Below are 56,147 nucleotides of genomic sequence, written 5' to 3'. Positions count from 1 at the left end.
GCGAGCGCGTCCAGGGCGGCCGGATCGCGCGGCGCGCGCGGAAGCGCGAGATCCACATCGGGCAGCGGCACGTCGCTCGCGACCCGCACCACCGTCGGCGCGACGGCCACGTACGGACGGGCCTCGTCCAGGCGCTTGCGCTGCGACGGCGTCAGCTTGGACTTCGGGTCGTCCACCGCCGCCATGATCCCGGCCAGGTCGCCGAACGCGTCGAGCAGCTTCGCCGCGGTCTTCTCGCCGATGCCGGGCACGCCGGGCAGGCCGTCGCTGGGGTCCCCGCGCAGCAGGGCCAGGTCCACATAGCCCGGTCCGTCCACGCCGTACTTCTCGCGCAGCAGGGCCTCGTCGGTCATCTGGAGGGTGCCGACGCCCTTGAGCGGGTACAGGACGCGGATGCCGCGCGCGTCGTCCACCAGCTGGTACAGGTCGCGGTCGCCCGTGACGATGTCGACCGGGCCGCGGGCGCGGGCCGTATAGGTGCCGATCACGTCGTCCGCCTCGTACGCCGCCACGCCGACGCGGGCGATGCCGAGGGCGTCCAGGACCTCCTCGATCACCGGCACCTGGGGGGAGAGGGTGTCCGGGGTCTCCTCGACGTCCGGGGCGGTGGAGCTCTCCGGGGACTCCTGCGCCACGCGGTGTGCCTTGTACGAGGGGATCAGCTCCACGCGCCAGTGCGGGCGCCAGTCCGCGTCCATGCAGGCGACCAGGTCGTCCGGGCGGTGGTCCTGGACGAGGCGGGTGATGAATTCGAGCAGGCCGCGGACCGCGTTGACCGGGGTGCCGTCCGGGGCCTTCACGGATTCGGGGACGCCGAAGTAGGCCCGGAAGTACAGGGACGCCGTGTCGAGCAGCATGAGCCGTCGGGTTTGGTGGGTCACGAGTGCATCTTGCCGCACGGGTGTGACAGGGGGTGCCCTCGCGGGGCGCCCCAGACCCACCCCTTCCCGAACAAGGGGGCTCCGCCCCCTTGGACCCCCGCTTTTCGGCGCTCCGCGCCTCGTCCTCAAACGCCGGACGGGCTGAAAGCCTTCGGTACGCGCCGTGGGTATCCAGCCCGTCCGGCGTTTGAGGACGAGCGCGCAGCGCGATGAACGCCCGGCGGCAACAGGGGAGGCCCCTGTGACCTGGGACACGTCTGGTTTGCTCCGCGTCAGCGGGGGCAGGCGCGCACGCGGAGCGGACCCGGTCGCGTTTTCAACTTCTTGATGTCAACCGGCCGGGCAGCGGGCGATCCCGCGTCGCTCCACGGCCCGCCGGCGGGGGAGGCGGGCCGTCTTCGTTCGACCCGAGAGGTGTATGTGTCCAGGCTGCAAGCCGAGCACTTGTACAAAGTGTTCGGCAGACGACCCGACGACGCGGTGACCAGGCTCCGCGCCGGAGCCGACCGTGAGGAACTGCGCGCCGAGGGGACCACCGCCGCGGTGGTCGACGCGTCCTTCACCGTCGAGCCGGGCCAGATCTTCGTCGTCATGGGTCTCTCCGGATCCGGCAAGTCCACGTTGCTGCGCATGCTCAACGGGCTCTCGGAACCGACGGCCGGGCAGGTGCTCTTCGACGGCCAGGACCTGACGAAGCTCAGCCCGCGCGAGCTGCGCGAGGTCAGGTCCCGCAAGATCAGCATGGTGTTCCAGCACTTCGCGCTGTTCCCGCACCGCAGTGTCCTGGAGAACGCCGCGTACGGCCTGGAGGTCCAGGGCCTGCCGCGCGCGGAGCGCGAGCGCCGGGCCACCGAGGCGCTCGAACTCGCCGGGCTCAAGGGCTGGGAGAAGTCCTGGCCCGACGAGCTGTCCGGCGGTATGCAGCAGCGCGTGGGCCTGGCCCGCGCCCTGGCCACGGACGCCGACCTGCTGCTCATGGACGAGTCGTTCAGCGCCCTCGACCCGCTGATCCGGCGCGACATGCAGGACCAGCTCCTGGAACTCCAGAAGACGCTGAAGAAGACCATCGTCTTCATCACCCACGACCTGAACGAGGCCATGCGCCTCGGCGACCAGATAGCCGTCATGCGCGACGGCCGCATCGTCCAGACCGGCAGCGCCGAGGACATCCTGGTCACCCCGGCCAACGACTACGTCGCCGCGTTCACGCAGGACGTCGACCGCGCCCGGGTGCTCACCGCGGGCGCCATCATGGCCGACCCGGACACCGTGTACGGGACCACGACGCCCGAGGGCACCGAGCTGCGCACCGCCGCCGACGTCTTCAAGGCCGCGCCCGCGACGGTGGCCGAGGACACTCCGATCATCGAGCTGTTCACGCCGTGCTCCACCAGCGGCGTCGCCGTCGCCGTGACCGGCGCGGACGGCGCGCTCGTCGGCGTCGTACCGCGGGCGCGGCTGCTCGCCGTGCTCGGGGAGCCCGCCACGCAGCAGGAGCCCGCCGTGAGCGCCGTCATCCCGGCGCAGGTCAAGGACGCGGCCGAGGCCGCGGGCGACGCGGTCGAGGACGAGCGGAACGCCGACGACGACGGCGGCAAGAGCGTGGGCAAGGTGAGCAGCGGTGCCTAGGATTCATCTCGGCGACTGGGTCAACGACGCGGTCGACTGGCTCACGAAACACCTCGACTGGCTGTTCAGCTTCATCGAGTCCGTGCTCAGCGGCATGAACGACACGATCATCGACGTCCTTCAGGCGCCCGAGCCGCTGCTCCTCGCGGGCATCTTCGCCGTCGTCGCGTTCTGGCTGCGCGGGCTGACCGCGGGGGCGCTCACCTTCGTCGGCTTCGCGTTCATCGACTCCCTCGAACTGTGGGACAACGCGATGATCACGTTGTCCCTGGTGCTCGTGGCGACGATCATCGCCCTGGTCATCTCGGTGCCGCTCGGCATCTGGGCGGCCCGCTCGAACCGGGTCAGCGCGCTGCTCCGGCCGGTGCTCGACCTGATGCAGACGCTGCCCGCGATGATCTACCTCATCCCGGCCATCCTGTTCTTCGGCATGGGCGGCCCTGCGGGCATCGTCGCGACCCTGATCTTCGCCCTGGCCCCCGGCGTGCGCATGACCGAGCTGGGCATCCGCCAGGTCGACAAGGAGCTGGTCGAGGCGGCCGAGGCGTTCGGTACGACGCCGCGCAACGTGCTCTTCCGCGTCCAGCTGCCGCTCGCACTCCCGACGATCATGGCCGGTGTCAACCAGGTCATCATGCTGGGTCTGTCCATGGCCGCGATCGCGGGCATGGTCGGCACCGGCGGCCTCGGCGCCGACGTGAACGAGTCCATCGGCCAGCTGGACGTCGGCCTCGGCGCCGAGTCGGGCGTCTCCATCGTGATCCTCGCGATCTACCTGGACCGCATGACCGCGTCCCTGGGCACCCAGGTCTCCCCGCTCGGCCGCCGCGCCGCAGCCAAGGCGCGCGCCGCGCAGGGCCTGCAGCTGTGGAGCTACCGGCCGCGCCCGGCCTTCGCCGTGATCGGCGTCGTCGTCCTCGCGCTCGTCGCGGGCGGCATGGGCGTCTTCGGCGGCTCGGACGACGACGCGACCACCGCCGCTGACGGCAAGAACGTCGGCCACGGCAAGCAGCTGAACGTCGGCTACATCCCCTGGGACGAGGGCGTCGCCTCCACCTTCCTGTGGAAGGAGATCCTGGAGCAGCGCGGCTTCAAGGTGAACGCCAAGCAGCTCGACGCGGGCCCGCTCTACACCTCGCTCGCCCAGGGCAGCATCGACTTCCAGACGGACTCCTGGCTGCCGACCACGCACGCCTCGTACTGGGACAAGTACGGCGACAAGCTGGACGACCTCGGCCGCTGGTACGGGCCGACGTCCCTGGAGCTGACCGTCCCCTCGTACATGAAGGACGTCGACTCCCTGGAGGACCTCAAGAGCAAGAAGGGCACCTTCAAGGGCAAGGTCATCGGCATCGAGTCCAGCGCGGGCATGATGAAGCTGCTCAAGGACAAGGTGCTCAAGGAGTACGGCCTGGAGAAGGACTTCGAGGTCGTCGACGGCTCTACGCCCGCGATGCTCGCCGAGCTCAAGCGCGCGTACGCCAAGAAGCAGCCCATCGTCGTGACGCTGTGGTCGCCGCACTGGGCGTACAGCGAGTTCGACCTGAAGAAGCTCAAGGACCCCAAGGGCGCCTGGGGCAAGGGCGACGGCGTGCACACCCTGTCCCGCAAGGGCTTCGGCGGCGATCACCCCGAGGTCGCCAAGTGGCTCAAGGACTTCAAGATGAGCGAGAAGCAGCTCACGGGTCTTGAGGCGGAGATCAACAAGGCGGGCAAGGGCAACCAGCAGCAGGCCGTGCGCGCCTGGCTGGAGAAGAACCCCGGCCTGGTCGACAAGTGGGCCCCGGTGGCCGCGGGCAAGGGCGCGGCTCCGGCCGAGGCCAAGCGGACCCTGAACGTCGCCTGGTTCCCCTGGGACGAGGACGTGGCCGTCACGTATCTGTGGAAGAACGTCCTGGAGCGGCGCGGCTACAAGATGAAGCTGTCGCAGTCCGACGTGGGCCCGGTCTACACCGGCCTCGCGCAGGGCGACATCGACGTGAACTTCGACGGCTGGCTGCCCAGTACCCAGAAGAACTACTGGGACAAGCACAAGGACAACCTCGTCGACATGGGCACCTGGTACAGCCCCACGTCCCTGGAGGTCGCCGTGCCGTCCTATGTGAAGGGCGTGAAGTCCCTGGAGGACCTCAAGGGCAAGGGCGGCACCTTCAACGGCAAGATCGTCGGCATCGAGCCGGGCACCGGCGTGATGCAGAAGCTCAAGGACGAGGTCCTGCCCGGCTACGGCCTGGGGGACGAGTACAAGATCGCCAGCGGTTCGACGCCCGCGATGCTCGCCGAGCTCAAGCGCGCGTACGCCAAGAAGGAGCCGGTCGCGGTGCTGCTGTGGTCGCCGCACTGGGCGTACAGCGAGTACGGCCTGACCAAGCTGAAGGACCCCAAGGGAGCCTTCGGCAAGGGCGACACGATCCGCACGATCACCAGCAAGAAGTTCCCCGAGCAGTACCCGCAGCTCACGAAGTGGTTCAAGAAGTTCAAGATGAGCGAGTCGGAGCTCGCGGGTCTGGAGAACGAGATCAAGAAGCGCGGCAAGGGCCACGAGGAGCAGGCCGTCGCCGCCTGGCTGAAGGAGCACCCGGAGGTCCCTGACCGGATGACTCCGCAGTAGCCGACGGCTTGAAGCAGTCCGCGCCCTCGTGGTGCCCCGCCGCTTCGCGGCGGATTCCGCCCGCCCACCCGCCCGCTTCGGGACGGGTGGGCGGGCGTACGCGTGCTCGGGCGCGGGCCGAAGAGGGCGGAGAAGGTGCGCCGGGCGGGCCCGGGAGTTGCCGGAGTTGCGGCGCGGCGGGCCCTGCGGCGACGATTTCCGGTCCGGCGGGCGTTGGACGACGAGCGCGCGGTGTGGTGAACCCGCGACGGCGCGCGCCCCAGCGCTCGGCTGGAACCTGCGCACGGACCGCCCAACTGGGTAAAACCGTTTGGCGAACATGCGTAGGGTGCAGAAAACCCATCAGGGTGAAGGCACTGGCTCGCCCGAGTCGGCCCAAGCGCGCAAGAGAAGAAGGGAGCCGAGGCGATGGACGAGCACAAGGAAAACCTCCGGGTGGGCTCGGCCGTACGGCGCCGCCGCCGTCAGCTGGAGCTCACCCTCGCGGTCGTCTCCCGGCGCAGCGGCCTGTCCGTGCCGTTCCTCAGCCAGGTCGAGAACGAGCGCGCCCGCCCCAGCATGCGCTCCCTGGAGCGGGTCGCGGACGCGCTCGGCACCACCGCCGTGGAGCTGCTCGCCGCCGCCGACCCGACCGGCACGGTCGACCTGGTGCGCGCCGACGACGAGGTGAGCCTGGCGGGCGGCACCTGCGAGACGCACGTACGGGACCTGGTGCGCGGCCACCACCAGCTGCACGCCTTCGAGTACGTGGGCGACCACGACGAGGGCCGCGAGTTCCAGCACCGCAACGACGAGCTGATGTACGTCATCGCGGGCGCCGTCGAGGTCGAGGCCGAGGGCCGCGCCTATCGGCTCGGGCGCGGGGACTCCCTGTATCTGACCGGCGGTGTGCGGCACCGCTGGCGGGCCACGGCCGCCGACGCGCGGGTGCTCGTCGTCGCGGTGGGCGACCACATCGAGGCCCTGGACGCGGGGCGGCGCTGAGCGATGCCCTCCGCCCGGGTGGTCTCCCTGGTGCCGTCCCTGACCGAAGCGGTCGCCGTGACGGTGCCGGGCGCCCTGGTCGGCGCCACCGAGTGGTGCAGCCACCCGGCGGACCTCGACGACCTCGGCGTCGCGAGGATCGGCGGGACGAAGAACCCGGACGTCACCGCGGTCGTGGCGCTCGCCCCCGACCTGGTGCTCGCCAACGAGGAGGAGAACCGCCCCGCCGATCTGGCCGCTCTGCGCGCCGCGGGCCTTGACGTCCTGGTCACGGAGGTGCGCGGCCTGGAGCAGGCCTTCCGTGAGCTGTCCCGGGCCCTCGCCGCCTGCGGCGGTCCCGCCCGGCCCCGGTGGCTCGCCGAGGCCGAGGACGCCTGGGACGGCCTGCCGCGCCCGGCCTCCCGGCTGCGGGCGGCCGTGCCGGTCTGGCGGCGGCCCTGGATGGTGCTCGGCCGCGACACGTTCGCGGGGGACCTGCTCGCGCGCCTGGGCGTCGACAACGCCTGGGCGGCGCACGCCGAGCGCTATCCGCGCGTCCCGCTCGACGAGCTGCGCGCCGCGGCCCCCGACCTGGTGGTGCTCCCGGACGAGCCGTACCGCTTCACGCCCGACGACGGCCCCGAGGCCTTCCCGGGGACGCCCGCCGCACTGGTCAGCGGGCGCCACCTCACCTGGTACGGACCGTCGCTGCGCGAGGCGCCGGGGGTGCTCAGCGCGGCGCTGCGAGCAGCCGTCCGCTGAGCAGGCCCCGGGCCGTCTGCGCCAGGGCCACCGACCACGCGGTCACGAGGACGGCGAAGAGGGCCGCGGCCAGCCAGTCGTAGGCGGCGAGGCCGGTGTGCAGGCCGAGGCCCGCGGCGCCGGTGACGCAGGTGCCCACGGGGAAGGTGAAGGCCCACCAGGTCATCGCGAAGCCCATGCCCGCGCGCCGGGCGCGGACCACCATCGCGGTCGCGAGGGTCAGCCACAGCAGGGCGAAGCCGAGCACCGGGACGCCGTACAGCACGGCGAAGACCGCGAAGCCCTGGTCGTAGGGGGCGGGCAGGACGCCCTGGGCCGCGTCGGCGAACTTGTTGGCGGCGGTCGTGGACTGGCCGAGGGGACCGAGGACCAGGAAGACGGTGGGGGTCAGCGCGAGGGGCAGCGGGGGTCCGGTGACCAGACGGGCGAAGATCAGCGGCAGCATCACCAGGGTGGCGAGCAGGCTCATCCCGAACATCGCGAAACAGGCGTAGAGCAGGGCCCGCTGGGCCTGTCCGGGCGGCAGATGGGGCACCAGCAGCGGGCCGAGGGCCGCGGCGACCATGGGGGCCACGACGGGCAGCAGCCACACCGGGGACGCCTGGTCGGCCGCGATCTTGTGCCGGACCACCATCAGGTACGGGATGGCGACCGCGGCCGCGAGGCCGATCGCCGCCCCGGCGGTGAACAGGACCGTGTCGAGGACGACCGCCGCGCCGACGCCTATCCAGTCCCGGCCGACGAGCAGGGTGGCGCCGCCGACCGCGAGCAGGGCCATGGACAGACAGCCGTAGAACGGCGCCACGGCCGGGTCGAGGAGGTGGGCGCGGGCCTGGTCCCTGTGGTGCGCCCAGTGCGCGGCGCGGGCCAGCAGCAGCACGGTCAGCATCAGCAGGGACAGCGCCCACACGGCGGCACAGGCCGTGCGCAGACCCGGTACGTCGTACGGCAGCGCGACGCCCGCGTTGGCGACGATCGCGGTGCCCATGACGGACGCGTACCAGTTGGGGCCGAGGTGCCGGACGGCGGCGAGCGGGGTGCCGGGGCGGACCCGGGGGTGACTGTGTGCTGCGGTGACCATGACTCCACGGTGCGCCCCGGCGGCCCGGCCCACCAGAGATCTTGGAGCTATGAGGACATAACCTGGGGTTATGAGCTCAACGTCGTCGCGTCAGCCGGACCGGCCCGGCCCGTCGGACCCCCTGCCGGGGGTGCCGCTCGCGCACCGGGTGCCCGACCTGGCGGCCCTGGAGCTGCTGCTCGCCGTGGCCCGGCTCGGCAGCCTGGGCCGGGCGGCGCGGGAGCTCGGCATCTCCCAGCCTGCGGCGAGCGGGCGCGTCCGGTCCATGGAGCGGCAGCTCGGCGTGGCCCTGGTGGACCGCTCCCCGCGCGGCTCGCGCCTGACGGAGGCGGGCGCCCTCGTCACCGACTGGGCGCGGCGGATCGTGGAGGCGGCCGAGGCCTTCGACGCGGGCGCGCAGGCGCTGCGGGACCGCAGGGACTCGCGCCTGCGGGTGGCGGCGAGCATGACCATCGCCGAGTACCTGCTGCCCGGCTGGCTGATCGCGCTGCGCGCCCGGCGTCCGGACACGGCCGTCTCCCTGCTCGCGGGCAACTCCGCCGAGGTCGCGGAGCGGCTGCTCGGCGGCGACGCGGACCTCGGGTTCGTGGAGGGCCTGAAGGTGCCGGCCGGCCTGGACGCGGCGGTGATCGGGCACGACCGGCTGATCGTGGTGGTCGCGCCCGGCCACCCCTGGGCGCGGCGGCGCGCGCCGCTGGCCGCCCCGGAGCTCGCCGGGACGCCGCTGATCCTGCGCGAGCGGGGCTCCGGCACCCGGCAGGTCCTGGACACCGCCCTCGGCGGGCTCGCGGCGCCGCTCATGGAGCTGTCCTCCACCACGGCGGTGAAGTCCGCCGCGGTCAGCGGGGCCGGGCCCGCTGTGCTCAGTGAGCTCGCCCTCGGTGACGAGCTCGCCGCCCGTCGCCTGGTGCGGGTGCCGGTGGAGGGGGTGCGGCTGCGCCGCGAGCTTCGGGCCGTGTGGCCGACGGGGCATGTGCCTGCCGGGCCCGCGCGGGAGCTGCTCGGGCTCACGCGGGGGAGTGCCCCGTAGGGGCGCGGGGAACTGCGCGACCAGCCACAACGGGCCCGCGGCCGCCCGGCGCGGTACGGTCGGCCGAGCGCTCAGCCGCGCGCTGCCGCGGCCTGTACCAGCGCCTCCATCACCCGGGTGTCCGTGCCGGCCTCCGGGTGCCACTGCACGCCCAGGACCCAGTCGGGGCCCGGCAGTTCGACGGCCTCGACCGTGCCGTCGTCCGCGTGGGCGCAGGGCAGCAGGCCCCGGCCGAGGCGGTCCACCGCCTGGTGGTGGTACGTGGGCACGTCCGCGGACGCGTCGGGCACGACGGCGGCGTACCGCGTGCCGGGGACCGGCTTGACCGCGTGCGTGCTGAAGACGCCGGGCGCCTTCGCGTGGCCGTCCAGGTGCTGGACCAGGGTGCCGCCCAGGGCGACGTTGAGGAGCTGCATGCCGCGGCAGATGCCGAGCAGGGGCGTGCCCGCGGCCAGGGCGGCCCGGATCAGGGCGAGTTCCCAGGCGTCCCGCTCCTTCGCGGGCGGGCCCGTGCGGTCCTCGCGCTCGGCGCCGTAGTGGGCCGGTTCCACGTCGGGGCCGCCCGCGACGACCAGGCCGTCGAGGCGGGCCACGACGTCGGCCGCGTACGCGGGGTCGTCCGGCGGCAGCATCGACGCGAGGCCGCCCGCCGCCTGCACCAGGCGCGGATACCCGGCGGGCAGCAGCGCGGCGGGCAGCGTCCACACGCCCCAGCGCGCCTCGGCCTCCAGATAGGTGCTCACGCCGATCAGCGGGCGCTTGCTCTTCCCGTTCACCTTCAACTCCCTCTGCTGTGAAGCTGGTCGCGTCAGTTCCGTTCCAGCTCGGCCTCGGCCGCGGCGAGGGCCGCGAACTCCTCCTCCGGTGCCCGCGCCACCAGATGCTTGCGGCTGTACAGGCCGAAGTACGCGATCGCCACTCCGTACACGCCGAGCGCGATGAACGCCGCCGTGACGTCCACCAGGAACGTCGCCACCAGGGCGGCGCAGGCCAGGGCCAGCGCCACCGAGGAGGTCAGGATGCCGCCGGGCGTGCGGTAGGGCCGCTCCAGGCCCGGCTCGCGGCGGCGCAGCACGATGTGGGAGAGCGACATCAGGGCGTACGAGATGGTCGCGCCGAAGACCGCCACGTTCAGCATGCGCGCGCCGTCGCCGCTGGCGGCGGCGAGCGAGAAGCCGATCGCGCCCGGCACGAGCAGCCCCAGGTAGGGCGCCTTGCGGCTGCTCGTCAGGGACAGGAAGCGGGGCAGGTAGCCCGCCCGGGACAGGGCGAAGAGCTGGCGCGAACCGGCGTAGATCAGGGAGAAGAAGGAGGCCACGAGGCCCGCGAGGCCCGCGTAGTTGATGACGCGGCTCAGGCCCGTGCGCTCGCCGTCCGGCTGGAGCGCGTCCACCAGCGGGTTGCCGGTCGACTGGAGGGCGGCGGAGCCGCGCGCGCCGGCCGACGCGAAGAACGTCAGGAGCGCGAGCGCGACCAGGATGAGCATCGACCAGCGGATCGCCCGCGGCAGCGTGCGCGCCGGGTCCTTCGTCTCCTCGGCCGCGAGCGGTACGCCCTCCACGCCCAGGAAGAACCACATGCCGAACGGGAACGCCGCCCAGATGCCGAGGATCCCCAGCGGCAGCCACGAGTTGGCCCCGAAGGCGTCGTGGTCCACGGGGATGTCGTTGAGCTTCGAGCCGTCGAAGTCCATGAACGCGCCGACGGCGAACACCAGGAGCGCGGCCACCGCGATGCCCGTGACGACGAAGCTGAACCGCAGCGCCTCGCCGACGCCCCACAGATGGATGCCGATGAAGATCACGAAGCAGGCGAGGTAGACCGGCCAGCCCGACTCCAGGCCGAAGAGGCCGAGCGACTCCACGTAGTCGCCGATGAAGATGGAGATCGCGGCGGGCGCGAGGATGTACTCGATGAGGATCGCCGTGCCGGTCAGGAAGCCGCCCCAGGGGCCGAGGGCGCGACGCGCGAAGCCGTAGCCGCCGCCCGCCGTCGGCAGGACGGACGACAGCTCCGCGAGCGAGAAGACCATGCAGGTGTACATCACGCCCATGAGCGCCATCGCGATGGCCAGGCCGCCGAAGCCGCCCTCCTTCAGGCCGGAGTTCCAGCCCGAGTAGTCGCCGGAGACGACGTAGGCGACGCCGAGGCCGGTGAGCAGCACCCACCCGGCGTTGCCGCGGCGCAGGGCGCGCCGCTCCAGATAGTCGTCGCCTTCGGCGGCGCGCGCCTTCGTCGGCTCCGTGGACTCCAGGCTCATGCGGGGCTCCCCCTGCGGGATTCAATGGATTGAAGGCATACCTTTGCGGTGTGGAGGCATACCTTCGCGGTGCGGGCGGACAGAAAGCAAGACCTGTGCGTAACGTGCTGGTTAACCGTCCGGCCCGCACGGGGTGTTCGCCCGGCCCGCAAAGGGGTGCTCGTCCGGCCCGCGCGGGGATGCCCGCGCGCCCGCGGCTCAGGTCAGGAACCCCCGCAGCAGCGCCGCCGTGCCCGCGCAGTGCTCGCGCATCATCTCCCGCGCCCCGTCCGCGTCGCCGTCGAGCACGGCCTCCACGAGGGCGGTGTGCTGGCGCTGTGAGTGCTCCAGGTTGCGCACGAGCAGGGGGATGCAGTCGAGCAGGTCGTTGACCGTCGCACGGACCGCCGCGTACTGCGCGGTGAGCGTGGGGGAGCCGGACAGCTCGGCGAGCGTGAGGTGCAGCAGGGTGTCCAGGCGGCGGTAGTCGGCGAGCGGCGCGTCATGGGTGCGGGCGAGGGCCTCGCGCAGCCGGTCGGCCTGCTCGGCGGTGAGGCCGTGCGCCGCGCACAGGCCCGCCGCGCCCACTTCGAGCACCTCGCGGAAGCGCAGCGCGTCCTCCACGTCCACGTCGGTGACCCGGCGGCGCAGCTCGGCCTCGCCCGGAGCCCCGGTGCGCGGGCGCACGAAGGTGCCGCCGTAGCGCCCGCGCCGCGACTCGACCAGGCCCTGGTCCTGGAGCACCTTCAGGACCTCGCGCAGCGTGACCCGGCTGATGCCGAGCAGATCGGCCAACTCCCGCTCCGCGGGCAGCCGTTCGCCGCCGGGCACCAGGCCGAGGCGGACCACCTGGAGGATCTGCTCCAGGGCCTCCTCGAAGCCGTTGCCCGCCCGGACCGGTCGCAGCACCTGAATGAGGCGATCCTCGCCCCGCGCGTGGGACATCTGCCCGTACCCCCTTCCCAAGCAATGGTTCTTGCCCATACCTTATGGCCACTCGGCTGACCCAAGGAGGCTTTTCCCGTGGCAGACCGCACACCCCCGCTCGGTGTCGAGGAGCTGCGTGCCCTCGTGGCGAGCGGCGAGATCGACACCGTCGTCCTGGCCTTCCCCGATATGCAAGGGCGGCTCCAGGGCAAGCGGTTCGCCGCCCCGTTCTTCCTGGACGAGGTCCTGGAGCACGGCACGGAGGGCTGCAACTACCTCCTGGCCGTCGACACGGAGATGAACACCGTCGACGGCTACGCGATGTCCTCCTGGGACCGGGGCTACGGCGACTTCGCCATGCGCCCCGACCTCTCCACCCTGCGCCGCCTGCCCTGGCACGAGGGCACCGCGCTGCTCATCGCCGACCTGGCCTGGAACGACGGCTCGCCCGTGGTCGCGGCCCCGCGCCAGATCCTGCGCCGCCAGCTGGAGCGGCTCGCCGAGCACGGCTACAGCGCGCACGTCGGCACGGAGCTGGAGTTCATCGTCTTCAAGGACACCTACGAGCAGGCCTGGGACGCGGGCTACCAGGGCCTGACCCCGGCCAACCAGTACAACATCGACTACTCCGTCCTCGGCACCGGCCGCATCGAGCCGCTCCTGCGCCGCATCCGCAACGAGATGGCGGGCGCGGGCCTGACGGTGGAGTCCGCCAAGGGCGAGTGCAACCCGGGTCAGCACGAGATCGTGTTCCGCTACGACGAGGCCCTCGTCACCTGCGACCAGCACGCGCTGTACAAGACCGGGGCCAAGGAGATCGCCGCGCAGGAAGGCGTGTCGATCACCTTCATGGCGAAGTACAACGAGCGCGAGGGCAACTCCTGTCACATCCACCTCTCGCTCCAGGACGCCGACGGCAACAACGCCATGGCCGGGGACGGCCCCGGCGGGATGTCGCCCGTCATGCGCCACTTCCTCGCCGGCCAGCTCGTGGCGCTGCGCGACTTCAGCCTCCTCTACGCGCCCCACATCAACTCGTACAAGCGCTTCCAGCCCGGCTCCTTCGCGCCGACCGCCGCCGCCTGGGGCTATGACAACCGCACCTGCTCCCTGCGCGTCGTCGGCCACGGCCGCTCGCTGCGCTTCGAGAACCGGCTGCCCGGCGGCGACGTCAACCCGCACCTGGCGGTCGCGGGCCTGGTCGCGGCGGGCCTCTACGGCATCGAGCAGCGCCTCGAACTGCCCGAGGCGTGCACGGGCAACGCCTACACCGCCGACTACGAACACGTCCCGACGACGCTGCGCGAGGCCGCCGAGCTGTGGGAGAACAGCCCCGTCGCCAAGGCCGCGTTCGGCGACGAGGTCGTCGCGCACTACCGCAACATGGCGCGGGTCGAGCTGGAAGCCTTCGACTCCGCGGTGACCGACTGGGAGCTGCGCCGCTCCTTCGAACGCATGTGAGGCCCGTCTTGCTCGAACGACTCCAGGTACTGAACCCGGCGACGGAGGACGTCGTCGCGACGGTCCCCGCCGCGACCCCGGCCGACGTCGACGCGGCCGTCGCCCGCGCCGTCACGGCACAGGCCGCGTGGGCCGCCGTCGCCCCGGCCGACCGGGCGCGCCTGCTGCGCCGCTTCGCCGCCGTCATCGACGGCCACGTGGAAGAACTCGCCCAGCTGGAGGTGCGCGAGGCCGGGCACGTCATCGGCAACGCCCGCTGGGAGGCGGGCAACGCCCGGGACCTGTTCGACTACACGGCGGGCGGCGTCGAGCGTCTGAACGGCCGCCAGATCCCCGTCCCCGGCGGCCTCGACGTCACGATCCTCGAACCCCTCGGCGTCGTCGGCGTCATCGCGCCCTGGAACTTCCCGATGCCCATCGCCGCCTGGGGCACCGCCCCGGCCCTCGCGGCGGGCAACGCGGTCGTCCTCAAGCCCGCCGAGACCACCCCGCTGACCGCCCTGCGCCTGGCCGAACTCGCCCTGGAGGCGGGCCTTCCCGAGGGCCTCTTCCAGGTCCTGCCCGGCGAGGGCGCCGTCGCCGGGAACGCGCTCGTCGAGCACCCCGACGTCGCCAAGGTCGTCTTCACCGGCTCCACCCGGGTCGGCAAGCAGATCATGGCCAAGTGCGCGGACCGCGTGAAGCGCGTGACCCTCGAACTCGGCGGCAAGAGCCCCAACATCGTCTTCGCCGACGCCGACGTGGAGGCCGCCGCCCTCGCCGCGCCCGGCTCCTTCCTCGACAACTCGGGCCAGGACTGCTGCGCCCGCACCCGCATCCTCGTGCAGCGCTCCGTGTACGACCGCTTCGTCGAGCTCCTGACGCCCCTGGTCGAGTCGTACGTCGTCGGTGACCCGGCCGACGAGAAGACCCAGATGGGCCCGCTGATCTCCCGCGCCCAGCTGGACCGGGTGCGGTCGTACGTGCCCGCGGGCACGGGCATCCGCGGCAGCGCCCCCGAAGGGCCCGGCTTCTGGTTCCCGCCGACCGTCCTCACCGACGCGGGGCCGACGTCACCGGTCGCCGTCGAGGAGGTCTTCGGGCCGGTCGCGGTCGTGCTGCCCTTCGAGGACGAGGCCGAGGCGGTCCGCCTCGCCAACGCCACCGAGTACGGCCTCTCGGGCTCCATCTGGACCCGGGACGTGGGCCGGGCGCTGCGCGTGTCCCAGGCCGTGCGGGCAGGCAACCTGTCCGTCAACTCGCACTCCAGCGTGCGCTATTGGACCCCCTTCGGCGGCTACGGCCAGTCCGGGCTCGGGCGCGAGCTCGGCCCGGACGCGCTCGCCGCCTTCACCGAAACCAAGAACGTCTTCATCAGCACGGAAGGGCCCGCCCAGTGACCGAAGAGATTGTCTGCCGCCGCCTCGTCGGCCGTACCGCCGTGATCACCGGCGCCGGCAGCGGCATCGGCCTCGCCACCGCCCGCCGCCTCGCCTCCGAGGGCGCGCACGTGGTGTGCGGCGACATCGACGACACCGCGGGCAAGAAGGCCGCCGAGGAGGTCGGCGGGACGTACGTGAAGGTCGACGTCACCGACCCCGAGCAGGTCGAGGCGCTGTTCAGGACGGCGTACGACACCTACGGCTCGGTCGACATCGCCTTCAACAACGCGGGCATCTCGCCGCCCGACGACGACTCCATCCTGGACACCGGCCTGGAGGCCTGGAAGCGCGTCCAGGAGGTCAACCTCACCTCCGTGTACCTGTGCTGCAAGGCCGCCATCCCCTACATGCGGCGCCAGGGCAGGGGCTCCATCATCAACACGGCCTCCTTCGTGGCCCGGATGGGCGCCGCGACCTCGCAGATCTCCTACACCGCGTCCAAGGGCGGCGTGCTCGCGATGTCCCGCGAGCTGGGCGTGCAGTTCGCCCGCGAGGGCATCCGCGTGAACGCGCTGTGCCCGGGCCCGGTGAACACCCCGCTGCTCCAGGAGCTGTTCGCCAAGGACCCCGAGCGCGCCGCGCGCCGCCTCGTGCACATCCCGGTGGGCCGCTTCGCCGAGGCCGAGGAGATCGCCGCCGCGGTCGCCTTCCTCGCCAGCGACGACTCCGCGTTCGTGAACGCCACGGACTTCCTCGTCGACGGCGGCATCTCCGGGGCGTACGTCACGCCCCAGTAGTTCACCCAGAGGCCACCCACCGATCAGCCGGGCGTCGTGCGACGCCCGGCTGACCTGCGTAGACAGGCACCGTGTTCATGAAGATCAAGCATCCCCTGGCCGCTGGGGCCGCGGCGGCCGCCGCCCTCGCCGTCGCCGGGACCGGCCTCGCCACCACCGCCCAGGCCGCCCCGGCCCCCCGCGCCGCACACGGCACCACCGCCGCGAAGTGCCCCGCCCTCACCGTCTCGAAGGGCTGGTACGGCGACAACAAGGACCGCCTCCAGCGCCTCCTCGACACCTACGGCCGCTGCGGCGACGGCTACGGCAAGCACGACAAGCCCCTCGCCGTGTTCGACTGGGACAACACGGTCATCAAGAACGACGTGGGCGACGCCACCCTGTTCTGGATGCTGCGCCACGACAAGATACGCACCCCCGAGCGCGGCGACTGGCGCACCACGAGCCGCTACCTCACCGCGCCCGCCGCCAAGGCCCTCACCAAGGCCTGCCCGGCCACCGGCCGCACCCTGCCCACGCGCACGGACACCGCCTGCGCCGACGAGATCGCCGCCGTGTACGGCGAGGGCACCACGAGCACCGGCAAGGAGGCCTTCGCGGGCTTCGACCACCGCCGCATGGAGCCCCAGTACGCCTGGCTCGCCCAGCTCCTGCGCGGCTGGAGCCCCGCCCGCGTCAAGGACTTCGCGGCCGCGGCGCGCGAGGAGAACCTCGCCGCGCCCATCGGCACCGAGCAGCGGGTCGGCAGCGGCAAGGCCACCGGCTGGGCCCGCTACTACGACCAGCAGCGCGATCTGATCCGCACCCTCAAGAAGGCCGGGTTCGACACCTACGTCGTCTCCGCCTCGCCCGAGCCGGTCGCCGAGGTCTGGGCGAAGGGCGTCGGCCTCGACGCCCGGCACACCCTCGGCATCCGCAACGTCACCCGCGAGGGCCGCCTCACCGCCCGCCTCAAGGGCTGCGGCTCCGTCGCGGACGGCGCCGACTCGATGATCACGTACATCGACGGCAAGCGCTGCGCCATCAACGAGCGGATCCTCGGCGTGCGCGGCAAGGCCGCCGAGAAGGTCCAACCTGCCGCGAAGCGCCAGGTGTTCGCCGCGGGGGACTCCGACACCGACGTCTCCTTCCTGCGCGACGCCACCGGCCTCAGGCTCGTCCTGAACCGCAACAAGACCGAGCTGATGTGCCGCGCCTACGACAACGGCGACCGGCGCTGGCTGATCAACCCCATGTTCATCGAGCCCAAGGGCAAGCAGCCCGCGCCCTATCCGTGCGCCACCACCGGCTACACCGGCCGGGACGGCACGAAGGCCCCGGTGCGCCGCGCGGACGGATCGGTCATCAGGGACCAACGGGACACGGTGTACGGGGGTTCAACGACCCCGTAGGACTGCTGTACCGTCCACGCACATGCGTAACAGAAACATTCTGGCGCTGACGCTGGCCTCGGCCGCCACCCTGGTGGCCGGGCCCGTCACGCTTCCCGCTGCCGCCGCCACGGCCGCGCCCGCGTCGCACACCGGCGCCCACTGTCCCCAGCTCTCGAAGAAGCTCACCTGGTACGGCGACAACCGCGCCCGGCTGCAGAAGGTCATCGACGAGCGGGGCACCTGCTCCAACCCGCACCTCGGCCACGGCCAGAAGCGCCCCGTCGCCGCCTTCGACTGGGACAACACCGTCGTCAAGAACGACGTCACCGACGCCACCATCAGCTGGGCGCTGCGGCACGACAAGATCCTGCGCCCCAAGAGCTGGAAGTCCTCCAGCAAGTGGATGACGGCCGCGGGCCACCGCGCCCTCACCCGGGCCTGCGGCACCACCGTGCCCGCCGGCAAGCCGCTGCCCACGTCCACCAACACCGCCTGCGCCGACGAGATCCTGCAGATCCGCGAGGACGGCACCACGATGAGCGGCGCCGCCGCCTTCGCCGGGACCTGGCACCACCGCCGCACCGTCCCGCAGTACGCCTGGGTGCCCCAGCTCTTCGCGGGACACACCGTCAAGGAGGTGGAGACGTACGCGAAGAAGGCCCGCACGGAGGCCCTCGCCGCGCCCGTCGGCACCACCCGCACCATCGGCAGCCACACCGTGCCCGGCTACGCGCGCTACTACGACCAGCAGCGCGACCTGATCCGCACCCTGAAGAAGGCCGGATTCGACGTCTACATCGTCTCCGCGGGCTCCGAGCCCGTCGCCGAGGTGTGGTCGCGCGGCGTGGGCATCGACCGCAAGCACACGATCGCGATCCGCTCCGTCCTGGACCGCAAGGGGCGCATCACCACCTGGAACCAGGGCTGCGGCGGCGTCGGCGTCAACAAGGGCGACGTCATCCCGTACATCGACGGCAAGCGCTGCTTCATCAACCAGGAGATCTACAAGGTCAAGGGCAAGAAGGCCTGGGACAAGCAGCGCTGGAGCAAGCGCATCGCGGTCGGCGGCGGCGACGCCGACACGGATGTGACGTTCGTCGGCGACGCCACCGGCGCGCACCTCGTGCTGAACCGCAACAAGGGCGAGTTCATGTGCCGCGCCTACGACAACGCCGACGGCCGCTGGGTCGTGAATCCCATGTTCATCGAGCCGCTGCCGCAGAAGCCGGGCACCTACCCGTGCGCGACCGCCGCGTACAACGAGCCCGACGGGCGCAAGGGCCCCGTCCTGCGCGAGGACGGCTCGGTGGTCCCCGACCAGCGGGACAGCATCTACTGACCGCGTGACCGGCTGGTTGTACCGGCCGGCGCGCCACGTCCTAGAGTGCCGGGATGAGCATGTCGCCTCCGCCCGGCTGGTACCCGGACCCGTCCCGACCCGCCGTCGAGCGCTGGTGGGACGGGTCCGCGTGGACCGAGCACCGGCGCACGCCCGAGGCCACGGTCCACCTGGGCCAGGCACGGCCGGGGCCCGCCGCCACCGTGGTGCAGCCGGTGCCCACGCGCAGCGGCGGGCGCCGCGCCAGGGCCGTCGCGCTCGGCGCGGCCGGGGCGGTCCTCGTCGCCTCGATCGTCACCGGCTTCCTGGTCCTCCAGGACGACGACGGCGACCCCACGGCCGGGCCCGCGCCCACCGCGGAGGCGCCGGACGAGCCGACCCCCGCCTCCGCCTCGCCCACCGCGTCCCCGTCCGCCACCGAGGACCCGGACGTCCTCACCGACGAGCTCAACGGCATCACCCTGCCCGTGCCCGAGGGCTGGGAGAAGGCCGACCACACCGTCGGCGACGACCTGACCCTGCAGACGCCGAACACCTACGACTGCCCCGGCGACCCCGGCTTCTGCCGCCACGGCACGATCACCACGCGGACGGTGACCGGCACCGACGAGCGCTCGCCGGAGAAGCTCGCCCGGCGCGACATCAAGGACGCGGCCGACGCCGCGTACGACCACGACGCGCTCGACCGCGAGCCGTTCGGCGGCATCGCCCGGCACGCCCAGGTCAAGAGCGGCACCGTCGCGGTCGCGGGCCGCGGCGGCTACTTCGTACGGTGGCGCGTCCACACCGAGAAGGGGACCGGCGGCTACGTGCAGTCCCTGGCGTTCCCCTCCAGCACCGGCTCCGAGGCCATGGTCATCGTCCGCGTCAGCATCGACGCGGCGGACGGCGCGCCCCCGCTGTCCGACATCGACGAGCTCGTCGACGGGATCAGGCCCCTCGGGGACAGCGCCACGGGCGGGGGAGTGGGCAGCAGCGTGGGCCCGACGCCGTAACCCGGGCCGCACGGCTTCACGCCGTCACAGCTTCACGGCTTCACGGCTTCACGGCTTCACAGGAAGGTGTGGCCCTCGCCCCGGTACGTCGACACGGTCTCCGTCACCCGGTCGCCCACGACCAGGTGCAGCTCCGCGAACCGTTCGCACAGCTCACCGGCCTTGGCGTGCCGGAACCACACCTTGTCACCGATCCGCAGATCGTCCGCGGCGGTCCCGAGCAGCGGCGTCTGCACCTCGCCCGCGCCCTCCTGGACGGTGTACCGCAGCCCCTGGGGCAGATACGGCACCGGTGACCGGTCCGTGCCCGCGACCCCCGACGCCGGATAGCCGCCGCCGAGCACCGTCACCACGCCCCGGCCCGGCCTGCGGACGACCGGCTGCGCGAAGAGGGCCGCCGGGCGCCCGCTGAACGACGTGTAGTTGTCGAACAGGCGCGGCACGTACAGGCCCGATCCGGCCGCCACCTCCGTGACCACGTCCTCGGCCGCCGTGTGCTGCACGCTGCCGGTGCCGCCGCCGTTCACGAACTCCAGACCGGGCACGGCGTCCCGCACCGCCCGGATCGTCTCCGCGCGCCGGGCCGCCAGCTCCTTGCGCGCGGCGGACTGCATGAGCCGCACCGCCCGGGACTTGGCGGGGTGCCCCGCGACGGAGTCCCCGACACCCGCGACGTGCCCCTCGTACGCCATGACGCCGACGAGCCGGAAGCCCGGCCTGCGCGCGATCGCCCGGGCGAGGGCGGCGACCTGGGCGGGCTCGTGCAGCGGGGAGCGCTGCGTACCGATCCGCACCCGCCCGCCGAGCAGCCTCAGGGAGGTGTCCAACTCCAGGCACACGCGCACCGCTTCGCGTCCCTCGCCGCGCGCCTCCTCGATGAGCCGCAGCTGCGCCGGGTCGTCGACCATCACCGTCACGGCCGCCGCCAGCTTCGGATCGGCCGCGAGCTCGGCGAAGGCGGCGCGGTCCGCCGAGGGGTACGCGAGCAGGACGTCGTCGAAGCCGGAGCGCGCCAGCCACAGCGACTCCGCGAGCGTGAACGACATGATCCCCGCGAACCCGTCCCGCGCGAGGACCCGTTCCAGCAGGGCCCGGCACCGCACCGACTTGCTCGCGACCCGGACGGGTTTCCCGCCCGCCCGGCGCGTCAAGTCGTCGGCGTTGGCGTCGAACGCGGTCAGATCGACGAGCGCGAGCGGCGCGTCGAGATGTGCGGTGGCCCGGTCGTAACGGGCCCGGTCCGCAGTCCTGTCTCCGGTGAAGTCAGCGGCTCCGCCTGTCATGGGCGCAGCCTGCCAGACCCGGCTACCCGAGGGTAGGGGGACGTTCCGGGCAGATCACCCGGTGGCCTGGACTCGGTTCCCGTGGGGCTCATGTCAACCCGTAAAGTGACGCGCACGCAGGGAGCGCGCGACGCGACGGAACGGGGGGTGCATGAGCACGGAGGCGCGACGGCCCCCCGTCCCCCCACGTTCCGGTACGCCACCACGGCTGCCGACCAAGCCCCATGACACCCCCGCAGCCCCTGCCGCCCCTGCCGAGCCCGTCCCTCCGGCTCCGACGTCCGCTCCGGCCGCTCTCGCCGAGCCCGTCCCTCCGGCTCCGGCGTCTGCTTCGGCCGCTCCCGCCGAGCCCGTCCCTCCGGCCCCGGCGTCCGCCCCGGCCGGTTCCCGCGCCACGGCGGAGCCGCCCCTGCCCCCGGCGAGCGCCCGCTTCCCCGACGCACGCCCCCCTGTGGTCGTCCCCCCGCGCCCGTCCCCGGACGCCCTCACGCCCCCCTCGCTCCCGGCCGAACACGAGGCCGCGGTGGCGGACTTGCTCGCGCCCTTCGACCGGGCCGCGCCGGACCGGACGGCGGCCGTCGAGGCGGAGGCGGCCGAGGCGGAGACCGGCACGGATACCGAGCCGGACACCGGCGCGGATGCCGGGCCGGGCACCGGCACGGATGCCGGGCCGGACACCCGTACGGATGGCGGGAAGGACGCAGGGAGCGCCGAGGGCCCCGCCAGATCGAGCCGCGCCCCCGCCGCCCCCGCGACCCCCTCCACGGCCGACGTCGAGGACGCCCCGCCCCCGCCCGCCTCCGCCCGCCTCCCGGACGAGCCCCCCGCCGCCCCGGCGCGCCCCGACGCGCACCGGCCCTTCGTGTTCTTCGCGCGGCCCGCGCTGGACGACGACGCCGCCACCCGGCTGCGCCCCGTCGCTGCCTGGCTGCGGCCCCGCACGGCCGTCGCCGCGGCCTGTGCCGTCCTCGGGCTCGGGCTCATCGGCGGCGCCGTGACCGGGAGTTGGCTCACCGGCGAGTCCGACGCGGCGGGCAGCTCCCGCTCCACCTACGCCACCGCGGGGGCGCTCTGGCACAGCCTGCCCGTCGACGCCCTGTTCCCGCCCGCCATCAAGGGCGGGGGCGCGGGCCCCGGCGGCGCCGACCGGGTCTGGAACCGCGTCGCCGTCGCCCCCGACAGCGGCTGCGCCAAGGCCTTCGACCCGCTGCTGCGCAAGGCGCTCGCCCCCGTGGGCTGCCAGCGCCTGCTGCGCGCCACCTACACCGACGCCACGAAGAGCCACCTCACCACCGTGGGCCTGCTGTTCACCAAGGCGGACGCCGCCGCCATGCACGCGCTGCGCACCCGCTTCGGCCAGGAGGGCCTGGACCGGCGCACCGACCTGATGCCCCACGCGTACGCCGCCCCGGGCACCCCCGCCGCGCACTTCGGCGACGCGCAGCGGGCCACCTGGACCCTGTCGGTCCTGCCCGACGCGCCCGTCGTCGCCTACGCCGTCTCCGGGTTCGCCGACGGCCGCGCCGTCACCGAGCCCGAACCCGCCGCCGACGCCATGAAGGCGGGCGCCGCCTCCGCCCCCGCCCAGGCGGGCCTCGGCCACGACGCCAAGGGCATCGCCGACCGCGTCGAGCGCAGCCTGCGCAAGACCGCCACCGCGGCCCCGGAGGCCTCTTGATGAGCACGCCGAGCCCGCAGGGCACGCAGGGCGCGCCGGGCCGGGAGCGGCCGACGCGGTGGCACGCGCCTGCCGCCGCCGCCCTCGCCGGAGCCCTGGCGCTGCTGCCCGCCGCCCCCGCCCGCGCCGACGACGGCATCCGCGCCCAGCAGTGGGCCCTCGACGCCATGGGCACCGGCCAGGCCTGGCGCACCACCAAGGGCGAGGGCGTCACCGTGGCCGTCCTCGACACCGGGGTCGACGGCTCCCACCCCGACCTCAGGGGCAGCGTCCTGCCCGGCGAGGACATGGTGGGCTTCGGCGCCCGGCGCGGCGACCGGACGTGGGCCCGGCACGGCACCGCCATGGCCGGGATCATCGCCGGGCACGGCCACGGCGAGGGCCGCGGCGACGGCGTGCTCGGCATCGCTCCCGGCGCCCGGATCCTGCCGGTGCGCGTGATCCTGGAGGACGGCGACCCGGCCCGCAGGAAGGCACGCCAGTCCCGCGGCAACGCCCTCGCCGAAGGCATCCGCTGGGCCGCGGACCACGGCGCCGACGTCATCAACCTCTCCCTCGGCGACGACTCCAAGTCCGCGCACCCCGAGCCCAGCGAGGACGCCGCCGTCCAGTACGCCCTCAAGAAGGGCGCCGTCGTCGTCGCGTCGGCGGGCAACGGCGGCGAGCGCGGCGACCACGTCTCCTACCCCGCCGCCTACCCGGGCGTGATCGTCGCGACGGCCGTCGACGAGAACGGGGCGCGGGCCTCCTTCTCCACCCGCCGCTGGTACGCCACGGTCAGCGCCCCCGGCGACGACATCGTCATCGCCGACCCCGACCGCAAGTACTACGAGGGCTGGGGCACCAGCGCCGCCTCCGCCTTCGTCTCCGGTGCGGTCGCCCTGATCCGGGCCGCCCGCCCCGGCCTCTCCCCGGCGCAGGTCAAGCGGCTCCTCCAGGACACCGCCCAGGACGCCCCCGCGGGCGGCCGCGACGACTCCCGGGGCTTCGGCCTGATCGATCCCGTGGCCGCGCTCGGCCGCGCCGCCGCGCTGAAGCCGGACTCCCTGCGGGCCAGGGCCCACGGCGGGACGTACGCCGAGAAGTACTTCGGCCCGGGCCCCGACGAGGCGCCGGACGACGCCACGTCATCGGGCCGGCTGGGCCCCGTGGCCGGAGCCGCAGGCGTGGCCCTGCTCGCGGCGGCCGCCTACCTCTGGCGAGGGCGCCCGCGCCGCCGCTGAGCAGCGCTTGGCGAGCCGCGCCCCGCGGCGCCGAGGAACGGGCGGGTGGGTGGGCGACTCCTGCCGCGAAGCGGCGGGCTAGTGTCGACGGCGTGCAGACAAAGAACATCCCCGACCCCGGCTTCTCCGACGACGACGGCTCCGCGGCTCCGGAGCTGCGCGCGGCCCTGGAGGCGTGGTCCCAGGACCGAACTGCCCACGGTCCGGTCCTGAAGGCCCTGGCGAACGCCAGGCTCCTCGTGCCGGTCGTCGCCGTCCTCGGCGAGGTCGAGGAGGGCGATCAAGAGGGGCGCGAAGCTCTGAACAAGGGTGGTGGCGGGAGACGGGGGGGCGGCCTGCGCCGGGAGAAGACGAGCGACATGGCGGTGCCCACGCTCAAGGCGGGCAAGCGCACCGCGCTGCCCGCCTTCACCTCCACCGAGGCCCTCGCCCTGTGGGACCCGGCCGCCCGCCCCGTCGCCGTACCGCTGCACCAGGCCCTCCAGGCGGCCGCCCACGAGAAGGCCGACACGATCGTCCTCGACCTCGCGGGCCCCGTCCCCTACGAGCTGAACCGCGCCGCGCTCATCGCCCTCGCCGAGGGCCGCCACAGCGCCGACGCGCTCACCGACCCGGCCGTGCGGGAGGCCGTGCGCACCGCGGTCGCCGCCGAGCCCGCCGTGCTCCGCGCCCACCTCGGCCCGGGCACGGCCGACGGCACCCTCGCCCTGGTCCTCGCCCCGGGCGCCGCCCCGGCCGAGGCCGCCCGGCGCCTGGCCGAGGCCCTCGCCGCCGACGAAACACTGAGGGCCCGCCTGGTGCGCGGCCTCGACCTGGCACTGCTGCCGGCCGAGGCGACGCCACCGGGCGAGCCCCTCTACGTACGCTGACGGCTAGCCGAACACCGGCCCCGTGTACTTCTCGCCAGGGCCCTGCCCCGGCGCGTCCGGCACCACGGAGGACTCGCGGAACGCCAGCTGCAGCGACTTCAGGCCGTCCCGCAGCGGGGCCGCGTGGAAGGAGCTGACCTCCGTCGCGCTCGCGTCCAGCAGACCGGCCAGGGCCTGGATGAGCTTGCGGGCCTCGTCCAGGTCCTTGTGGGTCTCGCCCTCCTCGGCCAGGCCCAGGTTCACCGCCGCCGCGCTCATCAGGTGCACCGCGACCGTCGTGATCACCTCGACCGCGGGCACGTCCGCGATGTCGCGGGTCATGGCGTCGAAGTCGGGGCTCTCGGCGGAGGCGGCCGAAGGGGTCGGGGAGGGCGTGGGGCTTGTGTCACTCATGTCCCACACCCTAGAGCCGCCCGCGAGCCGTTAGCCCCACCCCCCGGGAGCTGCTAACCTTGGGTGACGACCGGCCGGACGCCCACGGATGACCGAGGGATCCGGCCCACAAGTGGAGGCTCCGAACTCCCACCTGGCCGCTCCCCGAGCGGCGGGTCACCGGTCAGGCGGACCGCACCGAGCGTGCAGGCCCGCCCGATGCGCCCCGTGGTCACCACGGAGGTGCTCCGGTAGTTGTGTGGAGCCCCGCTGTGACCAGCCGGGGCATTTTTTGTGCCTCCGACGGGTTGGTCGAGAAAACAGACGTTACGCGGCTGTCCGCCAGACCGTCGCGTGGTGCTACCGAGGAGGATCCATCAGCGCCGAGCCCCGCATCAACGACCGGATTCGCGTTCCCGAGGTGCGACTTGTCGGTCCCAGCGGCGAGCAGGTCGGGATTGTCCCGCTTGCCAAGGCCCTGGAGCTTGCGCAGGAGTACGACCTGGACCTGGTCGAGGTCGCGGCGAACGCCCGTCCGCCCGTGTGCAAGCTCATGGACTACGGGAAGTTCAAGTACGAGTCGGCCATGAAGGCCCGTGAGGCGCGCAAGAACCAGGCGCACACGGTCATCAAGGAGATGAAGCTCCGGCCGAAGATCGACCCGCACGACTACGACACCAAGAAGGGTCACGTCGTCCGGTTCCTCAAGCAGGGCGACAAGGTCAAGATCACGATCATGTTCCGTGGTCGCGAGCAGTCCCGGCCGGAGCTCGGCTACCGACTGCTGCAGCGCCTCGCCGAGGACGTCCAGGACCTCGGGTTCATCGAGTCGAACCCGAAGCAGGACGGCCGCAACATGATCATGGTCCTCGGTCCGCACAAGAAGAAGACCGAGGCGATGGCCGAGGCCCGTGAGGCCCAGGCGGCCCGCAAGGCGGACGCGAAGGCCAACCCCGGCAAGTCGCAGAACGCCGCCGAGGGCGAGCTTTCCGAGGCTCCCGCCGAGGCCCCGGCCGAGGCCCCCGCCGAGGCCTGATCCCCGGACGCGAGTCCAGGGATGCCAACCGAACACATGACGCTCCCGGATGCCCGGTTTCGCGACCGGGCATCGGAGCGCCACTGACGAGGAGAGAACGGCGCTATGCCGAAGAACAAGACGCACAGCGGTGCCAGCAAGCGCTTCAAGATCACCGGCTCCGGCAAGGTGCTCCGCGAGCGCGCCGGCAAGCGCCACCTGCTCGAGCACAAGTCGTCCCGTCTGACGCGTCGCCTCACCGGCAACGCCGAGATGGCCCCGGGCGACGCCAAGAAGATCAAGAAGCTTCTCGGCAAGTGACGTCGCGACCCCCGGTGACGGGGGTCACGCGACGCCAGGACCGGGACATCAGTCGAATCGGGCCGTGTGACGACCACCACGGCCCCGCTACAAGGAGTTAACAAGTGGCACGCGTCAAGCGGGCAGTCAACGCCCACAAGAAGCGTCGGGCGATCCTCGAGCAGGCCAGCGGCTACCGCGGCCAGCGGTCGCGCCTGTACCGCAAGGCGAAGGAGCAGGTCACCCACTCCCTCGTCTACAACTACAACGACCGCAAGAAGCGCAAGGGCGACTTCCGTCAGCTGTGGATCCAGCGCATCAACGCCGCTGCCCGCGCCAACGGCATCACCTACAACCGCTTCATCCAGGGTCTGAAGGCCGCCAACATCGAGGTGGACCGCAAGATCCTGGCCGAGCTGGCCGTCAACGACGCCAACGCCTTCGCGGCGCTCGTCGAGGTCGCGCAGAAGGCGCTGCCTTCCGACGTCAACGCCCCCAAGGCCGCGTGACGTTGCACTGAGCTGAGCGAGTGTGACTGGACCCGCAGGCCACCCGGCCTGCGGGTCCAGTCACGTTTGGCCGTACCCCGCCGCACGATGCCGCGGCTGGTTCGGCACCGCCGGTCCCCGCCGTCCCGGCCGAGCGCCGTCGCGGCGGTGAGTGAACCCGGCCCGGGGCGGCAGAACGCCCCTGCCCCCACCCCGTACAGCGGAAAGCGACTTGATGGCACACGGTCCCGAACTGATCTCCCCGCGTTCGCCGCGCGTCAGTGGCGCGCGGCGGCTTGGCAAGCGGAACTTCCGGGGGAAGGAGCGGCTCTTCCTCGCGGAGGGTCCGCAGGCGGTGCGGGAGGCGGCCGGGCACCGCGGCGGCGGGCAGGCCACGCTCGTGGAGCTGTTCACGACCGTCGAGGCCGCCGAGCGGTACGCGGACATCGTGGCGGACGCGCGCGCCGCCGGGGCGCGGGTGCACCTCGCCGACGAGAGCGTGATCGCCGACATCTCGACCACCGTCACTCCGCAGGGGCTCGTCGGGGTGTGCCGCTTCCTCGACGTGCCGTTCGAGGAGATCCTCGCCGGCCGCCCCAAGCTGGTGGCCGTGCTCGCGCACGTGCGCGACCCCGGGAACGCGGGCACCGTGCTGCGCTGCGCGGACGCCGCGGGCGCCGACGCGGTGGTGCTCACCGACGCGTCCGTGGACCTGTACAACCCCAAGGCGGTGCGCGCCTCCGTCGGCTCGCACTTCCATCTGCCGGTGGCCGTGGGCGTCCCCGTCGAGCAGGCCGTACGCGGTCTGAAGGCGGCAGGCGTACGCGTGCTCGCCGCGGACGGCGCGGGCGAGGACGATCTGGACGCCGAGCTCGACCAGGGCACCATGGGCACCGAGACCGCCTGGATCTTCGGCAACGAGGCCTGGGGGCTGCCGGAGGAGACCCGCGCACTCGCCGACGCCGTGGTGCGCGTTCCGATCCACGGCAGCGCGGAGAGCCTGAACCTCGCGACCGCGGCAGCCGTATGCCTCTATGCGTCCGCCCGTGCACAGCGTGCCGCCGGAGGGTGCCGCTCCGTCACCCCCGGCTAGTAGTGTGTCGGGCTCGGGGGCCCACTGCGCCGGCTCCGAGAGGCGGGAACAAGGGGAATGAGCGTCGGCACGAGCAGAGCACCGGGAGTGCGGGGCATCCTGTGCACTCCCGCGGGCCACGCGGGCCCGGCGGGCCCCGGTCTCGGAGAGCTCGGCATCGACCCGGACGACCTGCCCGACGGCCTCGTCGTCGCCGACGAGAGCGGGCGCGTCATCTGCTTCAACGCCGCCGCGGCGCGCATCACCGCGGTGCGCGCCGCCGACGCGCTCGGCATCCGCATCGAGAGCGCCCTGCCCCTGGAGGACCTCGAAGGACGCCGGTGGTGGCAGGTGACCGACCCCTATGGAGGCCTCGTCACGCGCGTCGCCCAGCCCGAGCGCAATCTGCTGCTGCCCGGCGGCCGGGAAGTGCTCGTCTCCGCCCGGTACGTACGGTCGCGGCCGAAGGGCCCGCTGAGCCGCCTCGTCGTCTCGCTGCGCGACACCGAGGCCCGGCGGCGCACCGAGCGCAGCCACGCCGAGCTGATCGCGACGGTCGCCCACGAACTGCGCTCCCCGCTGACGTCCGTGAAGGGCTTCACCGCCACGCTGCTCGCCAAGTGGGAGCGGTTCACCGACGACCAGAAGCGGCTGATGCTGGAGACCGTCGACGCCGACGCGAACCGGGTGACCCGGCTGATCGCCGAGCTCCTCGACATCTCGCGCATCGACTCGGGCCGCCTGGAGCTGCGCCGCCAGCCCGTCGACATCGGGGCCGCCGTCGGGCGCCACATCCAGGCCCACGTCGCCGCGGGACAGGACGCGGACCGCTTCCTCGTCCGCCTCCAGCAGCCCCTGCCCGACCTGTGGGCCGACCCCGACAAGATCGACCAGGTGCTCAGCAACCTCCTGGAAAACGCGGTGCGCCACGGCGAGGGAACTGTCACCATCGACGTGGCGCCCTCGCCGTCCCTGCGGGTGCGGGGAGCGACCGACACCGCGGTCACCGTCAGCGACGAGGGATCCGGCATTCCGGAGGAGTCGATGGGCCGCGTGTTCACCCGCTTCTGGCGGGGCAGCAAGCGCGGCGGGACGGGACTGGGGTTGTACATCGTGAAGGGCATCGTCGAGGCACACGGCGGCACGATCACCGTCGGCCGCGCGGCGAGCGGCGGCGCCCAGTTCCGATTTACCTTGCCCGTGGGGGCTCCGGCGTACCTCCAGTGAGGACGCCCTGAGCAGCCCGCGGGCGCATGCGTTCACCACCACCCCGTTAGACTCGGTCGTTGGCACCTTTGTGTCCCCAATTTCGGGACAACTCGTCTCCGACTCGTTGACGGGGACCATCCGCCAGCCAACCGGAAGCACGGGAAGAGATGTCGGCACCGAACAAGTCGTACGACCCTGTCGAGGTCGAGGCACTGAAACCTGAAGAGATCGAGCGCGTGCGGGACGAGGCGCTCGCCGCCTTCGCGGCCGCCGCCGACCTCGACCAGCTCCAGGAGGCGAAGACCGCGCACTGCGGCGGCACCTCGCCCCTCTCGCTCGCCAACCGCGAGATCGGCGCGCTGCCCCCGCAGGCCAAGGCCGAGGCGGGCAAGCGCGTGGGCATGGCCCGCGGCGCCGTGAACAAGGCGCTCGCCGCCCGCCAGGCCGAGCTGGAGGCCGAGCGTGACGCCCGCGTCCTGGTCGAGGAGGCGGTGGACGTCACGCTGCCCCACGACCGCGTCGCGCCCGGCGCCCGGCACCCGCTGACCACGCTGTCCGAGCGCATCGAGGACATCTTCGTCGCCATGGGCTACGCGGTCGCGGAGGGCCCCGAGGCCGAGGCCGAGTGGTTCAACTTCGACGCCCTGAACATCGGCCCGGACCACCCCGCGCGCGGTGAGCAGGACACGTTCTTCATCGAAGGCGCGGACGGCTCCGTCGACTCCGGCGTCGTGCTGCGCACGCACACCTCGCCCGTGCAGATCCGCTCGCTCATCGACCGCGAGCCGCCGGTCTACGTGATCTGCCCCGGCCGCGTGTACCGCACCGACGAGCTGGACGCCACCCACACCCCGGTCTTCCACCAGGTCGAGCTGCTCGCCGTGGACGAGGGCCTGACCATGGCGGACCTCAAGGGCACCCTGGACCACATGGTGCAGGAGCTGTTCGGCGGCGAGGGCATGAAGACCCGCCTGCGGCCGAACTTCTTCCCGTTCACCGAGCCGTCCGCCGAGATGGACATGGTCTGCTACGTGTGCCGCGGCGAGTCCGTGGGCAACGCCGACCGGCCCTGCCGCACCTGCTCGTCCGAGGGCTGGATCGAGCTCGGCGGCTGCGGCATGGTCAACCCGAAGGTGCTGGCCGCCTGCGGTGTGGACCCCGAGAAGTACAGCGGATTCGCCTTCGGGTTCGGCATCGAGCGGATGCTGATGTTCCGCCACAACGTCGAAGACATGCGAGACATGGTCGAGGGTGACGTCCGCTTCACCCGGCCGTTCGGGACGGAGATCTGATGCGCATCCCGCTTTCCTGGCTGCGGGAGTACGTCGACCTCCCCGCCACCGAGACCGGCCGCGACGTGCAGGCCAAGCTGATTTCCGCGGGCCTCGAAGTCGAGTCCGTCGAACAGCTCGGCGCGGGCCTGAAGGGCCCCCTCGTCGTCGGCAAGGTCCTCACCATCGAGGAGCTGGAGGGCTTCAAGAAGCCCATCCGCTTCTGCACCGTGGACGTCGGCACGGCCAACGGCACGGGCGCGCCGCAGGAGATCGTCTGCGGCGCCCGGAACTTCGCCGTGGGCGACAAGGTCGTCGTGGTCCTGCCCGGCGCCGAGCTGCCCGGCGGCTTCGCCATCTCCGCGCGCAAGACGTACGGCAAGACGTCGCACGGCATGATCTGCTCCGGTGACGAGCTGGGCATGGGCGACGACGGCAGCGGCGGCATCATCGTGCTCCCGCCCGAGCACGAGGCCGGCACCGACGCCATCGAGCTGCTCGAACTCGTCGACGAGGTCCTGGACATCGCCGTCACGCCCGACCGCGGCTACTGCCTGTCGCTGCGCGGCGTCGCCCGTGAGGCGGCCACCGCGTACGGCCTGCCGCTGCGCGACCCGGCGCTGCTCGACGTCCCGGCCCCGAACTCGTTCGGGTACCCGGTGCAGGTCAGCGACCCGGCCGGCTGCGACCGCTTCACCGCGCGCACCGTCACCGGGCTCAGCCCCGACGCCCGCTCGCCGATCTGGCTCCAGCGCCGCCTGCAGAAGGCGGGCATGCGCCCGATCTCGCTGGCCGTCGACGTCACCAACTACGTGATGCTGGAGCTCGGCCAGCCGCTGCACGCCTACGACCGCTCCCGCGTCCAGGGCACCATCGGCGTCCGCCGTGCCGAGCAGGGCGAGAAGTTCACCACCCTCGACGGCGCCCGGCGCGTGCTCGACGCCGAGGACCTGGTGATCATCGACGAGCGCGGCCCCATCGGCCTCGCCGGTGTCATGGGCGGCGCCAACACGGAGATCGCCGACCTTCCCCAAGCTCTCGACTCCGCTCGAGCAGGGGAGACCCCATTCGAGGCCGAGGGCACCACCGACGTCGTCATCGAGGCCGCGCACTTCGACCCGGTCGCGGTGGCCCGCACCGCCCGTCGCCACAAGCTGTCCTCCGAGGCGGCCCGGCGCTTCGAGCGAGGCGTCGACCCGCAGGCCGCGTCCGCCGCCGCGCAGCGCACCGTCGACCTGCTCGTGCTGCTCGCGGGCGGCACCGCGGAGGCGGGCGTCACGGAGGTCATCGCGCCCTCCGCGCCGCACACCATCACGATGCCCGCCGACCACCCGGACCGCGTCGCGGGTGTCACGTACGGCCGCGAGACGGTCGTGCGCCGCCTCCAGCAGGTCGGCTGCGACGTGTACGGCCAGGACGTCCTGACCGTCACCGTGCCGTCGTGGCGCCCCGACCTCGCCGAGGTCAACGACCTCGCCGAGGAGGTCATCCGCCTCGAGGGGTACGAGAACCTGCCCTCGACGCTGCCCAAGCCCCCGGCCGGGCGCGGTCTGACCGAGCGGCAGCGGCTGCACCGCAGGGCCGGGCGCGCGCTCGCGGGCGCCGGTTTCGTCGAGGCGCCGAACTACCCGTTCGTGAGCGAGCAGGTCTTCGACCAGCTCGGCCTGGACGCCGACGACCCGAACCGCCGCGTCGTCAAGCTCGTCAACCCGCTGTCGGACGAGGAGCCCGCGCTCCGTACGACGCTGCTCCCCGGCCTCCTCGCCACGCTGCGCCGCAACGACGGGCGGGGCAGCCACGACCTGGCCCTGTTCGAGACCGGCCTGGTCTTCCACCCGCACGCCGACGCGGCGGGCGTTCCGGCGGACCTGCCCGCGGGCCGGCGTCCCACGGACGAGGAGATCGCCGCGCTCAACAGCGCCCTGCCCGAGCAGCCGCGGCACGCCGCGGTCGTGCTCGCGGGCGCCCGCGAGCGGTCCGGCTGGTGGGGCAAGGGCCGGCAGGCCGACTGGGCGGACGCCGTCGAGTCGGCGCGCACCCTGGCCCACGAGGCCGGTGCCGAACTCATCGTCCAGCAGGGCCAGTACGGCCCCTGGCACCCGGGCCGCTGCGCCGAGCTCCTGGTGTTCCTGGACAGCGCCGAGGGGCCGAACGGCGAGCAGGGCGACCTGGTCTCCATCGGTCACGCGGGCGAGCTGCACCCGCGCGTCACCAAGGCGCTGGGCCTGCCCGCCCGCACCTGCGCGATGGAGCTGAACCTGGACCTGCTCCAGGAGGCGGGCGAGGGCTCGCTGCGGGCGCCGCGCATCTCGGCCTTCCCGGTGGCCACGCAGGACGTCGCCCTGGTCGTCGACCAGGACGTCCCCGCGGCCGTCGTCGAGGCGTATCTGCGCGACGGTGCGGGTGAACTGCTCGAGGACATCCGCCTGTTCGACGTCTTCACCGGCGAGCAGCTGGGCGAGGGCAAGAAGTCGCTCGCGTACGCGCTGCGCTTCCGCGCCGCCGACCGCACGCTGACGGTCGAGGAGGCCTCGGCCGCTCGTGACGCGGCCGTGGCGCGCGCCGCCGAGACGACCGGCGCGGTGCTGCGCGGGGCCTAGTACCGGCCCGGCGCATACAAGCGCTACTGAGGGGGCGTGTCCGCGAAAGCGGATGCGCCCCCTCCGGCGTACCCGGGGGCACCCTGAGCCCGCTCACTCGTTTGAGTGACAACTGCCGGTGATCTGACCCGATCCGGCCACCCGGTCGACAGAATCAATCCGGCCGTGGGGACCGGTCCCGTACACGGCCCGCACGCTGAACCGGGCCTTAGGGGGGCCGTCGGCATGATCCTCATCAAGCCTCGTACGCCCCGCCGCGGCGCCGGGACCCGGCGCGGACCGCGGCGGCGGGCCCACGGTTGTGGCGACGGAGGCGACGAGCGTCCGTCAGCGACGTTCGAGCGACCGTGCCGCCGTCGGCTGCGGCGGGCGCTCGCGCTCGGCCTGCCGACGGTGTGGGGCGCCGTCGCCATCACGTACAAACTGGTCTGTCCGCTCGCGCAGCAACACGGCCTGGGGGCGCGGATCGTCACCAGCGCCGTCTTCTTCGCCGTCGGTACGGGACTCATATTCCAGGTGCGGCACGCGCTGATCCGGGAGTTGCGGCAGATCCGCGAGGTCGCGGGCGCCGCGCAGAACGTCCTGCTGCGGCCGCTGCCGCCGCGCGTCGACGGGCTCGCGCTGGCCGCGGGCCGCCTCTCCGCCTCGCTGGGGGCCTCCGTCGGCGGCGATCTGTACGAGGTCGCCGCCACCGACCACGGCGTCCGCCTCGTCATGGGCGACGTGCGCGGCCACGGCCTCGCCGCGATCGGCACCGTCGCCGCCGTGCTCGGCAGCTTCCGCGAGGCCGCCCACGACGAGCCCGAACTGCCGCAGGTGCTGCGGCGCCTGGAGCGGGCCCTGGCCCGGCACTTGCGGGAGCGCTCCCGCGCCGAGCACCCGGCGAGCGGCGCGGCGGCGCCGGAGAGCCCGGTCGCCGAGGAGTTCGTGACCGTCCTCCTGGTGGAGATCGGCCAGGACGGCGAGGTGTGGGCGCTCAACTGCGGCCACCCGTGGCCCTATCGGCTGCGCGGCCGCGCCCAGCTCCTGTCCGGCGGTGAGCCGCTGCCGCCGCTCGGCCCCTTCCCGCTGCCCGCCGAACTGCCCGTGCAGCTCTGCGGCAGGCTGCTGCCGGGCGACGTCCTGGTGCTGCACACGGACGGCGTGGAGGACGCGCGCGACGGATCCGGGCGGTTCTTCCCGCTCCAGGCCGTGCTCGGCGAGGCGGCCAGGACCCAGCCGGTGTCGCCGCAGCAGGTGATCCAGTCCGTGTACGCCCGGCTCCTGCGGCACATCGGCCGCCTCCCGTCCGACGACGCGGCGCTGCTCGTGCTGCGCAACGACCGCAAGAGGGTCCCCCGGCAGCAGACGGAGACCGGGCGGTGCGCCCGCACCATGAGCTGAACACCGCCCGGTGTGGTGCGGCCCGCGCCGCCCGTGCCGTCGCGGAACTGCCGGGCAGACGACGGACGAACGGACGGCGCCGACAGGGGCCGCCGCGCTGAGTGAGGGGGGAGCCGACGGCCCGGCCGCCTCCTGGTGAGGACCCTCAGTCAACCGACCGCGCGCCCCGTGCGGCAGAGCGCGTGCCCCCCGGATGCGAGCACTCCGTTCACACCCCGTGTGAAGGGCGCTCCACTAGGCTGGGCGCACCGAGCCATCGGAGGGGCATCCATGCAGCCCAACACCCTGCTCGACGCGATCCTCGACGAAGCCGGCATCTCGCACGCGGGCCTTGCCGCCCATGTGAACCAGGTCGGCAAGGCCCGCGGTCTCTCCCTGAGATACGAACACACCGCGGTGGCCCGCTGGTTGAAGGGCCAGCGCCCGCGCGGCCAGGTGCCCGACCTGATCTGCGAGGTGCTCGCCGCGCGGCTGCAGCGCACCGTCACGCTCGACGACATCGGCCTCGGGGTGCCCGGCGGCCCGGCCCTGCGCGGGGGCTCGATGGCCTCCACGCTCTCCGGGTTCGTCGAGCGGGCGACGGCGCTGTGGCGGTCGGACGAGCAGCAGCGCCCGCATCTGCTCGGCGCGCCCGCGGTGACCGGGACGCCCGCCGTGATGCCGGTGTGGGAGTGGGAGAACCCGCCCGAGGACACGGACGTCTCGCGCGGCGGCCGGCACCCGGTGAGCATGGCGGACCTGGAGATGCTGCGCGCGGCCCGTACGCACTACGAGCAGATGTACCGCAAAACCGGTGGCATCGCGACCCGCACCCGCATCGTCGGCTTCCTCAACGCGGAGGCGGCGCCGCTGCTCCGCGGCAGCTACACCGACGCGATGGGGCGTCAGCTGCACCGCGCGACCGGCGGCCTGGTGGCGATAGCGGGCATCTGTGCCTACGACTCGGACGCGCACGGCCTCGCCCAGCGCTACTTCCACCAGGCGCTGCGCCTGGCGAAGGCCAGCGGGGACCGGGGGCTCGGCGCGTACGTGATCGCGCTGCTCGTCAACCAGTCCCTCTTCATGCGCGAGTACCGCCAGGCGGTGGCCTTCGCGGAGGCCGCGCTGCGCGCCGCGGGCCGGGACATCACGCCCGCCCTCGCGTCCGATCTGTACGCCATGCAGGCCAAGGCGTACGCGCACCTGGGCGACGGCAGCAGCGCGCTGTCCTGCATCCGGCGGGCCGAGGTGGCCGCCGAGCGCATCCGGCGCGGCCGGGAGCCGGACGAGACGGGCTATGTCCAGCCGGGCCTGGTCAATGTGCAGGTGGCGGAGGCGCTGCTCAGCCTCGGCGATCTCGCGGCGGCGCGGGAACACGCCGCCGCCGCGGTGGACACCCCGGCGCACGACCGGGGCCGGGTGCACCGGCTCGCGATGCTCAGCCAGATCGAGCTGCGCCAGGGCAACACCGACGAGGCGGTGGCCACGGCGGTGGAGATGGCGGAGCAGGCGCGCGGGATGGAGTCCCAGCGCCTGCGCGACCGGCTGCGCGCGGTGCGCGAGTACCTGGTCCGCAGCGACTGCGCGGGCACGGCCGAGGCCGCGGAGCTGATCGACGGGGCGCTGCGGGTGCCGCTGTGAGGAGCGGGGGCGCGGTGCGGCGCGGTTCTCCGTGACGCCGTGACGTCGTGACATCGGGGGCGCGGGGGCGGAACGACGCCTGACACGTGCTACGTCGCTCCGCCGTGCGCCGAGTGCTCTCCCACCCTCCTGCTGCGATATTGCCATCTACTCGGCGGAAGGTGGCAGAACCGTGCAGTGGACGAAACAGAGCGAACAGACTGTGTATGGAAACCGATGGTTCACCGTCAATCTCGCAGACGTCGAGCTGCCGGACGGCCGGCACCTCGACCACTTCCTGATAAGGCTCCGTCCGGTGGCGATCGCCACGGTGGTCAACGAGGCCAACGAGGTGCTGCTCCTGTGGCGGCACCGCTTCATCACCGACAGCTGGGGCTGGGAGCTCGCGGCGGGGGTGGTGGAGGACGGAGAGGACATCGCCGACGCGGCCGCGCGTGAGATGGAGGAGGAGACCGGCTGGCGGCCGGGGCCCCTGCGACACCTGATGAGCGTCGAGCCGTCCAACGGGCTCACGGACGCCCGGCACCACATCTACTGGTCGGACGAGGGGACCTACATCGGCCACCCCGAGGACGACTTCGAGTCGGACCGACGCGAGTGGGTGCCGCTCAAGCTCGTTCCCGACATGGTGGCGCGCGGCGAGGTCCCGGCCGCCAACATGGCGGCGGCGCTCCTCCTGCTGCACCATCTGCGCCTCGGCGAGGACGCGCGCTGACCGCTCGGACGCGGCCCCGGGCTAGTGTCCGAGGGCCTGCCAGACCGCCACGGCGAGCGCACCGACCGCGGTGAGCGCGGCGAGGGCGGGCAGCGGCCAACGGGTGTGTTCCAGGGCCGCGAGCCGTACGGACAGGTCGTCCTGGTCCTTGGTGTGCTGAAGGTCGCGCTGGGTGAGTAACGCGAGCTGTCCGTCGACGCGGGCGAGACCCACGTCCAAGCCCCGACGTAACTCTGCGAGTTCTTCCGGGACCACGGGACGCTCAGGGTCGGTGGTCACGACTCCGCTCCTCTCAGTTGTGGGTCACATCCCCCCTGTACGCAGCGGAAAGTCAACTCGCCTGGTCGTCGCGGCGGGAGAGTGTGCGCAGGGCATATGCGAGCCCACCGCGCACACGGTGTGTGAATGACACGGGCCCGGCACTCAGCGAGTGCCGGGCCCGTGAACTGGCCGGAAATTGACTTGAATTCAGCAACGCAGCGTAGCCGCTACCGGAGCCCACCGATCCAGATCCCGCGAGCACCCACCCGTGCGCCGGGCGGGCCGGACGCGGGTCAGTCGTACGGGTAGAAGCCCGAGCCCGACTTGCGGCCGAGGCGGCCCGCGTCGACCATGCGCTGGAGGAGCGGGGGAGCGGCGTACAGGGGCTCCTTGTACTCGGTGTACATCGAGTCGGCGACCGAGGCGACCGTGTCGAGGCCGATGAGGTCGGCCAGCTTGAGCGGGCCCATCGGGTGGGCGCAGCCCATCTCCATGCCGTTGTCGATGTCCTCGCGGCTGGCGATGCCCGACTCGAACATCCGGATCGCGGAGAGCAGATACGGGATGAGGAGCGCGTTCACGACGAACCCGGAACGGTCCTGGGCGCGGATGGCGTGCTTGCCGAGCACCTTCTCCGTGAACAGCTGCGCCCGGCTGAGCGTGCCCTCCGACGTGGTCAGGGCCGGAATCAGCTCGACGAGCTGCTGCACGGGGGCCGGGTTGAAGAAGTGGATGCCGATGACCTGGTCGGGCCGGGAGGTGGCCACGGCCAGCTTCACCAGGGGGATGGAGGAGGTGTTGGAGGCGAGGATCGCGTCCTGCCGCGTCACCACCTGGTCGAGCACCTGGAAGATCTCGGTCTTGACCTGCTCGTTCTCCACGACGGCCTCGATGACGAGGTCGCGGTCGGCGAATTCGCCCAGATCCGTGGTGAAGCTGAGCCGCGCGATGGTCTCGTCCCGCTCCTCCTCCGAGATCTTGCCGCGCTCGGCCGCCTTGGACAGGGAGTTGTACAGCCGCGTGCGGCCGATCTCCAGGGCCTCTCCGGTGGTCTCCGCGACCTTCACGTCCAGGCCGGAGCGGGCGCAGACCTCTGCGATCCCGGCGCCCATCTGGCCACAGCCCACCACTCCGACGCGCGCAATGTCGGCCATAGAGTCGGTCACCTCGTGCCTTTCGCTCATCTACAGGGGCGGCAGGTCCCCCGTGCGGTACCGGTCCCTGCCTCGCCGGTGAACGTTACTCCGCGCGTCGCGGTGCGCGGCCGCCCGGGTCGGGCATGCTGTCCCCGAACGGCCAGGGCTTGTCCGGGGATTTCGAGAATCAGGGGACGGGAACATGAGGCGTATGTCACGTCGGGCCTTCACCGTGGCGGCGGCATCGGTGGCCGCGGGGCTCGCGACAGCCGGGGACGCGGCCGCGGGGGCGGGCCCCAGACACAGGGGACGCGAGATGCGGGGCATGTGGGTGGCCACGGTGGTGAACATCGACTGGCCCTCCAAGCCGGGCCTGACACCGGAGCAGCAGCGCGCGGAGCTGATCGCCTACCTCGACGAGGCGGTGCGCCGCAGGCTGAACGCGGTGGTCCTCCAGGTGCGCCCGACGGCCGACGCGTTCTGGCCCTCCACCTACGAGCCGTGGTCGGAGTACCTCACCGGCACCCAGGGCAAGGACCCGGGCTGGGACCCGCTGGGCACGGCCGTGCGCGAGGCGCACTACCGCGGCCTGGAGCTGCACGCCTGGTTCAACCCGTTCCGGATCGCCATGCACGCCGACCCCGCCCGGCTCGTGCCGACCCACCCCGCGCGCGTGCATCCCGAGTGGGTGGTGCCGTACGGCGGGAAGCTGTTCTACAACCCCGGCCTGCCCGAGGTGCGGCGGTTCGTGCAGCAGGCGATGCTCGACGCGGTGCGCCGCTACCGCCTCGACGCCGTGCACTGGGACGACTACTTCTACCCGTATCCGGTGGCGGGTCAGGTCTTCGACGACGACGCCGCCTTCGCGCGCTACGGCGGCGCCTTCCCCGACCGGGCCGCGTGGCGCCGGGACAACATCGACCGCCTGGTGCGCGAGATGGGCACCAGGATCAAGAAGGTCCGCCCGGGCACGCAGTTCGGGATCAGCCCCTTCGGCGTCTGGCGCAACGCGGCCACCGACCCCACCGGATCGGACACGCGGGCGGGCGTGCAGACCTACGACGACCTGTACGCCGACACCCGCGGCTGGGTGCGCAAGCGCTGGCTGGACTACATCTGTCCGCAGCTCTACTGGCACATCGGCCTGCCCGCCGCCGACTACGCGAAGCTGGTGCCCTGGTGGGACGAGGTCGCCCGGGGGACGGGCGTGCGCCTGTACGTGGGGGAGGCGCTGTACAAGGCGGGCGACCCCGCGCAGCCCGCGCCCTGGCAGGACCCGACCGAGCTGTCCCGCCACCTCACGTACGCGAAGGGCTTCCCGCGGGTGCGCGGGCACGTGTTCTACTCGGCGAAGCACGTGGTCGCCGACAGGATCGGCGCGATGCAGCGCGTCGTCGACGACCACTACGCGTACCCCGCCCCCTAGCGGCCGCGGGCCGCAGGGGCGTGCGGCTAGTCGTTGGCGGCGAAGGGGCGCACGACCGTGTCGGGGCCCGGGGACATCACTGTCTCGTGACCGTCCTCGAACCGCACGCGGTACGGCGGGCCGCCGTCCGCTCCGAGGACCTCGATGACTTCCGCATTCCGGTCGTGCTGTCCCACGATCCTGCCGTGGATCAGCAGCCGGTCGCCCACGGATGCTTGCATGGGGAGTGACCTCCTCGTCCGCGTCGCTGTTGGTGGCGGTGCGTGGCGGACAGTGTACGACCGGTGGCCCCGGTTGGCGCCTACCCGCGCGCCCGTTGGGTGGCGGCGATGCACACCAGGACGGCGACGGCCGTGAGCGGCGCGGCCGGGGTCAGCGCCTCGCCGAGCAGGAACACCGACCAGACGAGCGTGAGCAGGGGCTGGGCGAGCTGGAGCTGGCTGGCCTTGGGGATGCCGATCACGGCCATGCCCCGGTACCAGACGAGCAGGCCGAGGAACTGCGAGCCGATCGCCGCGTACAGCAGGCCCGCCGTGCTGTGCGCGGTGAGCTCGAACGTCTCGTGCGGCAGGGCGAGCGCCGCCCAGAGGACGCCGAGCGGCAGGCACAGGACGAGCGCCCAGCCGATGACCTGCCAGCCCGGCATGTGCCCGGCCAGTCGGCCGCCCTCGGTGTAGCCGGCGGCGCAGACCACCAGCGCGCCGAACAGATACAGATCGGCGGTCGTCAGGGCGCCGCCGCTCTGCTGGACCGTGAACCCGACCACGGCGGCGGCGCCCGCGAGCGCCGCCGCCCAGAAGGCGCGCGAGGGCCGGGCGCCGGTGCGCAGCACGGAGAACACGGCCGTGGTCAGGGGCAGCAGTCCGACGACGACGGCCGCGTGCGCGGTGCTCGACGTCTGCAGGGCGAGCGTCGTGAGCAGGGGGAAGCCGATCACCGTGCCGGCCGCGACGACGGCGAGGCCGGGCCAGTCGGCGCGCCGGGGCAGCGGCACGCGCAGCGCGAGCAGACAGCCGCCCGCGACGAGGGCGCTCAGCACACAGCGCAGGGCGACGAAGCTCCACGGGCCGATCCCTTCGAGGCCCCAGGCGGTGGAGGGGAACGTGAGCGAGAACGCGGTGACGCCGAGGGCGGCCTGAAGCGTGCCGACGCGCCGGGACACGGGAGCCGCCTGCGGGGCCAGGGGCCGCTCGGTCGCGGTCGCCCGGGTCGCCGTGGTTTCCGTCGCGGGGCGGCCGGTGGCGGGCCGGTCCGCCGGGGAGGTGGGGGTCGGGACCGCTATCCGCCGTCGTTCAGTAGCGCTATCCTGTGCTGTCATGCAACAGCGTAGCAGTGTGGGTGAGTTGGCGTATCAGCTACGAAATGAGCTGGACCGCTACTCTCCAGGTGGAAAGCTGCCCTCCAGTCGGGCCCTGGTCGAGCGGTTCCGGGTGAGCCCGGTGACCGTGTCGCGCGCCCTCGCGCAGCTCGCCGCCGAAGGCCTGGTCGTCACCCGGCCCGGCGCCGGTGCCTTCCGGGCACAGGCGCCGGGCGCCGCCGTCCCGGTGGGCGACACCTCGTGGCAGGAGGTGTCGCTGAGCGCCGACGCCACGGCCGACGTCGTGCCGCGCTCGGTGGACGCCTCCGGGGTGCTCGCCACGCTCGCCGCGCCGGGGCCGGGCGTCATCGAGTTCAACGGCGGTTATCTGCACCCCTCGCTCCAGCCCGAGCGCGCGATGGCCGCCGCCCTGGCGCGGGCCGGGCGGCGCCCCGGCGCCTGGGAGCGGCCCCCGGTCGAGGGCCTGCCCGAGCTGCGCGAGTGGTTCGCGCGCGGCATCGGCGGCGCGATCACCGCGGCCGAGGTCCTGATCACCGCGGGCGGGCAGAGCGCCCTGACGACCGCGCTGCGGGCGCTCGCCCCGCCCGGCGCGCCGGTGCTCATCGAATCGCCCACGTACCCGGGGCTGCTCGCCATCGCGCGCGCCGCCGGGCTGCGGCCGGTGCCGGTGCCGGTGGACACCGACGGAGTGCGCCCCGACCTGCTCGCCGCCGCGTTCGAGGCGACCGGGGCGCGGGTGTTCGTCTGCCAGCCGCTGTTCCAGAACCCCACCGGCGCCGTGCTGTCCGCCGAGCGCCGCCCCGAGGTGCTGCGGATCGCCCGCGCCGCCGGGGCGTTCGTCGTCGAGGACGACTTCGTGCGCCGCCTCGTGCACGAGGACGTGGGGCCGCTGCCGAGGCCCCTGGCGTCCGAGGACCGGGACGGCGTCGTCGTGCACGTGTGCTCGCTCACCAAGGCCACCTCGCCGAGCTTCCGGGTCAGCGCGCTCGTCGCGCGCGGCCCCGTCCTGGAGCGGCTGCGCACCATCCAGGTCGTCGACCACTTCTTCGTGCCGAGGCCGCTGCAGGAGGCCGCGCTCGAACTCGTCGGCTCCCCGGCCTGGCCCCGCCATCTGCGGGCCGTGGCGGGGGAGTTGAAGGAGCGCAGGGACGCGCTGGTGGCCGCGCTGCGGCTGCGGCTCCCCGCGCTCGCCCTGCCGCACGTGCCCGCGGGCGGCTACCACCTGTGGCTGCGGCTTCCCGACGGCACCGACGAACTCGCCCTGGCGGTGGCCGCGTCGCGTGCCGGGGTCGCGGTCGCCCCCGGGCGCCCCTACTTCGCGGCGGAGCCCCCGGCGGCGCACATCCGGCTGAGCTTCGCCGCCCTCGCGGGCACGGCCGAGATCGCCGAAGGCGTCCGCCGCCTCTCCCGGGCGTGCGACGAGGTGACGGCCTGAGCCTCCCGGGCGGCCCGCGGGCCGCCCGGGATCAGCCGTGCACCCGGGCGTAGTCCGTCGTCAGGAGCAGGTCCTTGGCCGGGCCCCGGACCCGCCAGCACGTCCGCCAGGAATCCGCGTCGGCCACCGTGAAGTCGCCCCGGTAGAGGTCCGCCGCGCACGGGTGGTCGGCGGTGTGGCGGCCGGTGCGCAGGTCCAGGCCGTGGAAGAAGCGCCCGTCGGCGAAGTGTACGAGCACGGTGCCCGCGGGCTCGCCCGGCAGGAAGCGCAGGGTGCGCTCGGCGGGGCGCGGGGTGCCGCGCCAGGTGAACGTGCCGGACTCGTGGTGCAGCAGACCGCCGCCCCGCGCGGCCGCACCGGTCAGCGGCGTGAACCGGGTCGTGCCGCTGAAGCGGCCCTCCACCGGTCCGTCCGCGCCCGCGGCGAAGTCCCGTACGGTCCGCTCCACGCGCCACTCACCGGCGAGATGGGCGAGGGCGTCGGGCACGGGGAAGGGCATGTCCGCAGCGTACGCGGCCCGCGCCCGGCCCCGCCCGGCCGGTCTGCCGCTCTAGCGGTCGACGACGGTGAGGCTCACCGCGTCGTACCGCGTCCCCGCGACGCCGTCCGCGGGGGCCGCCGCGTCGATCGCGGCGAGGTCGTCGGCGGACAGCTCGATCGTGGCGGCCGCGAGGTTCTCCCGCAGATACGTCTCGCGGCGCGTGCCCGGGATCGGCACGACGTCGGCGCCCCGGTGTTGCACCCAGGCCAGGGCGAGCTGGCCCGCCGTGACGCCCTTCTCGGCGGCGAGCGCGGTCAGGGTGTCGACGATGGCGAGGTTGCGCTCCAGATTGCCGTCGGCGAAGCGCGGCTGCGAGCGGCGCACGTCGTTCGCCTCCAGGTCCGCGACCGAGGTGACCCGGCCCGTCAGGAAGCCGCGGCCGAGCGGCGAGAACGGCACGAGGCCGATGCCCAGCTCCCGGCACACCGGCGCCGTCTCCTCCTCCAGGTCGCGGGTCCACAGCGACCACTCGCTCTGCAGCGCCGCGATGGGGTGCACGGCGTGCGCGCGCCGGATCGTCCGCGCGCTCGCCTCGGACAGGCCGAGGTGGCGCACCTTGCCCGCCGCGACCAGGTCGGCCATCGCGCCGACGGTCTCCTCGATCGGCACGTCCGGGTCGACGCGGTGCTGGTAGTACAGGTCGATGTGGTCGACGCCGAGCCGGGCGAGCGAGGCGTCGCAGGCCTGCCGCACGTACGCGGCGTCGCCGCGGATCAGCGGGGGCTCGCCGAGCCGGTTGGCGAAGCCGAACTTCGTGGCGATCACGGCCCGCTCGCGGCGCGCTCCGGACAGGGCGCGGCCGAGCAGCTCCTCGTTGTGCCCGGCGCCGTAGTAGTCGGCGGTGTCGAACAGGGTGACGCCGAGGTCGAGGGCGCGGTGCAGCGTGGCGATCGACTGGGCGTCGTCCGACGTGCCGTAGCCGTGGCTCATTCCCATGCAGCCGAGTCCCTGGGCCGAGACGGTGAGCGCGCCGAGCGTGCGGGTGGGCAGGCCGGTCATGTCGTACCTCCAGGTGGTGCGGTGGTCTGCGCGGATCCCCGCGGTGCGGTGATCACGGCCGTGACAGTAGGAGTTGGAGCGCGCTCCAACGCAAGCGCCGCCCGGGTGGGGCCCGCACCCCCGCGGCCGCTCCGGGTGGCCACAGGGCCGGCGCTGGGGCCGGCCGGATGGTGGTCGGGGGCGCGCGTTCGTAGCGTGATCGGCGTTCGCGGACCGTCCTGCCCCTCCTCGCCACACCCCGGAGCGTCATGCGTGCCGTCACCCTCACCACGGCGGGCCTCGGGCTCGCCGTCCTGCTCGCGGGCGGCGTGTCCGCCGCCGGGGCGCCGCGCCCCATGGCCGGAGCCGCCCTCGCCGCGTACGAGAACCAGCACCTGACCTGGGGCGTCTGCTCGCCCGCGCAGAAGGAGCTGCGGGCGGCGGGTGCCCGGTGCGCCCACGTCACCGTGCCGCTCGACTACGCCGACCCCGGAGGCCGCACCCTGCGCATCGCGGTCTCCCGCATCGAGGCCGAGGTCCCGGCGGACCGGCGGCGCGGCGTCCTGCTGTCCAACCCGGGCGGGCCCGGCGGCACCGGCCTCGCCTACACCCTCGCCCTGCGCCCGGCCCTGGAGCGGGTGGCGGGCGCCTATGACCTCATCGGCTTCGACCCGCGCTTCCTCGGCGAGAGCAGCCCACTGACCTGCGACCCGGCCCGCAAGCCCGCCGATCCGGGACCGAGCACCACGCCGCGCAGGGACTTCGAGGAGGCACTCGCCGCCGCCCGCGAGGACGCCCGCCGCTGCCACGCGCGCGGCGACAACGCCCGGCTCCTTCCGCACGCCTCCTCGCGCAACGTCGCCCGCGACATGGACGTGATCCGCGCGGCCCTCGGCGAGCGCCGCCTGTCGTACTACGGCGTGTCGTACGGCGCCGACCTGGGGGCCACCTACGCGCAGCTGTTCCCGCGCCGCGTGGACCGCTTCGTCGTCGACTCCGTCACCGACCCGGCCGCCACGCAGTACGAGCAGTTCCAGCGCTCCGGCAAGCCCGCCGAGGCGGCCCTGGACGAGTGGGGCGCGTGGACGGCCCGCCGCGACGGCACCTACCACCTGGGCCGCACGGCCGCCGCGGTCCGCCGACAGGTGGAGGCGCTGCTCGCCCGCGCCGAGCGGCGGCCGCCGCGCGTCGACGGGCTGCGCCTGAACGCGCCGCTGCTGCGGATGATCCTCAAACAGCCCCTCGTCCAGGGCGAGAACGACCCGACGGCGGCGGCCGTCGTCCGGGACCTGGTCGCCGCCTCGCAGGGCCGGCCCGTCGAACCGGGGCCCGAACTCGCCCGCATGATTGCGCTGTTGAAGTCGCCCGAGCTCGCGGACGGCATGCTCGGGGGCGTGCTCTTCATGTGCGGCGACGGCGGCTGGCCCGCCGGTGGCTGGCCCGGCTCACCGGCGACGTACTGGAGGAACAGCCAGCGCAGCCGTGCCACCGAGCCCGTCTTCGGGCCCTTCGTGAACGGCATGACCGCGCCCTGCGCGTACTTCCCCCAGCCGCCGCGCGAGCCCGCCGTCACCATCGGCAACGACGTGCCCGTCCTGCTGCTCCAGGCCCGGCGCGACCACACCCCGTACCGCGACGCGCTCGCCATGCACCGGGCGCTGCGCGGCTCCCGCATGGTCACGGCGGACATCCGAGGCCACGGCGTCTACGGCCGCGCGGTCGAGGGACTCGACCCGGTGCCGTGCGCCGACCGGGCCGTGAACGCCTACTTGGGCGGGGGCGGCCTGCCGCGCGAGGACGTCACGTGCCCGACGGCGCGCGCCACCCGAAGTGGTCCACGCCGGTGAGCTCGGCGGACAGTTCCCACAGCCGGGCCGCCGCCGCCGGCTCCCTGACCCACGGCTTCACCCCGCCGATCAGCATGTCGTCGGTGGTGGCGGGCTCGGCGACGTCGCAGTCCTGGCAGTAGGCACCGCCGTGGTCCGCGAGCAGCGGCGAGGTGGCGGCCCACACGGCCGTCGCCGCGCCCTGCGCCGGGGACTTGAAGCCCTCCGCCGGAGTGCCGTCGGGGCCGAACCAGCCCTGGGCGAGCTGCTCCTCGCGCGGCACGTGCCGTTGCAGCGGGGTGAGGACGCTGCCCGGGTGCACGGCGAAGGCGCGCGGCCCCCCGGGCCCGGCGAGCCGGTCCAGGTGCAGGGCGAACAGCGCGTTGGCGGTCTTCGACTGCGCGTACGCCAGCCAGCGGTCGTAGCCCTCGCGGAAGTGCGGGTCCTGCCAGCGGACACCGGACAGGAAGTGCCCCGAGGAGGCCACCGCCACGACCCGGGCCCGCCCCGGGGCAAGCGCCGGGGCGAGCCGGTTGACCAGGGCGTAGTGGCCCAAGTGGTTGACCGCGAAGTGTGCCTCCCAGCCGGGTCCCACCCGGGTCTCGGGGCAGGCCATGATGCCCGCGCCCGCGATCAGCAGGTCGACGGCGTGCCCGGCGTCCAGGATCCGGTCGGCGAAGGCGCGCACGCTGTCCAGGTCGGCGAGGTCCAGGGCGGCCACCTCGGTGCCGGGCACGCCGTCGAGGGCCGCGGCGGCCGCCCGGGGCCTGCGCGCGGGGACGAGCACCCGGGCACCGGCGCGGGCCAGCGCCCGGGTCGTCGCCAGACCGAGGCCGGAGTAGCCGCCGGTGACGATCGCGGTCCTGCCCTCCAGGGAGATGCCTTTCAGTACGTCGTCGGCGGTGCTCCCCGCGCCGTGCCCGGAACCGATCCTGCGCTGCTCTGCTGTCTTGGTCGTCATGGCGGGAACGCTAGGACCTAGACTGCGATCTAGATCAAGGACTGGGATCCGGATCAAGGACTGCGGTCCGGATCGAGGACGGTGACCGGGGCCGCGGACCGTGATCCGGATCAAGCCGAGCGCACGCGGAGGTCGAAGGTGGCGCAGCGCGCCGAGGGGAAGTCCATCGGGCAGGTCGCCGAGGAGACCGGGCTCAGCGTGCACGCGCTGCGGTTCTTCGAGCGCGAGGAGCTGTTCCTGCGGCCCGTCCCGCGCACCGGCGGCGGGCGGCGCGTGTACGAGCCCGCCGACGTGGAGTGGCTCCTGCTGTGCAACCGGCTGCGCGAGTCCGGGATGCCGATCGCGACCCTCAAGCGCTTCGCCGGCCTCGTCCGCTCGGGGCCGGGCAACGAGCCGGAGCGGCTCGCCCTGCTCCAGGAGCACGAGCGCGCCGTCCGCGCGCGCAGGGCGGAACTCGACGCCGCCCTGGAGATCATCCACGGCAAGGTCATGGCGTACGAGAAGCACGTGCGCGAGGGCACGGCGGCGGGGGTCTGGGCCCCGGCCCCGCCCCGCTGACCGGTCGGGGCCCCGCTGACCCGGCCCCGTACGTGTCCGGTATCCGCCGCTCGGCCAGGGCCCTGTCGGGACCGGCGCGCCCACGAGATATCTTGATGTCGAGCAATGTTGCAGACGTGGAGCGGAGCACCCGGTGACTGACTCGACCATCATCTACACACACACTGACGAGGCCCCCGCCCTCGCGACGCATTCGTTCCTGCCCGTGATCCAGGCGTACGCCTCGACGGCCGGTGTCCGCGTCGAGACCCGTGACATCTCCCTGGCGGGCCGGATCATCGCGAGCTTCCCGGAGCGCCTGGAGCCGAGCCAGCGCATCGAGGACGCGCTGGCCGAGCTCGGCGAGCTGGCCAAGACGCCGCAGGCCAACATCATCAAGCTGCCGAACATCTCGGCGTCGATCCCGCAGCTCAAGGCCGCCGTGGCCGAGCTGCAGGAGCAGGGTTACGCGCTGCCGGACTACCCGGACGACCCCAAGACCGACGAGGAGCGCGACATCCGCGCCCGCTACGACAAGGTCAAGGGCTCCGCGGTCAACCCGGTCCTGCGCGAGGGCAACTCCGACCGCCGCGCCCCCGCGTCGGTCAAGAACTACGCCAAGGCGCACCCGCACCGCATGGGCGCCTGGACGGCCGACTCCAAAACCAACGTCGCCACCATGGGTGAGAACGACTTCCGGTCGACGGAGAAGTCCGTGGTGATCGAGAAGGCCGGTGCGCTCAAGATCGAGCTGGTCGCCGCCGACGGCTCCACCACCGTCCTGCGCGAGTCCGTCCCGGTCCTTCAGGGCGAGGTCGTCGACGCCTCCGTGATGCGCGTGGCCGCGCTGCGCGAGTTCCTGACCGCCCAGGTCGCCCGCGCCAAGGCCGACGGCGTGCTGTTCTCCGTGCACCTCAAGGCGACGATGATGAAGGTCTCCGACCCGATCGTCTTCGGCCACGTCGTGCGCGCCTTCTTCCCGAAGACCTTCGCGGCCTTCGGCGCCGACCTCGCGGCCGCGGGCCTGAGCCCGAACGACGGCCTCGGCGGCATCTACAAGGGCCTGGAGGCGCTGGCGAACGGCGCCGAGATCAAGGCGTCCTTCGAGGCCGAGCTGGCCGAGGGCCCGGACCTGGCGATGGTCGACTCCGACCGCGGCATCACCAACCTGCACGTGCCGTCCGACGTCATCGTCGACGCCTCGATGCCGGCCATGATCCGCACCTCGGGCCACATGTGGGACAAGGACGGCGCCGAGGCCGACACCCTCGCCGTCATCCCGGACTCCTCCTACGCGGGCGTCTACCAGGTCGCCATCGACGACTGCCGCGCCCACGGCGCCTACGACCCGGCCACCATGGGCTCGGTCCCGAACGTCGGCCTGATGGCGCAGAAGGCCGAGGAGTACGGCTCCCACGACAAGACCTTCGAGATCGCCGCCGCCGGCACGGTCCGCCTGGTCGACGCCGAGGGCACCGTCCTCATCGAGCAGCCGGTCTCCGAGGGCGACATCTTCCGCGCCTGCCAGACCAAGGACGCGCCGATCAAGGACTGGGTGAAGCTGGCCGTCAGCCGCGCCCGCGCCACCGGCGACCCGGCCGTGTTCTGGCTGGACGAGACCCGCGCGCACGACGCCAACCTGATCGCCAAGGTCCGGGCGTACCTGCCGGAGTTCGACACCGAGGGCCTGGACCTGAAGATCCTGTCCCCGGTCGAGGCCACCAAGCTGTCGGTGGAGCGCATCCGCCAGGGCCTCAACACGATCTCCGTCACCGGCAACGTGCTGCGTGACTACCTGACCGACCTGTTCCCGATCCTGGAGCTCGGCACCAGCGCCAAGATGCTCTCGGTGGTGCCGCTGATGAACGGCGGCGGCCTGTTCGAGACCGGCGCCGGCGGCTCGGCCCCGAAGCACGTCCAGCAGCTGGTCAAGGAGAACTACCTGCGCTGGGACAGCCTCGGTGAGTTCCTCGCGCTCGCGGTCTCCTTCGAGCACCTGGCGCAGACCACGGGCAACGCCCGCGCCCAGGTCCTCGCCGACACCCTGGACCGCGCCACGGCCTCCTTCCTGGAGGAGGACAAGTCGCCGAGCCGCAGGCTGGGCGGCATCGACAACCGCGGCAGCCACTTCTACCTGTCCCTGTACTGGGCCCAGGAGCTGGCCAAGCAGACCGACGACGCCCAGCTCGCCGAGGCCTTCGGCCCGCTCGCCAAGACGCTGACCGAGCAGGAGCAGCGCATCGTGGACGAGCTGCTCGCCGTCCAGGGCTCCCCGGCCGACATCGGCGGCTACTACCAGCCGGACGCCGCCAAGGCCGCGGCCGTCATGCGCCCGTCGGCCACGTTCAACGAGGCCATCGCGTCGCTCGCGTAACGGCGCCCGCCTGCCAGGTGTCATGAGGCAAGCACCGCTCGCCCCGGTCGGCAACCGCCGACCGGGGCGGTCGTGTCTTGGCCACCGGACACCGGTGCCGCCCGGGAGGCGGGGCGGCACAAGATCTCCATTGCATAGATCTGCAAGACATTGTATATTCATGCCATTCACGAGGAGGAGTCATGACGGTACGCGCTGCGGTGGCGGGGGCGAGCGGATACGCGGGCGGGGAACTGCTGCGCACGCTGCTCACGCACCCCGAGGTCGAGATCGGCACCCTCACCGCGAACTCGAACGCGGGCCAGCCGCTCGGCGCCCTCCAGCCGCACCTGACGCCGCTCGCCGAGCGCGTCCTCGCGCCGACCACCGCCGAGTCCCTCGCCGGGCACGACGTCGTCTTCCTCGCGCTGCCGCACGGCCAGTCCGCCGCGGTCGCCGAGCAGCTCGGCCCGGACGTGCTCGTGGTGGACATGGGCGCGGACTTCCGCCTCAAGGACGCCGCGGACTGGGAGAGGTTCTACGGCAGCGAGCACGCGGGCACCTGGCCGTACGGCCTGCCGGAGCTGCCGGGCGGCCGCGCCGCCCTGGAGGGGACCAAGCGCATCGCGGTGCCCGGCTGCTACCCGACGGCGGTCTCGCTCGCGCTGTTCCCGGCGTACGCGGCGGGGCTCGTGGAGGACGAGGCGGTGATCGTCGCGGCCTCCGGCACCTCGGGGGCGGGCAAGGCGGCCAAGCCCCACCTCCTCGGCTCCGAGGTCATGGGCTCCATGTCGCCGTACGGCGTGGGCGGCGTGCACCGGCACACCCCCGAGATGATCCAGAACCTCAGCGCGGCGGCGGGCACCCGCGTGTCCGTCTCCTTCACGCCCACCCTCGCCCCCATGCCGCGCGGCATCCTCGCCACGTGCAGCGCCAAGGCCAGGCCGGGCGTCACCGCGGAGAGCGTGCGCGCCGCGTACGAGAAGGCGTTCGCCGACGAGCCGTTCGTGCGGCTGCTCCCGGAGGGCCAGTGGCCCGCCACGGCATCCGTCTACGGCTCCAACGCCGTGCACGTCCAGGTCGCCCACGACCCGGGCTCCGGCCGCGTGATCGTGATCAGCGCCATCGACAACCTCAGCAAGGGCACCGCGGGCGGCGCGGTGCAGAGCATGAACATCGCCCTGGGGCTCCCCGAGGAGCTCGGGCTCTCGACGATCGGGGTCGCGCCGTGAGCGACGCGCGCGCAGCCACTCAGCCGCACCGGACCATGAATCCCGCGCCTCTGCGCTGCGTGGGCGGAGAAGCGAACAAGGAGATGCAGTGAGTGTCACGGCAGCCAAGGGGTTCCAGGCGGCGGGTATCGCCGCCGGGATCAAGGAGAACGGCAACCCGGACCTGGCCCTCGTGGTCAACAGCGGGCCCCGCCTGGCCGCCGCGGGCGTCTTCACCTCCAACCGCGTGAAGGCCGCCCCCGTGCTCTGGTCCGAGCAGGTCCTCAAGGGCGGGCAGGTGGCCGCGGTCGTCCTCAACTCGGGCGGTGCCAACGCCTGCACGGGCCCCCAGGGCTTCCAGGACACGCACGCCACCGCGGAGAAGGCGGCCGAGGTGCTCGGGGTGAACGCGGCCGAGGTCGCCGTCGCCTCCACCGGCCTCATCGGCGTCACGCTGCCCATGGACAAGCTCCTGCCGGGCGTCGGGGCGGCCGCGGCCGCCCTGTCCCCGCACGGCGGCGAGAAGGCCGCCATCGCCATCAAGACGACCGACAGCGTGCACAAGACGGCCGTCTTCGAGGGCGCGGGCTGGACCGTCGGCGGCATGGCCAAGGGCGCGGGCATGCTCGCCCCCGGCCTCGCCACCATGCTGGTCGTCCTCACCACCGACGCCGACCTGCCCGCCGCCGACCTGGACAAGGCGCTGCGCGAGGCGACCCGGCTCACCTTCGACCGGGTCGACTCCGACGGCTGCATGTCCACCAACGACACCGTGCTGCTCCTGGCCTCCGGCGCCGCCGAGGTCACCCCGGGGCAGGCGGAGTTCGCCGAGGCCGTCCGCACGGTCTGCGACGACCTCGCCCGGCAGCTGATCGGCGACGCCGAGGGTGCCAGCAAGGACATCCGCATCGAGGTGGTCAACGCCGCGAGCGAGGACGACGCCGTCGAGGTGGGCCGCTCCATCGCCCGCAACAACCTCCTCAAGTGCGCCCTCCACGGCGAGGACCCCAACTGGGGCCGCGTCCTGTCCGCCATCGGCACCACCGGCGCGGTCTTCGAGCCCGACCGGCTGAACGTCGCCATCAACGACGTCTGGGTCTGCCGGAACGGCTCGGTGGGCGAGGACCGCGACCTCGTCGACATGCGCTACCGCGAGGTGCGGATCACCGCCGACCTGGCCGCGGGCGCCGAGTCCGCCGTCATCTGGGCCAACGACCTCACCGCCGACTACGTCCACGAGAACAGCGCCTACTCGTCCTGAGCCCGGCGGGACCGCACGGTCCCGCCCCGGGCGGCCCGTCCTGAACCCGAGGACCCTGAACACCCCATGAGCACCCGCAAGCACACCGCTCTGCCCAAGGCGCAGACCCTCATCGAGGCGCTGCCCTGGCTGACCCGGCACCGCGGCAAGACCGTCGTCATCAAGTTCGGCGGCAACGCCATGGTGGACGCCGACCTCAAGGCGGCCTTCGCCCAGGACGTCGTCTTCCTGCACCACGCGGGCCTGCGCCCCGTCGTGGTGCACGGTGGCGGCCCGCAGATCAGCGCCCAGCTCGACAAGCAGGGCCTGGTCAGCGAGTTCAAGGCGGGCCTGCGCGTCACGACGCCCGAGGCCATGGACGTCGTCCGCATGGTCCTCGCCGGGCAGGTGCAGCGGGAGCTCGTGGGGCTGCTCAACGAGCACGGCCCGCTGGCCGTGGGGCTGACCGGCGAGGACGCGCACACCATCACCGCGACCCGGCACCGCCCGCTGATCAACGGCGAGCCCGTCGACATCGGGCGGGTCGGCGAGGTCACCGGCATCGACACCGGCGCCATCGAGGCGCTGCTCGCCGACGGCCGCATCCCGGTGGTCTCCTCGATCGCCCGCTCCCAGGACGAAGGTGACACCGGGCATGTCTACAACGTCAATGCTGATACGGCGGCTGCGGCACTCGCTGCGGCGCTTGGTGCCGAGACGCTGATGGTCCTCACCGACGTCGAGGGCCTCTACGAGGACTGGCCGCGCAGCGACGAGGTGATCAGCCGCCTCACCGCCGCCGAGCTGGAGAAGCTCCTTCCCGAGTTGTCCAGCGGCATGGTGCCCAAGATGAAGGGCTGCCTGCACGCGGTGCGCAACGGCGTGCAGACGGCCCGGGTCATCGACGGCCGGGTCCAGCACTCGATCCTGCTTGAGATTTTCACGGATGAAGGAATCGGCACGATGGTCGTGCCCGACGAGCTGACCGAGGGAGCCACGGCATGACCGCCGCCACCCCGTCCACCGACGCCAACCAGTCCCTGACCGAGCGCTGGCAGGGCGCGCTCATGGACAACTACGGCACGCCGCGCCTGCCCCTGGTGCGCGGCGCGGGCAGCAGGCTCTGGGACGCGGACGGCAGGGAGTACGTCGACTTCGTCGGCGGCATCGCGGTGAACGCGCTCGGCCACGGGCACCCGGCCGTGGTGGACGCCGTCTCCCGGCAGATCGCCGCGCTCGGCCACGTCTCGAACCTCTTCGTCGCCGAGCCGCCCGTCGCGCTCGCCGAGCGGCTGCTCCAGCTCTTCGGCCGCGACGGCCGCGTGTACTTCTGCAACTCCGGCGCGGAGGCCAACGAGGGCGCCTTCAAGATCGGCCGCCTGACGGGCCGGCCGCACATGGTCGCCACCGACGGCGGCTTCCACGGCCGCACGATGGGCGCGCTCGCCCTCACCGGCCAGCCCGGCAAGCAGCAGCCGTTCCTGCCGTTGCCCGGGGACGTGACGCACGTACCGTACGGAGACGTCGACGCCCTGCGGGCCGCGGTCACCGAGGACACGGCCTTCGTGATCATCGAGCCGGTCCAGGGCGAGAACGGCGTCGTCGTGCCGCCCGCCGGATATCTGAAGGCCGCCCGTGAGATCACCCGCGCCACCGGCACGCTCCTCGTCCTCGACGAGGTGCAGACCGGCGTCGGACGTACGGGCCACTGGTTCGCGCACTTCGCGGACGAGGACGTGCTCCCCGACGTCGTCACCCTCGCCAAGGGGCTCGGCGGCGGTCTGCCGCTCGGCGCCACCGTCGCCTTCGGCGAGGCCGCGGACCTGCTGCGGCCGGGCCAGCACGGCACGACCTTCGGCGGCAACCCCGTCGCCTGCGCCGCCGGACTCGCCGTGCTCGACACGATCGCCGCCGAGGGGCTGCTCGACCGCACCAAGCGCGCGGGCGAGCGGCTCCGGGACGGAATCGAGTCAGCGGGGCACGGCGTGGTCGACCATGTCAGGGGCGCGGGCCTCCTGCTGGGTATGGTGCTCACCGAGCCGCTGGCCGCGCAGGTGCAGCGGGCGGCTCAGGACGCCGGCTTCCTGGTCAACGCGCCCGCCCCCGATGTCGTACGGCTCATGCCCGCCCTGAACGTGGGCGACACCGAGGTGGACGCCTTCCTCCGGGCCCTGCCCGGCGTCCTCGACCAGGCCGCGGCCGCGGCGAGCGGGGACGGACGATCCGGAGAATGAGACGACGATGAGCCATGCGCAGCACAACGAGCGAGGGGAGTCCGCCGGGCCCGCGGTGCCGCAGACCCGCACCGCACGCCACCGCAGGATCGTCGACATCCTCAACCGGCAGCCGGTGCGCTCGCAGAGCCAGCTGGCCAAGCTCCTGGCCGACGACGGCCTGAGCGTCACCCAGGCGACCCTCTCGCGCGACCTCGACGAGCTGAACGCCGTCAAGATCCGCAACGCCGAGGGCGACCTCATCTACGCCGTGCCGAGCGAGGGCGGCTTCCGCACCCCGCGCGCCCCGCTCGGCGAGTCGGCGAAGGAGGAGCGGATGCGGCGCCTGTCCGGCGAGCTCCTCATCTCCGCCGAGGCCTCCGCCAACCTCGTGGTGCTGCGCACTCCGCCGGGAGCGGCCCAGTTCCTGGCCTCCGCGATCGACCAGGCCGAGCTGCACGACATCCTGGGCACGATCGCGGGCGACGACACGGTGATGCTGATCAGCAGGGATGCGACGGGGGGCCAGGCCTTGGCGGACCACCTGCTGCGGCTCGCCTCGAACGAACACTGAGGCCCGGCCCTGGTCTTGGCGCGGGTCGATCGGCCTGCGGCCCCGTCCTCAATCGCCGGACGGGTCGGAAGGGGCTCGGCCCGCCTTGTCCCTGTGGGCCATCCACGCCGCCACCAGTGAGCCCGACACGTTGTGCCAGACCGAGAAGACCGCCGCGGGCAGGGCCGCCAGCGGGCTGAAGTGGGCGGTGGCCAGGGACGCGGCCAGGCCCGAGTTCTGCATGCCCACCTCGAAGGCCATCGCGCGTGACGCGGGCGCCCCGAGCCGGGCCAGGCGGCCCGCGCCGTAGCCGAGGGCGAGGCCGAGCCCGTTGTGCAGCACCACCGCGAGCAGCACGAGCGCGGCGGCCGACTTGATGGCCGCCGCGCTGCCCGCGACGACCACCGCCACGATGACGGCGATGGTGGCGGCGGACAGCCACGGCAGCGCGCCGAGCGCCCGGTCCACGTACCGGCCGAGGAACAGCCGCACCAGCAGGCCCGCGACGACGGGCAACAGGACCGTCTTGAGGATGTCCGTCACCATCGAGCCGGTGTCCACCGGCAGGTACTCGCCCGCGAGCAGCAGGGTCAGCGGCGGTGTGACGAGCGGCGCGACCATCGTGGAGACGGTGGCGACCGACACCGAGAGGGCGACGTCGCCGCGCGCCAGATAGGTCACGACGTTCGACGCCGTGCCGCTGGGCGCGCACCCGACCAGGATCACCCCGGCCGCCAACTGCGGTGACAGGTCCAGGGCGTGGGCGACCAGCCAGCCGAGCCCCGGCATGATCACGTAGTGCGCGACGAGGCCGAGGGCCACGGCCCAGGGGCGGCGCGCGACCCCCTGGAAGTCGGCCGGGGTCATCGTCAGGCCCATGCAGAACATCACCACACCGAGCAGGTACGGCACGCCCGGCTTCCAGCCCGCGAAGGCGTCCGGCGCCGCGAGCCCCACGGCGCCCGCGGCGAGCACCAGGACGGGAAAGACGGTGACGGCCCGGCGCGCGGCCCGGTCGGTACCGCTCGGGGCCCCGGCGGGCCCCGCGGAGCTGGGAGTTGTCTGTTCGGTCGGCACCCGGTGATGCAACGTCCGGCGGCCGTCGGCGCGCAACCCCGTCTCGGTATGTGGTCGCTACACGCGTCTCGTTCGGTGCGGACGGGTGTCCTGGACCGTCGGGCGGAGTTGTGAGGGGTGGGCGGCGGCCGTGCGCGTCCTGGATTGACGAAACATACGACGCAGTGCATACTCATGCATATCAGTGAATGCACTGAGCGAGCGAATGCACTGTGAGGAGAAACCCGTGACCGAGCGCGTCGTACTCGCCTACTCGGGCGGCCTGGACACCTCCGTCGCCATCGGCTGGATCGCCGAGGAGACGGGCGCCGAGGTCATCGCCGTCGCCGTGGACGTCGGCCAGGGCGGCGAGGACCTGGACGTGATCCGCAAGCGCGCGCTCGCCTGCGGTGCCGTCGAGGCCGAGGTCGCGGACGCCAAGGACGAGTTCGCCGACGAGTACTGCCTCCCGGCGATCAAGGCCAACGCCCTCTACATGGACCGGTATCCGCTGGTCTCCGCCCTCTCCCGGCCGACCATCGTCAAGCACCTGGT

At 73.1% G+C, this 56,147-nt stretch carries 50 protein-coding genes (2 of these 50 running past the window's edge); 35 read left to right on the top strand and 15 right to left on the bottom strand.

Annotated elements, in window-relative coordinates; all coding sequences use genetic code 11:
• On the bottom strand, positions 1-857 hold the 5' portion of the coding sequence (locus MQV74_RS09405) for a 5'-3' exonuclease (protein WP_242728556.1). 58 nt of this gene lie to the left of the window's left edge; only the first 857 of its 915 coding nucleotides appear in the window; the start codon lies at positions 855-857; its stop codon lies beyond the left edge, outside the window.
• 444 nt (positions 858-1,301) lie between these two features.
• Here MQV74_RS09405 and MQV74_RS09400 point away from each other — a divergent pair, with 444 nt between their 5' ends.
• The 4 genes from MQV74_RS09400 (at position 1,302) to MQV74_RS09385 (ending at position 6,846) form a co-directional block, all read left to right on the top strand.
• A complete protein-coding gene (locus MQV74_RS09400; protein ID WP_242715740.1) occupies positions 1,302-2,510 on the top strand; it encodes a quaternary amine ABC transporter ATP-binding protein in 1,209 nt (402 codons plus the stop codon).
• A complete protein-coding gene (locus MQV74_RS09395; RefSeq protein ID WP_242715738.1) occupies positions 2,503-5,121 on the top strand; it encodes an ABC transporter permease/substrate binding protein in 2,619 nt (872 codons plus the stop codon). Before MQV74_RS09400 ends, MQV74_RS09395 begins: the two co-directional genes overlap by 8 nt.
• A gap of 408 nt (positions 5,122-5,529) precedes the next feature.
• Positions 5,530-6,105 carry a helix-turn-helix domain-containing protein gene (locus MQV74_RS09390; protein WP_242715736.1) on the top strand — a complete coding sequence of 192 codons (576 nt, stop codon included), beginning with the start codon at positions 5,530-5,532 and terminating at the stop codon, positions 6,103-6,105.
• Between the two features lie 3 nt (positions 6,106-6,108).
• The gene (locus MQV74_RS09385) at positions 6,109-6,846 is read left to right on the top strand and encodes a helical backbone metal receptor (RefSeq protein ID WP_242715729.1); all 738 of its coding nucleotides are present in this window, start codon (positions 6,109-6,111) and stop codon (positions 6,844-6,846) included.
• Here MQV74_RS09385 and MQV74_RS09380 read toward each other — a convergent pair.
• A complete protein-coding gene (locus MQV74_RS09380; RefSeq protein WP_242715727.1) occupies positions 6,815-7,927 on the bottom strand; it encodes a TDT family transporter in 1,113 nt (370 codons plus the stop codon). The two genes, MQV74_RS09385 and MQV74_RS09380, sit on opposite strands and share 32 nt — an antisense overlap.
• A 70-nt stretch (positions 7,928-7,997) precedes the next feature.
• On the opposite strand from MQV74_RS09380, the gene MQV74_RS09375 reads away from it, so the two are divergent.
• The gene (locus tag MQV74_RS09375; protein WP_242715725.1) at positions 7,998-8,957 is read left to right on the top strand and encodes a LysR family transcriptional regulator; all 960 of its coding nucleotides are present in this window, start codon (positions 7,998-8,000) and stop codon (positions 8,955-8,957) included.
• 71 nt (positions 8,958-9,028) lie between these two features.
• Here the strand turns inward: MQV74_RS09375 and MQV74_RS09365 are convergent, their stop codons facing one another.
• From MQV74_RS09365 to MQV74_RS09355, 3 genes are all read right to left on the bottom strand, one after another.
• Positions 9,029-9,733, bottom strand: a complete 705-nt coding sequence (locus MQV74_RS09365) for a gamma-glutamyl-gamma-aminobutyrate hydrolase family protein (protein ID WP_242715723.1) — start codon at positions 9,731-9,733, stop codon at positions 9,029-9,031.
• 32 nt (positions 9,734-9,765) lie between these two features.
• Complete coding sequence (gene eat, locus MQV74_RS09360) at positions 9,766-11,217, bottom strand: ethanolamine permease (protein WP_242715721.1); 1,452 nt, start codon at positions 11,215-11,217, stop codon at positions 9,766-9,768.
• A gap of 198 nt (positions 11,218-11,415) precedes the next feature.
• Positions 11,416-12,141, bottom strand: a complete 726-nt coding sequence (locus MQV74_RS09355; RefSeq protein ID WP_242715719.1) for a FadR/GntR family transcriptional regulator — start codon at positions 12,139-12,141, stop codon at positions 11,416-11,418.
• Positions 12,142-12,219: 78 nt separating this feature from the next.
• Here MQV74_RS09355 and MQV74_RS09350 point away from each other — a divergent pair, with 78 nt between their 5' ends.
• From MQV74_RS09350 to MQV74_RS09325, 6 genes are all read left to right on the top strand, one after another.
• Positions 12,220-13,584 carry a glutamine synthetase family protein gene (locus tag MQV74_RS09350; protein WP_242715717.1) on the top strand — a complete coding sequence of 455 codons (1,365 nt, stop codon included), beginning with the start codon at positions 12,220-12,222 and terminating at the stop codon, positions 13,582-13,584.
• Between the two features lie 8 nt (positions 13,585-13,592).
• Complete coding sequence (locus tag MQV74_RS09345) at positions 13,593-14,963, top strand: aldehyde dehydrogenase family protein (protein ID WP_242715715.1); 1,371 nt, start codon at positions 13,593-13,595, stop codon at positions 14,961-14,963.
• The gene (locus MQV74_RS09340; RefSeq protein WP_242715713.1) at positions 14,960-15,742 is read left to right on the top strand and encodes a 3-oxoacyl-ACP reductase; all 783 of its coding nucleotides are present in this window, start codon (positions 14,960-14,962) and stop codon (positions 15,740-15,742) included. Before MQV74_RS09345 ends, MQV74_RS09340 begins: the two co-directional genes overlap by 4 nt.
• Before the next feature lie 77 nt (positions 15,743-15,819).
• Positions 15,820-17,133, top strand: a complete 1,314-nt coding sequence (locus MQV74_RS09335) for an HAD family hydrolase (RefSeq protein WP_242728555.1) — start codon at positions 15,820-15,822, stop codon at positions 17,131-17,133.
• Positions 17,134-17,155: 22 nt separating this feature from the next.
• Positions 17,156-18,454, top strand: a complete 1,299-nt coding sequence (locus MQV74_RS09330; protein WP_242715711.1) for a haloacid dehalogenase-like hydrolase — start codon at positions 17,156-17,158, stop codon at positions 18,452-18,454.
• 53 nt (positions 18,455-18,507) lie between these two features.
• Positions 18,508-19,449, top strand: coding sequence for a DUF2510 domain-containing protein (locus MQV74_RS09325; protein WP_242715709.1), 942 nt, complete (start codon positions 18,508-18,510; stop codon positions 19,447-19,449).
• A gap of 56 nt (positions 19,450-19,505) precedes the next feature.
• Here MQV74_RS09325 and MQV74_RS09320 read toward each other — a convergent pair whose 3' ends face one another.
• Positions 19,506-20,732: an amino acid deaminase/aldolase gene (locus tag MQV74_RS09320; protein ID WP_242715707.1), complete on the bottom strand. Its 1,227-nt coding sequence runs from the start codon at positions 20,730-20,732 to the stop codon at positions 19,506-19,508.
• A 523-nt stretch (positions 20,733-21,255) separates the two neighbouring features.
• Between MQV74_RS09320 and MQV74_RS09315 the strand changes: the two genes are divergently transcribed.
• The 3 genes from MQV74_RS09315 (at position 21,256) to MQV74_RS09305 (ending at position 24,502) form a co-directional block, all read left to right on the top strand.
• Positions 21,256-22,410, top strand: coding sequence for a hypothetical protein (locus MQV74_RS09315; protein ID WP_242729396.1), 1,155 nt, complete (start codon positions 21,256-21,258; stop codon positions 22,408-22,410).
• Positions 22,410-23,633, top strand: a complete 1,224-nt coding sequence (mycP, locus tag MQV74_RS09310) for a type VII secretion-associated serine protease mycosin (RefSeq protein WP_242715705.1) — start codon at positions 22,410-22,412, stop codon at positions 23,631-23,633. The genes MQV74_RS09315 and mycP overlap by 1 nt, the downstream gene beginning before the upstream one ends.
• 92 nt (positions 23,634-23,725) lie before the next feature.
• Complete coding sequence (locus MQV74_RS09305; RefSeq protein ID WP_242715702.1) at positions 23,726-24,502, top strand: SseB family protein; 777 nt, start codon at positions 23,726-23,728, stop codon at positions 24,500-24,502.
• A 3-nt stretch (positions 24,503-24,505) separates the two neighbouring features.
• Here MQV74_RS09305 and MQV74_RS09300 read toward each other — a convergent pair whose 3' ends face one another.
• Positions 24,506-24,895 carry a DUF1844 domain-containing protein gene (locus tag MQV74_RS09300; RefSeq protein WP_138958661.1) on the bottom strand — a complete coding sequence of 130 codons (390 nt, stop codon included), beginning with the start codon at positions 24,893-24,895 and terminating at the stop codon, positions 24,506-24,508.
• 355 nt (positions 24,896-25,250) lie between these two features.
• On the opposite strand from MQV74_RS09300, the gene infC reads away from it, so the two are divergent.
• From infC to MQV74_RS09250, 10 genes are all read left to right on the top strand, one after another.
• A complete protein-coding gene (gene infC, locus MQV74_RS09295) occupies positions 25,251-25,910 on the top strand; it encodes a translation initiation factor IF-3 (protein WP_078868995.1) in 660 nt (219 codons plus the stop codon).
• Positions 25,911-26,015: 105 nt separating this feature from the next.
• On the top strand, positions 26,016-26,210 hold the full coding sequence (gene rpmI, locus MQV74_RS09290) for a 50S ribosomal protein L35 (RefSeq protein WP_030560333.1): 195 nt from the start codon (positions 26,016-26,018) through the stop codon (positions 26,208-26,210).
• 104 nt (positions 26,211-26,314) lie between these two features.
• Positions 26,315-26,698 carry a 50S ribosomal protein L20 gene (rplT, locus tag MQV74_RS09285; protein WP_016642495.1) on the top strand — a complete coding sequence of 128 codons (384 nt, stop codon included), beginning with the start codon at positions 26,315-26,317 and terminating at the stop codon, positions 26,696-26,698.
• 214 nt (positions 26,699-26,912) lie between these two features.
• Positions 26,913-27,770, top strand: a complete 858-nt coding sequence (locus MQV74_RS09280) for a TrmH family RNA methyltransferase (RefSeq protein WP_242715700.1) — start codon at positions 26,913-26,915, stop codon at positions 27,768-27,770.
• 57 nt (positions 27,771-27,827) lie between these two features.
• Entirely contained in the window at positions 27,828-28,976 is a 1,149-nt protein-coding gene (locus MQV74_RS09275) for a sensor histidine kinase (RefSeq protein ID WP_242715698.1), read from the top strand.
• Positions 28,977-29,125: 149 nt separating this feature from the next.
• A complete protein-coding gene (gene pheS, locus MQV74_RS09270) occupies positions 29,126-30,250 on the top strand; it encodes a phenylalanine--tRNA ligase subunit alpha (RefSeq protein WP_242715696.1) in 1,125 nt (374 codons plus the stop codon).
• The gene (gene pheT / locus MQV74_RS09265) at positions 30,250-32,829 is read left to right on the top strand and encodes a phenylalanine--tRNA ligase subunit beta (protein ID WP_242715694.1); all 2,580 of its coding nucleotides are present in this window, start codon (positions 30,250-30,252) and stop codon (positions 32,827-32,829) included. The genes pheS and pheT overlap by 1 nt, the downstream gene beginning before the upstream one ends.
• A gap of 225 nt (positions 32,830-33,054) precedes the next feature.
• On the top strand, positions 33,055-34,212 hold the full coding sequence (locus tag MQV74_RS09260) for a PP2C family protein-serine/threonine phosphatase (RefSeq protein ID WP_242715692.1): 1,158 nt from the start codon (positions 33,055-33,057) through the stop codon (positions 34,210-34,212).
• A 270-nt stretch (positions 34,213-34,482) separates the two neighbouring features.
• Positions 34,483-35,832, top strand: a complete 1,350-nt coding sequence (locus MQV74_RS09255; RefSeq protein ID WP_242715690.1) for a transcriptional regulator — start codon at positions 34,483-34,485, stop codon at positions 35,830-35,832.
• A gap of 172 nt (positions 35,833-36,004) precedes the next feature.
• Complete coding sequence (locus tag MQV74_RS09250) at positions 36,005-36,547, top strand: NUDIX hydrolase (protein WP_242715688.1); 543 nt, start codon at positions 36,005-36,007, stop codon at positions 36,545-36,547.
• A 21-nt stretch (positions 36,548-36,568) separates the two neighbouring features.
• On the opposite strand, the gene MQV74_RS09245 is transcribed toward MQV74_RS09250, so the two are convergent.
• Entirely contained in the window at positions 36,569-36,826 is a 258-nt protein-coding gene (locus MQV74_RS09245; protein WP_242715686.1) for a hypothetical protein, read from the bottom strand.
• Between the two features lie 275 nt (positions 36,827-37,101).
• A complete protein-coding gene (locus MQV74_RS09240) occupies positions 37,102-37,962 on the bottom strand; it encodes a 3-hydroxybutyryl-CoA dehydrogenase (protein ID WP_171075672.1) in 861 nt (286 codons plus the stop codon).
• A gap of 184 nt (positions 37,963-38,146) precedes the next feature.
• Between MQV74_RS09240 and MQV74_RS09235 the strand changes: the two genes are divergently transcribed.
• Positions 38,147-39,370: a glycoside hydrolase family 10 protein gene (locus MQV74_RS09235; RefSeq protein WP_242715684.1), complete on the top strand. Its 1,224-nt coding sequence runs from the start codon at positions 38,147-38,149 to the stop codon at positions 39,368-39,370.
• 26 nt (positions 39,371-39,396) lie between these two features.
• On the opposite strand, the gene MQV74_RS09230 is transcribed toward MQV74_RS09235, so the two are convergent.
• Together MQV74_RS09230 and MQV74_RS09225 are read right to left on the bottom strand one after the other, a co-directional pair.
• The gene (locus MQV74_RS09230) at positions 39,397-39,591 is read right to left on the bottom strand and encodes a DUF1918 domain-containing protein (protein ID WP_138958650.1); all 195 of its coding nucleotides are present in this window, start codon (positions 39,589-39,591) and stop codon (positions 39,397-39,399) included.
• Positions 39,592-39,671: 80 nt separating this feature from the next.
• Positions 39,672-40,688 carry a DMT family transporter gene (locus tag MQV74_RS09225; protein ID WP_242715682.1) on the bottom strand — a complete coding sequence of 339 codons (1,017 nt, stop codon included), beginning with the start codon at positions 40,686-40,688 and terminating at the stop codon, positions 39,672-39,674.
• Here MQV74_RS09225 and MQV74_RS09220 point away from each other — a divergent pair.
• The gene (locus MQV74_RS09220) at positions 40,687-42,123 is read left to right on the top strand and encodes an aminotransferase-like domain-containing protein (RefSeq protein WP_242715680.1); all 1,437 of its coding nucleotides are present in this window, start codon (positions 40,687-40,689) and stop codon (positions 42,121-42,123) included. The two genes, MQV74_RS09225 and MQV74_RS09220, sit on opposite strands and share 2 nt — an antisense overlap.
• Before the next feature lie 31 nt (positions 42,124-42,154).
• On the opposite strand, the gene MQV74_RS09215 is transcribed toward MQV74_RS09220, so the two are convergent.
• The gene (locus MQV74_RS09215) at positions 42,155-42,622 is read right to left on the bottom strand and encodes a DUF6314 family protein (RefSeq protein ID WP_242715678.1); all 468 of its coding nucleotides are present in this window, start codon (positions 42,620-42,622) and stop codon (positions 42,155-42,157) included.
• A 51-nt stretch (positions 42,623-42,673) separates the two neighbouring features.
• Positions 42,674-43,663: an aldo/keto reductase gene (locus MQV74_RS09210; RefSeq protein WP_242715676.1), complete on the bottom strand. Its 990-nt coding sequence runs from the start codon at positions 43,661-43,663 to the stop codon at positions 42,674-42,676.
• Between the two features lie 248 nt (positions 43,664-43,911).
• Between MQV74_RS09210 and MQV74_RS09205 the strand changes: the two genes are divergently transcribed.
• Positions 43,912-45,489: an alpha/beta hydrolase gene (locus MQV74_RS09205; protein WP_242715675.1), complete on the top strand. Its 1,578-nt coding sequence runs from the start codon at positions 43,912-43,914 to the stop codon at positions 45,487-45,489.
• Here MQV74_RS09205 and MQV74_RS09200 read toward each other — a convergent pair.
• Complete coding sequence (locus tag MQV74_RS09200; protein ID WP_242715673.1) at positions 45,443-46,429, bottom strand: oxidoreductase; 987 nt, start codon at positions 46,427-46,429, stop codon at positions 45,443-45,445. The two genes, MQV74_RS09205 and MQV74_RS09200, sit on opposite strands and share 47 nt — an antisense overlap.
• 138 nt (positions 46,430-46,567) lie before the next feature.
• Here MQV74_RS09200 and MQV74_RS09195 point away from each other — a divergent pair, with 138 nt between their 5' ends.
• From MQV74_RS09195 to MQV74_RS09165, 7 genes are all read left to right on the top strand, one after another.
• Positions 46,568-46,987 carry a MerR family transcriptional regulator gene (locus tag MQV74_RS09195; protein WP_242715671.1) on the top strand — a complete coding sequence of 140 codons (420 nt, stop codon included), beginning with the start codon at positions 46,568-46,570 and terminating at the stop codon, positions 46,985-46,987.
• 133 nt (positions 46,988-47,120) lie between these two features.
• Positions 47,121-49,340 (top strand): NADP-dependent isocitrate dehydrogenase, encoded by a 2,220-nt coding sequence (locus MQV74_RS09190; protein WP_242715669.1) that lies wholly within the window; start codon positions 47,121-47,123, stop codon positions 49,338-49,340.
• Between the two features lie 182 nt (positions 49,341-49,522).
• Positions 49,523-50,551, top strand: a complete 1,029-nt coding sequence (argC, locus tag MQV74_RS09185; RefSeq protein WP_242715667.1) for an N-acetyl-gamma-glutamyl-phosphate reductase — start codon at positions 49,523-49,525, stop codon at positions 50,549-50,551.
• Between the two features lie 88 nt (positions 50,552-50,639).
• Positions 50,640-51,791 (top strand): bifunctional glutamate N-acetyltransferase/amino-acid acetyltransferase ArgJ, encoded by a 1,152-nt coding sequence (gene argJ, locus MQV74_RS09180; RefSeq protein ID WP_242715665.1) that lies wholly within the window; start codon positions 50,640-50,642, stop codon positions 51,789-51,791.
• A 66-nt stretch (positions 51,792-51,857) separates the two neighbouring features.
• Positions 51,858-52,775, top strand: a complete 918-nt coding sequence (argB, locus tag MQV74_RS09175) for an acetylglutamate kinase (protein WP_242715663.1) — start codon at positions 51,858-51,860, stop codon at positions 52,773-52,775.
• Complete coding sequence (locus MQV74_RS09170; protein ID WP_242715661.1) at positions 52,772-54,004, top strand: acetylornithine transaminase; 1,233 nt, start codon at positions 52,772-52,774, stop codon at positions 54,002-54,004. The genes argB and MQV74_RS09170 overlap by 4 nt, the downstream gene beginning before the upstream one ends.
• Positions 54,005-54,011: 7 nt before the next feature.
• On the top strand, positions 54,012-54,557 hold the full coding sequence (locus MQV74_RS09165) for an arginine repressor (RefSeq protein ID WP_242715659.1): 546 nt from the start codon (positions 54,012-54,014) through the stop codon (positions 54,555-54,557).
• A gap of 48 nt (positions 54,558-54,605) precedes the next feature.
• Here MQV74_RS09165 and MQV74_RS09160 read toward each other — a convergent pair whose 3' ends face one another.
• A complete protein-coding gene (locus MQV74_RS09160; protein ID WP_242715657.1) occupies positions 54,606-55,613 on the bottom strand; it encodes a bile acid:sodium symporter family protein in 1,008 nt (335 codons plus the stop codon).
• 226 nt (positions 55,614-55,839) lie between these two features.
• Here MQV74_RS09160 and MQV74_RS09155 point away from each other — a divergent pair, with 226 nt between their 5' ends.
• On the top strand, positions 55,840-56,147 hold the beginning of the coding sequence (locus MQV74_RS09155) for an argininosuccinate synthase (RefSeq protein ID WP_138958637.1). It continues 886 nt past the right edge of the window; 308 of the gene's 1,194 nt are visible here — the first part of the coding sequence; its start codon is at positions 55,840-55,842; its stop codon lies beyond the right edge, outside the window.

The sequence above is a fragment of the Streptomyces sp. AN091965 genome, assembly GCF_022698285.1.
Lineage (GTDB): Bacteria > Actinomycetota > Actinomycetes > Streptomycetales > Streptomycetaceae > Streptomyces.
This window is presented reverse-complemented; position numbering and strand designations above follow the sequence as displayed.

What these genes read in the sequence shown, in the direction of transcription:
- MQV74_RS09320 (WP_242715707.1), bottom strand. Translation starts at nt 20,732, where the DNA reads ATGACAGGCGGAGCCGCTGACTTCACCGGAGACAGGACTGCGGACCGG.
- MQV74_RS09275 (WP_242715698.1), top strand. Translation starts at nt 27,828, where the DNA reads ATGAGCGTCGGCACGAGCAGAGCACCGGGAGTGCGGGGCATCCTGTGC.
- pheS (WP_242715696.1), top strand. Translation starts at nt 29,126, where the DNA reads ATGTCGGCACCGAACAAGTCGTACGACCCTGTCGAGGTCGAGGCACTG.
- MQV74_RS09260 (WP_242715692.1), top strand. Translation starts at nt 33,055, where the DNA reads ATGATCCTCATCAAGCCTCGTACGCCCCGCCGCGGCGCCGGGACCCGG.
- rpmI (WP_030560333.1), top strand. Translation starts at nt 26,016, where the DNA reads ATGCCGAAGAACAAGACGCACAGCGGTGCCAGCAAGCGCTTCAAGATC.
- MQV74_RS09235 (WP_242715684.1), top strand. Translation starts at nt 38,147, where the DNA reads ATGAGGCGTATGTCACGTCGGGCCTTCACCGTGGCGGCGGCATCGGTG.
- MQV74_RS09215 (WP_242715678.1), bottom strand. Translation starts at nt 42,622, where the DNA reads ATGCCCTTCCCCGTGCCCGACGCCCTCGCCCATCTCGCCGGTGAGTGG.
- MQV74_RS09390 (WP_242715736.1), top strand. Translation starts at nt 5,530, where the DNA reads ATGGACGAGCACAAGGAAAACCTCCGGGTGGGCTCGGCCGTACGGCGC.
- MQV74_RS09220 (WP_242715680.1), top strand. Translation starts at nt 40,687, where the DNA reads ATGCAACAGCGTAGCAGTGTGGGTGAGTTGGCGTATCAGCTACGAAAT.
- MQV74_RS09300 (WP_138958661.1), bottom strand. Translation starts at nt 24,895, where the DNA reads ATGAGTGACACAAGCCCCACGCCCTCCCCGACCCCTTCGGCCGCCTCC.
- MQV74_RS09355 (WP_242715719.1), bottom strand. Translation starts at nt 12,141, where the DNA reads ATGTCCCACGCGCGGGGCGAGGATCGCCTCATTCAGGTGCTGCGACCG.
- pheT (WP_242715694.1), top strand. Translation starts at nt 30,250, where the DNA reads ATGCGCATCCCGCTTTCCTGGCTGCGGGAGTACGTCGACCTCCCCGCC.
- MQV74_RS09230 (WP_138958650.1), bottom strand. Translation starts at nt 39,591, where the DNA reads ATGCAAGCATCCGTGGGCGACCGGCTGCTGATCCACGGCAGGATCGTG.
- MQV74_RS09380 (WP_242715727.1), bottom strand. Translation starts at nt 7,927, where the DNA reads ATGGTCACCGCAGCACACAGTCACCCCCGGGTCCGCCCCGGCACCCCG.
- MQV74_RS09325 (WP_242715709.1), top strand. Translation starts at nt 18,508, where the DNA reads ATGAGCATGTCGCCTCCGCCCGGCTGGTACCCGGACCCGTCCCGACCC.
- MQV74_RS09280 (WP_242715700.1), top strand. Translation starts at nt 26,913, where the DNA reads ATGGCACACGGTCCCGAACTGATCTCCCCGCGTTCGCCGCGCGTCAGT.
- MQV74_RS09385 (WP_242715729.1), top strand. Translation starts at nt 6,109, where the DNA reads ATGCCCTCCGCCCGGGTGGTCTCCCTGGTGCCGTCCCTGACCGAAGCG.
- MQV74_RS09210 (WP_242715676.1), bottom strand. Translation starts at nt 43,663, where the DNA reads ATGACCGGCCTGCCCACCCGCACGCTCGGCGCGCTCACCGTCTCGGCC.
- MQV74_RS09330 (WP_242715711.1), top strand. Translation starts at nt 17,156, where the DNA reads ATGCGTAACAGAAACATTCTGGCGCTGACGCTGGCCTCGGCCGCCACC.
- MQV74_RS09170 (WP_242715661.1), top strand. Translation starts at nt 52,772, where the DNA reads ATGACCGCCGCCACCCCGTCCACCGACGCCAACCAGTCCCTGACCGAG.
- MQV74_RS09335 (WP_242728555.1), top strand. Translation starts at nt 15,820, where the DNA reads ATGAAGATCAAGCATCCCCTGGCCGCTGGGGCCGCGGCGGCCGCCGCC.
- mycP (WP_242715705.1), top strand. Translation starts at nt 22,410, where the DNA reads ATGAGCACGCCGAGCCCGCAGGGCACGCAGGGCGCGCCGGGCCGGGAG.
- MQV74_RS09205 (WP_242715675.1), top strand. Translation starts at nt 43,912, where the DNA reads ATGCGTGCCGTCACCCTCACCACGGCGGGCCTCGGGCTCGCCGTCCTG.
- argC (WP_242715667.1), top strand. Translation starts at nt 49,523, where the DNA reads ATGACGGTACGCGCTGCGGTGGCGGGGGCGAGCGGATACGCGGGCGGG.
- MQV74_RS09165 (WP_242715659.1), top strand. Translation starts at nt 54,012, where the DNA reads ATGAGCCATGCGCAGCACAACGAGCGAGGGGAGTCCGCCGGGCCCGCG.
- argB (WP_242715663.1), top strand. Translation starts at nt 51,858, where the DNA reads ATGAGCACCCGCAAGCACACCGCTCTGCCCAAGGCGCAGACCCTCATC.
- MQV74_RS09200 (WP_242715673.1), bottom strand. Translation starts at nt 46,429, where the DNA reads ATGACGACCAAGACAGCAGAGCAGCGCAGGATCGGTTCCGGGCACGGC.
- MQV74_RS09240 (WP_171075672.1), bottom strand. Translation starts at nt 37,962, where the DNA reads ATGGCCGACATTGCGCGCGTCGGAGTGGTGGGCTGTGGCCAGATGGGC.
- eat (WP_242715721.1), bottom strand. Translation starts at nt 11,217, where the DNA reads ATGAGCCTGGAGTCCACGGAGCCGACGAAGGCGCGCGCCGCCGAAGGC.
- MQV74_RS09225 (WP_242715682.1), bottom strand. Translation starts at nt 40,688, where the DNA reads ATGACAGCACAGGATAGCGCTACTGAACGACGGCGGATAGCGGTCCCG.
- MQV74_RS09375 (WP_242715725.1), top strand. Translation starts at nt 7,998, where the DNA reads ATGAGCTCAACGTCGTCGCGTCAGCCGGACCGGCCCGGCCCGTCGGAC.
- MQV74_RS09255 (WP_242715690.1), top strand. Translation starts at nt 34,483, where the DNA reads ATGCAGCCCAACACCCTGCTCGACGCGATCCTCGACGAAGCCGGCATC.